General features: G+C 66.2%; 56 protein-coding genes. 34 read left to right on the top strand and 22 right to left on the bottom strand.

The window, feature by feature from the left end; translation table 11 throughout:
- Positions 1–492: 492 nt before the first annotated feature.
- Positions 493–1,869 (bottom strand): HD-GYP domain-containing protein, encoded by a 1,377-nt coding sequence (locus GUI70_RS11880; protein ID WP_237724862.1) that lies wholly within the window; start codon positions 1,867–1,869, stop codon positions 493–495.
- A 79-nt stretch (positions 1,870–1,948) separates the two neighbouring features.
- The gene (gene tilS, locus GUI70_RS11875) at positions 1,949–3,607 is read right to left on the bottom strand and encodes a tRNA lysidine(34) synthetase TilS (RefSeq protein WP_161882529.1); all 1,659 of its coding nucleotides are present in this window, start codon (positions 3,605–3,607) and stop codon (positions 1,949–1,951) included.
- A gap of 56 nt (positions 3,608–3,663) precedes the next feature.
- Between tilS and GUI70_RS11870 the strand changes: the two genes are divergently transcribed.
- The gene (locus GUI70_RS11870; protein ID WP_161882528.1) at positions 3,664–4,143 is read left to right on the top strand and encodes a peroxiredoxin; all 480 of its coding nucleotides are present in this window, start codon (positions 3,664–3,666) and stop codon (positions 4,141–4,143) included.
- Between the two features lie 4 nt (positions 4,144–4,147).
- On the opposite strand, the gene GUI70_RS11865 is transcribed toward GUI70_RS11870, so the two are convergent.
- The gene (locus tag GUI70_RS11865) at positions 4,148–4,660 is read right to left on the bottom strand and encodes a hypothetical protein (RefSeq protein ID WP_161882527.1); all 513 of its coding nucleotides are present in this window, start codon (positions 4,658–4,660) and stop codon (positions 4,148–4,150) included.
- Positions 4,661–4,788: 128 nt separating this feature from the next.
- On the opposite strand from GUI70_RS11865, the gene GUI70_RS11860 reads away from it, so the two are divergent.
- On the top strand, positions 4,789–5,952 hold the full coding sequence (locus GUI70_RS11860; RefSeq protein ID WP_161882526.1) for a class I SAM-dependent rRNA methyltransferase: 1,164 nt from the start codon (positions 4,789–4,791) through the stop codon (positions 5,950–5,952).
- A 388-nt stretch (positions 5,953–6,340) separates the two neighbouring features.
- Positions 6,341–8,113 (top strand): DEAD/DEAH box helicase, encoded by a 1,773-nt coding sequence (locus tag GUI70_RS11855; protein ID WP_161882525.1) that lies wholly within the window; start codon positions 6,341–6,343, stop codon positions 8,111–8,113.
- 75 nt (positions 8,114–8,188) lie between these two features.
- Here GUI70_RS11855 and GUI70_RS11850 read toward each other — a convergent pair whose 3' ends face one another.
- Together GUI70_RS11850 and GUI70_RS11845 are read right to left on the bottom strand one after the other, a co-directional pair.
- Positions 8,189–9,541 carry a phytoene desaturase family protein gene (locus tag GUI70_RS11850; RefSeq protein WP_161882524.1) on the bottom strand — a complete coding sequence of 451 codons (1,353 nt, stop codon included), beginning with the start codon at positions 9,539–9,541 and terminating at the stop codon, positions 8,189–8,191.
- Positions 9,542–9,570: 29 nt separating this feature from the next.
- On the bottom strand, positions 9,571–10,458 hold the full coding sequence (locus GUI70_RS11845; protein WP_306468299.1) for a UbiA family prenyltransferase: 888 nt from the start codon (positions 10,456–10,458) through the stop codon (positions 9,571–9,573).
- A 92-nt stretch (positions 10,459–10,550) separates the two neighbouring features.
- Between GUI70_RS11845 and GUI70_RS11840 the strand changes: the two genes are divergently transcribed.
- The 4 genes from GUI70_RS11840 (at position 10,551) to GUI70_RS11825 (ending at position 14,769) form a co-directional block, all read left to right on the top strand.
- The gene (locus GUI70_RS11840) at positions 10,551–11,171 is read left to right on the top strand and encodes a TetR/AcrR family transcriptional regulator (RefSeq protein WP_161882523.1); all 621 of its coding nucleotides are present in this window, start codon (positions 10,551–10,553) and stop codon (positions 11,169–11,171) included.
- 32 nt (positions 11,172–11,203) lie between these two features.
- The gene (locus GUI70_RS11835) at positions 11,204–12,229 is read left to right on the top strand and encodes a c-type cytochrome (RefSeq protein ID WP_161882522.1); all 1,026 of its coding nucleotides are present in this window, start codon (positions 11,204–11,206) and stop codon (positions 12,227–12,229) included.
- A gap of 168 nt (positions 12,230–12,397) precedes the next feature.
- Complete coding sequence (locus GUI70_RS11830) at positions 12,398–13,273, top strand: alpha/beta hydrolase (RefSeq protein ID WP_161882521.1); 876 nt, start codon at positions 12,398–12,400, stop codon at positions 13,271–13,273.
- 74 nt (positions 13,274–13,347) lie between these two features.
- Complete coding sequence (locus tag GUI70_RS11825; protein ID WP_237724861.1) at positions 13,348–14,769, top strand: LysM peptidoglycan-binding domain-containing protein; 1,422 nt, start codon at positions 13,348–13,350, stop codon at positions 14,767–14,769.
- Between the two features lie 7 nt (positions 14,770–14,776).
- Here GUI70_RS11825 and GUI70_RS11820 read toward each other — a convergent pair whose 3' ends face one another.
- Positions 14,777–15,844, bottom strand: a complete 1,068-nt coding sequence (locus GUI70_RS11820; RefSeq protein ID WP_306468297.1) for a hypothetical protein — start codon at positions 15,842–15,844, stop codon at positions 14,777–14,779.
- Between GUI70_RS11820 and GUI70_RS11815 the strand changes: the two genes are divergently transcribed.
- From GUI70_RS11815 to GUI70_RS11800, 4 genes are all read left to right on the top strand, one after another.
- Positions 15,839–16,408, top strand: coding sequence for a hypothetical protein (locus tag GUI70_RS11815; RefSeq protein WP_161882519.1), 570 nt, complete (start codon positions 15,839–15,841; stop codon positions 16,406–16,408). The two genes, GUI70_RS11820 and GUI70_RS11815, sit on opposite strands and share 6 nt — an antisense overlap.
- Positions 16,409–16,536: 128 nt before the next feature.
- Positions 16,537–17,598 (top strand): Mrp/NBP35 family ATP-binding protein, encoded by a 1,062-nt coding sequence (locus GUI70_RS11810; protein ID WP_161882518.1) that lies wholly within the window; start codon positions 16,537–16,539, stop codon positions 17,596–17,598.
- 5 nt (positions 17,599–17,603) lie between these two features.
- Positions 17,604–18,290, top strand: coding sequence for a helix-turn-helix transcriptional regulator (locus tag GUI70_RS11805; RefSeq protein WP_161882517.1), 687 nt, complete (start codon positions 17,604–17,606; stop codon positions 18,288–18,290).
- Positions 18,291–18,299: 9 nt separating this feature from the next.
- On the top strand, positions 18,300–18,836 hold the full coding sequence (locus tag GUI70_RS11800) for a 2'-5' RNA ligase family protein (protein WP_161882516.1): 537 nt from the start codon (positions 18,300–18,302) through the stop codon (positions 18,834–18,836).
- 9 nt (positions 18,837–18,845) lie between these two features.
- Here GUI70_RS11800 and GUI70_RS11795 read toward each other — a convergent pair whose 3' ends face one another.
- The 5 genes from GUI70_RS11795 to GUI70_RS11775 form a co-directional block, all read right to left on the bottom strand.
- Positions 18,846–19,658: an NAD(P)H-binding protein gene (locus tag GUI70_RS11795; protein ID WP_161882515.1), complete on the bottom strand. Its 813-nt coding sequence runs from the start codon at positions 19,656–19,658 to the stop codon at positions 18,846–18,848.
- 23 nt (positions 19,659–19,681) lie between these two features.
- The gene (locus GUI70_RS11790; RefSeq protein ID WP_237724860.1) at positions 19,682–21,286 is read right to left on the bottom strand and encodes a gamma-glutamyltransferase family protein; all 1,605 of its coding nucleotides are present in this window, start codon (positions 21,284–21,286) and stop codon (positions 19,682–19,684) included.
- 223 nt (positions 21,287–21,509) lie between these two features.
- Positions 21,510–22,151, bottom strand: a complete 642-nt coding sequence (gene rnhB, locus GUI70_RS11785) for a ribonuclease HII (protein ID WP_161882514.1) — start codon at positions 22,149–22,151, stop codon at positions 21,510–21,512.
- A gap of 66 nt (positions 22,152–22,217) precedes the next feature.
- Positions 22,218–23,246: a phosphohydrolase gene (locus GUI70_RS11780; RefSeq protein WP_161882513.1), complete on the bottom strand. Its 1,029-nt coding sequence runs from the start codon at positions 23,244–23,246 to the stop codon at positions 22,218–22,220.
- Positions 23,247–23,435: 189 nt separating this feature from the next.
- Positions 23,436–24,227: an enoyl-CoA hydratase/isomerase family protein gene (locus tag GUI70_RS11775; protein ID WP_161882512.1), complete on the bottom strand. Its 792-nt coding sequence runs from the start codon at positions 24,225–24,227 to the stop codon at positions 23,436–23,438.
- A 374-nt stretch (positions 24,228–24,601) separates the two neighbouring features.
- On the opposite strand from GUI70_RS11775, the gene GUI70_RS11770 reads away from it, so the two are divergent.
- From GUI70_RS11770 to GUI70_RS11760, 3 genes are all read left to right on the top strand, one after another.
- Entirely contained in the window at positions 24,602–25,927 is a 1,326-nt protein-coding gene (locus tag GUI70_RS11770; protein WP_161882511.1) for a collagen-like triple helix repeat-containing protein, read from the top strand.
- 182 nt (positions 25,928–26,109) lie between these two features.
- Positions 26,110–26,772: a hypothetical protein gene (locus GUI70_RS11765; protein WP_161882510.1), complete on the top strand. Its 663-nt coding sequence runs from the start codon at positions 26,110–26,112 to the stop codon at positions 26,770–26,772.
- A 66-nt stretch (positions 26,773–26,838) separates the two neighbouring features.
- Positions 26,839–28,008 carry an FtsX-like permease family protein gene (locus tag GUI70_RS11760; protein WP_237724859.1) on the top strand — a complete coding sequence of 390 codons (1,170 nt, stop codon included), beginning with the start codon at positions 26,839–26,841 and terminating at the stop codon, positions 28,006–28,008.
- Between the two features lie 82 nt (positions 28,009–28,090).
- Here the strand turns inward: GUI70_RS11760 and GUI70_RS11755 are convergent, their stop codons facing one another.
- Positions 28,091–29,155, bottom strand: a complete 1,065-nt coding sequence (locus tag GUI70_RS11755; protein WP_161882509.1) for an HD-GYP domain-containing protein — start codon at positions 29,153–29,155, stop codon at positions 28,091–28,093.
- A gap of 211 nt (positions 29,156–29,366) precedes the next feature.
- On the opposite strand from GUI70_RS11755, the gene GUI70_RS11750 reads away from it, so the two are divergent.
- Entirely contained in the window at positions 29,367–30,140 is a 774-nt protein-coding gene (locus GUI70_RS11750) for a TIGR00282 family metallophosphoesterase (RefSeq protein ID WP_161882508.1), read from the top strand.
- 93 nt (positions 30,141–30,233) lie between these two features.
- Complete coding sequence (locus GUI70_RS11745; RefSeq protein ID WP_161882507.1) at positions 30,234–32,723, top strand: phosphoenolpyruvate carboxylase; 2,490 nt, start codon at positions 30,234–30,236, stop codon at positions 32,721–32,723.
- Positions 32,724–32,907: 184 nt separating this feature from the next.
- Here the strand turns inward: GUI70_RS11745 and GUI70_RS24330 are convergent, their stop codons facing one another.
- Positions 32,908–33,039, bottom strand: a complete 132-nt coding sequence (locus GUI70_RS24330) for an HVA1 family protein (RefSeq protein WP_237724858.1) — start codon at positions 33,037–33,039, stop codon at positions 32,908–32,910.
- 437 nt (positions 33,040–33,476) lie between these two features.
- On the opposite strand from GUI70_RS24330, the gene GUI70_RS11735 reads away from it, so the two are divergent.
- The 3 genes from GUI70_RS11735 (at position 33,477) to GUI70_RS11725 (ending at position 34,983) form a co-directional block, all read left to right on the top strand.
- A complete protein-coding gene (locus GUI70_RS11735; protein ID WP_161882506.1) occupies positions 33,477–33,785 on the top strand; it encodes a hypothetical protein in 309 nt (102 codons plus the stop codon).
- Positions 33,786–33,847: 62 nt separating this feature from the next.
- Positions 33,848–34,486 carry a DUF1402 family protein gene (locus GUI70_RS11730; RefSeq protein WP_161882505.1) on the top strand — a complete coding sequence of 213 codons (639 nt, stop codon included), beginning with the start codon at positions 33,848–33,850 and terminating at the stop codon, positions 34,484–34,486.
- A gap of 59 nt (positions 34,487–34,545) precedes the next feature.
- Complete coding sequence (locus GUI70_RS11725; protein WP_161882504.1) at positions 34,546–34,983, top strand: response regulator; 438 nt, start codon at positions 34,546–34,548, stop codon at positions 34,981–34,983.
- Positions 34,984–35,061: 78 nt separating this feature from the next.
- Here the strand turns inward: GUI70_RS11725 and GUI70_RS11720 are convergent, their stop codons facing one another.
- The gene (locus GUI70_RS11720) at positions 35,062–35,682 is read right to left on the bottom strand and encodes a nitroreductase family protein (protein ID WP_161882503.1); all 621 of its coding nucleotides are present in this window, start codon (positions 35,680–35,682) and stop codon (positions 35,062–35,064) included.
- 87 nt (positions 35,683–35,769) lie between these two features.
- Between GUI70_RS11720 and GUI70_RS11715 the strand changes: the two genes are divergently transcribed.
- Complete coding sequence (locus tag GUI70_RS11715) at positions 35,770–36,129, top strand: winged helix-turn-helix transcriptional regulator (protein WP_161882502.1); 360 nt, start codon at positions 35,770–35,772, stop codon at positions 36,127–36,129.
- A gap of 119 nt (positions 36,130–36,248) precedes the next feature.
- A complete protein-coding gene (locus GUI70_RS11710) occupies positions 36,249–36,830 on the top strand; it encodes a phosphoribosyltransferase family protein (protein ID WP_438503486.1) in 582 nt (193 codons plus the stop codon).
- Between the two features lie 37 nt (positions 36,831–36,867).
- Here the strand turns inward: GUI70_RS11710 and GUI70_RS11705 are convergent, their stop codons facing one another.
- Positions 36,868–37,239 (bottom strand): hypothetical protein, encoded by a 372-nt coding sequence (locus GUI70_RS11705; protein WP_161882501.1) that lies wholly within the window; start codon positions 37,237–37,239, stop codon positions 36,868–36,870.
- A 155-nt stretch (positions 37,240–37,394) separates the two neighbouring features.
- Between GUI70_RS11705 and GUI70_RS11700 the strand changes: the two genes are divergently transcribed.
- From GUI70_RS11700 to GUI70_RS11680, 5 genes are all read left to right on the top strand, one after another.
- Complete coding sequence (locus GUI70_RS11700) at positions 37,395–38,240, top strand: hypothetical protein (protein WP_161882500.1); 846 nt, start codon at positions 37,395–37,397, stop codon at positions 38,238–38,240.
- 2 nt (positions 38,241–38,242) lie between these two features.
- On the top strand, positions 38,243–38,617 hold the full coding sequence (locus GUI70_RS11695) for a DUF8082 domain-containing protein (protein WP_161882499.1): 375 nt from the start codon (positions 38,243–38,245) through the stop codon (positions 38,615–38,617).
- Between the two features lie 157 nt (positions 38,618–38,774).
- A complete protein-coding gene (locus GUI70_RS11690; RefSeq protein WP_161882498.1) occupies positions 38,775–40,499 on the top strand; it encodes a HAMP domain-containing protein in 1,725 nt (574 codons plus the stop codon).
- A 282-nt stretch (positions 40,500–40,781) separates the two neighbouring features.
- Entirely contained in the window at positions 40,782–43,448 is a 2,667-nt protein-coding gene (gene polA / locus GUI70_RS11685) for a DNA polymerase I (RefSeq protein ID WP_161882497.1), read from the top strand.
- A gap of 24 nt (positions 43,449–43,472) precedes the next feature.
- Positions 43,473–43,823 (top strand): DUF1304 domain-containing protein, encoded by a 351-nt coding sequence (locus GUI70_RS11680; protein WP_161882496.1) that lies wholly within the window; start codon positions 43,473–43,475, stop codon positions 43,821–43,823.
- 42 nt (positions 43,824–43,865) lie between these two features.
- Here GUI70_RS11680 and GUI70_RS11675 read toward each other — a convergent pair whose 3' ends face one another.
- Together GUI70_RS11675 and nth are read right to left on the bottom strand one after the other, a co-directional pair.
- The gene (locus tag GUI70_RS11675; RefSeq protein WP_161882495.1) at positions 43,866–44,579 is read right to left on the bottom strand and encodes a zinc ribbon domain-containing protein; all 714 of its coding nucleotides are present in this window, start codon (positions 44,577–44,579) and stop codon (positions 43,866–43,868) included.
- Positions 44,580–44,624: 45 nt separating this feature from the next.
- Positions 44,625–45,290: an endonuclease III gene (gene nth, locus GUI70_RS11670; RefSeq protein ID WP_161882494.1), complete on the bottom strand. Its 666-nt coding sequence runs from the start codon at positions 45,288–45,290 to the stop codon at positions 44,625–44,627.
- A gap of 110 nt (positions 45,291–45,400) precedes the next feature.
- Here nth and GUI70_RS11665 point away from each other — a divergent pair, with 110 nt between their 5' ends.
- From GUI70_RS11665 to GUI70_RS11655, 3 genes are all read left to right on the top strand, one after another.
- Positions 45,401–46,228 carry an undecaprenyl-diphosphate phosphatase gene (locus tag GUI70_RS11665; protein ID WP_161882493.1) on the top strand — a complete coding sequence of 276 codons (828 nt, stop codon included), beginning with the start codon at positions 45,401–45,403 and terminating at the stop codon, positions 46,226–46,228.
- A gap of 126 nt (positions 46,229–46,354) precedes the next feature.
- Complete coding sequence (gene sdaAB, locus GUI70_RS11660) at positions 46,355–47,056, top strand: L-serine ammonia-lyase, iron-sulfur-dependent subunit beta (protein WP_161882492.1); 702 nt, start codon at positions 46,355–46,357, stop codon at positions 47,054–47,056.
- Positions 47,053–47,898, top strand: a complete 846-nt coding sequence (locus GUI70_RS11655) for an L-serine ammonia-lyase, iron-sulfur-dependent, subunit alpha (RefSeq protein ID WP_161882491.1) — start codon at positions 47,053–47,055, stop codon at positions 47,896–47,898. Before sdaAB ends, GUI70_RS11655 begins: the two co-directional genes overlap by 4 nt.
- Before the next feature lie 23 nt (positions 47,899–47,921).
- On the opposite strand, the gene GUI70_RS11650 is transcribed toward GUI70_RS11655, so the two are convergent.
- On the bottom strand, positions 47,922–48,581 hold the full coding sequence (locus tag GUI70_RS11650; protein ID WP_161882490.1) for an HAD family hydrolase: 660 nt from the start codon (positions 48,579–48,581) through the stop codon (positions 47,922–47,924).
- A gap of 178 nt (positions 48,582–48,759) precedes the next feature.
- Here GUI70_RS11650 and GUI70_RS11645 point away from each other — a divergent pair, with 178 nt between their 5' ends.
- From GUI70_RS11645 to GUI70_RS11635, 3 genes are all read left to right on the top strand, one after another.
- Positions 48,760–49,956, top strand: a complete 1,197-nt coding sequence (locus GUI70_RS11645) for an XdhC family protein (protein ID WP_161882489.1) — start codon at positions 48,760–48,762, stop codon at positions 49,954–49,956.
- A gap of 4 nt (positions 49,957–49,960) precedes the next feature.
- Positions 49,961–50,956 carry a signal recognition particle-docking protein FtsY gene (gene ftsY, locus GUI70_RS11640; protein ID WP_161882488.1) on the top strand — a complete coding sequence of 332 codons (996 nt, stop codon included), beginning with the start codon at positions 49,961–49,963 and terminating at the stop codon, positions 50,954–50,956.
- Between the two features lie 786 nt (positions 50,957–51,742).
- On the top strand, positions 51,743–52,594 hold the full coding sequence (locus GUI70_RS11635; RefSeq protein ID WP_161882487.1) for a polysaccharide deacetylase family protein: 852 nt from the start codon (positions 51,743–51,745) through the stop codon (positions 52,592–52,594).
- 3 nt (positions 52,595–52,597) lie between these two features.
- Here the strand turns inward: GUI70_RS11635 and GUI70_RS11630 are convergent, their stop codons facing one another.
- Together GUI70_RS11630 and GUI70_RS11625 are read right to left on the bottom strand one after the other, a co-directional pair.
- The gene (locus tag GUI70_RS11630) at positions 52,598–52,843 is read right to left on the bottom strand and encodes a hypothetical protein (RefSeq protein ID WP_161882486.1); all 246 of its coding nucleotides are present in this window, start codon (positions 52,841–52,843) and stop codon (positions 52,598–52,600) included.
- Positions 52,844–52,903: 60 nt separating this feature from the next.
- Entirely contained in the window at positions 52,904–53,053 is a 150-nt protein-coding gene (locus GUI70_RS11625; RefSeq protein WP_161882485.1) for a hypothetical protein, read from the bottom strand.
- An 82-nt stretch (positions 53,054–53,135) separates the two neighbouring features.
- Between GUI70_RS11625 and GUI70_RS11620 the strand changes: the two genes are divergently transcribed.
- Positions 53,136–53,894, top strand: coding sequence for an MHYT domain-containing protein (locus tag GUI70_RS11620; RefSeq protein WP_161882484.1), 759 nt, complete (start codon positions 53,136–53,138; stop codon positions 53,892–53,894).
- A gap of 287 nt (positions 53,895–54,181) precedes the next feature.
- Here the strand turns inward: GUI70_RS11620 and GUI70_RS11615 are convergent, their stop codons facing one another.
- Positions 54,182–55,099, bottom strand: a complete 918-nt coding sequence (locus tag GUI70_RS11615) for a transposase (RefSeq protein WP_161882483.1) — start codon at positions 55,097–55,099, stop codon at positions 54,182–54,184.
- 65 nt (positions 55,100–55,164) lie between these two features.
- Between GUI70_RS11615 and GUI70_RS11610 the strand changes: the two genes are divergently transcribed.
- On the top strand, positions 55,165–55,473 hold the full coding sequence (locus GUI70_RS11610) for a transposase (RefSeq protein WP_161882482.1): 309 nt from the start codon (positions 55,165–55,167) through the stop codon (positions 55,471–55,473).
- Between the two features lie 92 nt (positions 55,474–55,565).
- On the opposite strand, the gene GUI70_RS24005 is transcribed toward GUI70_RS11610, so the two are convergent.
- On the bottom strand, positions 55,566–55,854 hold a 289-nt coding region (locus GUI70_RS24005; RefSeq protein WP_202630466.1), incomplete at its 5' end, for a transposase.

The following is a 55,854-nucleotide window of genomic DNA, read 5'->3' as shown; positions in this document are numbered from 1 at the left end:
GATCGGCTTTGACCATCGTCTCTGTCTATCAAGTCATGATGGGGTGACAACAAGAATTGCATAGTGGCTTCATGTATCAGTCTGACCTCGATCTCATGACCAAAGCCCAACTCAACACACTATGGCCAGCCGCACCGGGCCACCCTGACTCTTCAAGGTCCACAGCGAGCCGCCTGGACCGCTGGGTCCGCCGCGTATCGGATCACCTGAGCCAGCGCCGCCGCACCGGGTGACACGGACTCCACTCAATGAGAGCTGTTGTTAGAAAAGCGCTTGCGTTTTGACGACAACTCCAAAAGACATTCGTAGAGTGCTGAATGCCACGAAATCACTCTCTCCACCCCACTTCCTGGGCGGATCGGATTTCACCAGTTCCATGAATCAGTCTCAATCAGAGTCTGTATGAGATGTCCTTATCTTGAAGCCGGGCCGGGCGTTTTGCAGCTGCAAACCACTCGGTTTCTTGTGATTTTGGGTGACTGTGAATTCGGCTCAGCGTACCAGCTTGGCGTCGTCCTGCTCGGACATCATTCTGAGGAAGGCGTCCACGAACTGCGGATCAAACTGGCTGCCGGACTGGCGGCGCAGCTCCTGCAAAGCGCGCTCGCGGCTCCAGACGGGCTTGTAGGGCCGGGCGTTGACCAGGGCGTCGTACACGTCAATGATCGAAAACAGCCGGGCAGCGTCAGGAATGTCCTGACCACGCAACCCACTGGGATAGCCGCCACCGTCCCAGCGCTCGTGGTGGTAGCGCACCAGATCGAGCGTCTCGGCGGGCAGGAAGTGTAGGTCTTGGAGCATGTCGTAGCCGATGGTGACGTGACGCTGCATTGAGGCGCGCTCGTTGGGATCGAGTGGGCCGCGCTTGTGCAAGATGGCGTCCGGCACGGCAATCTTGCCCAGATCGTGCAGGTACGCGCCCCAGCGCACCGCCTTGAGGCGCTCGTCGTCCCAGCCGAGCCGGGCCGCCAACCGCAGCGCCAGGGTCATGACCCGCTGGGTGTGACCCCCGGTGTCGTCGTCACGGTGTTCCAGGGCCAAGCCGAGCGCCTTAAGGGTAAGGTCGTTGGCGTCACGCAGTTCGCGGATGGCGTAGACCTGACCGAGCTGCGCGCCGAGGAAGCGGGCGAACGACTCGACCACCGACTTCTCGTCAGCCTCGAACTCGCGGTCCTCGCGGGTCAGCAAAATCAGGCCCAGGTGCTGGGTGGCGCGGCCATAAATGTTGACCACCAGTTGGGTCTTACGCTGCGGGCGCTTGAGCAGGGCCAGCACCTCCTCGGCCACCCAGTGATCGGCCTGCACGCTGCGGCTGTCGTTGTCGCTCGGCACGATCGGCTGCTCGATGAACGGCTCGAAGGCCCCACGTGCCGCCAGGATCATCGGCGTGCCGCGCCGGTAGGCCACCATGGCAAAGTGCGGAGCCACCCGCAGGTTTTGTAGAATGGCGATGCCCGCGCGGATAATCGCCTCAGCGTCGCGGGCTTCGCCCAGCTTGACACTGCCCTCTTCGAGCGCCTTGACGGTGTCGTGCAGCCACTCGGTCTCACGGGCCTTGGACCCCTCACGAATCGAGAGCAGCCCCAGACCCAGAATCAGCGCCAGCGCGCCGAGCAGACTCCACGGCTCCAGCCTGGTCTTGACCAGCACCAGCGTGGCGGTGAAAGCCAGCGCGTACAAGGCAATGGGCAGCCACTTCCACAAACCGCCCAGCCGCTGGGTGAGGGCCGCGCACAGCACCGTCATGCCCACGATCAGCGAGGTATTGCGCAGCACGACGCCGTAGGCAACGCCGCCTGCGGCCAGCACGGCCAGCACGATCAGCGGAGCGGATGAGGGAGGCGCAGCGGAAGCGGCAGGTGCGGACACAGTTCAGAGTTTAGCACTGTCTTAACTTCTCTTCACGTCTGGATTGCTTCAATTTCCGCTCCAGTCACCGGCCACACCTTTATAGTGCGGCAGCGCGAAACCCGGCGAAGGCCGACTTGAGAAGCTGGGCAGCCTGGGCGGCCCTTATGCCCGGAGTGACGCTCAGCGGGTGGCCCCAGGTATGCGCGAGCAGATCGCTGACGCCGCCAAGTGCCCCGGCACGCGGGTTGGCAGCCCCGTACACCAGCCGCCCCAGCCGGGCCTCGATCGACGCGCCCAGGCACATCGGGCACGGCTCCAGGGTCACGTAAAGGGTGCAGCCGGTCAGATACGGCCCGACCACCCGCGCCGCTTGCCTCAAGACGCCGAGTTCGGCATGCCGGGTCATGTCGCCGAGTTCGCGGCTGCGGTTGGCCGCCGAGGCGATCACAGCCCCGCCGCAGACCACCAGCGCTCCCACCGGCACCTCGCCGCGCTGGGCCGCGGCCACGGCCAGTGCCAGCGCCTCGCCCATGAAGTGGTGATCGGCCTCTGCACCTGAGAGAGGCTGTTCGGGGCCAAAGCCTGACCCGGCCTGTGCGCGCGCGCCCAGCGCCCAGGTCGGCGGCTGAGTACCGAGCCACTGCACGCCACCAGGCGCGGCCAGCAGCCACAGCCGGTCACGCTCAGCCCTGGACAAACGCAAATCGCTCAGCACGTCGCTGACCTTGCGCTCGCCGCCGCTGAGACGGATGCGGTCGCCGTCCCGGCGGTGTCTCAGGGTCCAATCGGGCGGAAAGGTGAAATCGGGACGCAGCCCATGGGGGGCCGGAGCCGGGCGAGACAGGTCCAGTTGAGGGAAGGGACCGCCGATCACGCTGAGATCGCGGCCTGCGGGCAGGGTCAGGTGATGGGTCACGCCCCGTTCCAGGGCCGAGGCCAGCGTGTCGAGGTGAGCGGCGTGAAAGTCCAGGCTTGCGTGCTGCAACTCGCGGCGCACCACGCGCCTGAGCAATGCCGGAGCCTGCCCCCGGCGCGGCAGGTGCGGCGTAAAGCGCCCAGCCAGCTCGCTCAGCACGGCGTCGTCCTCGGCCTGGTAGCGGGCCAGACGGGTCAAGCTCTCGTCCAGTCCCGGAAAGCGGGTGTGCAGGAGGGGCAGCACCTCGTGGCGCAGCCAGTTGCGGGTGTAGCAGGTGTCGGCGTTGCTGGCGTCCTCGCGCCAGGGCTGCTGCCAGTGCGCCAGGGCCGCTCCGATCTGCTCGCGCCCCACCCCCAGCCAGGGACGGCGCAGCGTGCTGCGTGCCGGGGCGATGCCGCTGAGCACCGCCTCGCCGCGCAGCAGTTGCCATAGCACCGTCTCGGCCTGGTCGTTGCGGGTGTGGGCCGTCAGAATCAGCTTCAGGCCGCGCTGCTTGGCGACGCGCGCCAGAAAGTCGTAGCGTAGCCGCCTCGCCGCTTCCTCGGTGCTCCAGCCACGCTGCTCGGCCACCCGCGCCACCGGAGCGCTGCCCAGCTCGCACGGCACGCCCAATTCCCGGCACAGCGCCGCCACCCATTCGGCGTCGGCGACCGACTCGGGCCGCAATTGATGATCAAGATGGGCCACAATGGGCGACGCGCCGACTTGCAGCAGCGCCCGCAAGAGCGCCACGCTGTCGGCCCCACCCGAGACGCCCACCACCAGCGGCCCGCTGAGCGGTTGGGCGTAAGCGCGCAGCGGCGACAGCAGAGGGGTCAACAGAGCGCGCGGGCGGGGCATCTCCGGCCATGATAAGCCCCTTGCCCCGCGCCTACCGGCCCCGCATACTATCGGGCATGTTGCGTCCCGGCCAGACCGCGCCCCTGTTCGAGGCCAGAAGCGATGAGGGCCAGTTCCTCTCGCTGCTGGCGCTGCGCGGGCAGTGGGTGGTGCTCTACTTCTTTCCCAGAGCGATGACCCCAGCCTGCACCATGGAAGCCGCCGGGTTCGAGACGCTGATAGGCGACTTCCAGCAGCGCTCGGCCCAGGTCATCGGCGTCAGCAGTGACACCGAGGCCCGCCAGGCGCTGTTTCGCGACACCTGCCACCTGAGTTTTGCGCTGCTGCCCGACTCAGAAAAGCGTGTCTGCCGGGCCTACGGAGTGCTGGGCGGCCTCGGCGGCTGGCTGGGCCTGAGCCAGCGCTGCACCTACCTGATCGATCCGGCCGGAACGGTGGTTCGGGTCTGGACCGTCACCGAGCCGGGCCAGCACGCCGCCGAGGTGCTGCGCGAACTGTCGGCCCGCCAGCCGGTCAGCTCGCCGGGCCAACGCTAAAGGGCTAGAGCCTGGCGCTGGCCTTCATGCCGCTGAGCTTGAGCTGGTCGCCCGGCAGACTTGCACCCGAGAGTGCCTGCACCCCGAAATACCCGTGTCCGGCCTTGGCCGCCCGGTCGAGGGCCGACCCGGACAGCTGAAAGCCCGTCACCTCGCCGCCCTTGAGGCTGAGGGTGCCGATCTTCTGGGCGCTCTCGCCGCTGACCGCGCACAGCTGCATGCTGCTGCCGGGCAGGGCGGTGCAGCTCGGCAGGCTGCTGCGCAGGTACACTGCCACCTCGCTGAGATCACCCATGCCGCCGTACTGCACCTGACCGCTGACCCGCACCTGGCTGAGCAGGCTGGGCAGCGACGTACCCGCGAAAGCGTCGGAGCCGTCGTAGGCGACGTACTGCTCGAAGCCTGCGCTGGCGGGCAGCTTGAGAGCTTGATCGGGAATGCCAACGGCGGGCAGCGGCACCACGCCGCACCCGGCCAGCAGAACAGCGCCGAGGAAGAGAACTGAGGACTTTGACATGGCGGCAGCTTAGCCGCCCGCGCCGCACAGAGCCCTGAAAAAATTCGCCCTGCACATCGAAAATCCCGCATTCAGGGTGATCTGGCCCGCATTGAGCCGGGCCGCGCCGACGTGAAATACTCACCGCCATGAATGTGACGATCAAGACCCAGGCCCTCAGGCGTTTGCGGGGCCGCTACCCCTTCGGCCACGCTGGCGATGTTCTCAGCGCCGACAGCGGCATCGGTGCGGGAGAAGTGGTGGACGTGCGCGGCGAGGACGGCAGCTTCGTGGGGCGCGGCTACTTCAACGCCCAGGGCGCGACCCCGCTGCGGATGCTGACGCTGGAGCGAGAAGACATCAATGAGGCATTTTACCGCCGCCGTATCCGGGCTGCGCTGAACCGGCGAGAGGGGCAGATTCAGGACACCGACGCCATGCGGGTCGTTTACGCTGAGGCCGACGGCCTGCCGGGTGTGGTGGCCGACCAGTTTGCGGGAGTATTGGCAGTGCAGCTGCGCAACGCTGGGGCCGAGCACCACCGCGAGCTGATTCTCAATGCGCTGAAAAAGGAAACTGGGGCCGGGGCCGCCTACGAGCGCAGCGATACCGGCGAGCGCCGGAAGGAAGGGCTGGACCTCAAGACCGGCGAGCTGTGGGGGGAGGTGCCCCGCCGCGTGCGCTTTTTCGAGGACGATCTGGAACTGTTTTTCGACTGGCAAGACGCTCAGAAAACCGGCTTCTTTCTGGACCAGCGCGACAACCGCCGGATGCTGGCCGCCCTAGTGCAGCCGGGCCAGCATTTTCTGGACGTGTACTCCTACACCGGGGGGTTCAGCCTGCACGCGGCGCGGCGCGGCGCACTCACCGTCGCGGTGGACAAGGACGCCGCCGCGCTGGGCATTCTGGAAGCGGTGGCCCGCGCCAACAAGCTGCAAGCCGGCGCACGGCTCGGCGACGCGCTGGAGGTGCTGGCGCAACTGGAGCGCGAGAAACGCCGCTTCGACGTGGTGGTGCTCGACCCGCCCACCCTGGCCAAGCGCCGTGACGACGTGCCCAATGCCAAGCGGGTATTTACCGACGGCGCGGCCCGCGCGCTGCGGATGCTCAACCCCGGCGGGAAGTTGCTGATCTCCACCTGTGCCCACTACCTAAGAGTGGACGACCTGCTCGACGCAGCGCGGGTGGCAGCGGGCGAGGCGAGCGCGGCGGCGCAGGTGATGGCCGTCACCTACCAGCCTGCCGACCACCCCTACATGCTGGCAGTGCCGGAGAGTCTGTATCTCAAGAGCGTGCTGCTGAAAAAAGACTGACCTGGGGGCATTCAACCGGGGCCAGTGACTGGACCGAACGACTGCACCCAGCAAGCCCGCCAATTGACCGGGCAGACGTACCCGCGAGGTAACACCAACCGGGCGGGTTGTATCCTTGGGTGAGATGCAAGGCCACACACGGGCCGGGCTTTTCGTGTATAGTTTACCCTTAGTGCCAGTCGAGAGCGATTGGCCACACCCGAAAATGCCGCCTGCGCTTGTTGAGCATTTCCCCGCGTTTCAGGCAAACCCCCAAGCGGCAGGGTCGTTCACCGGACAAGATGAGCTGTCGGCGCATGCAGTGGAGATTTGAGGCTTTGAGAAGCTCCCAAGTTGCATGTCTGAAGGCTTTCACCGGCGCGTGTACGGACCCCGGAAAAAGGACTCCATGCAATTTATTGAACTGATCAATCCCGAACTCGCCGGGCGTCTTGCGGCGCAGGGCATCACCGAAGCCACTCCCATTCAGTCCGAGAGCCTGCCGCACACCTTGCAGGGCCGCGATCTGATCGGCCGCGCCCGCACCGGCACCGGCAAGACCCTGGCCTTCGCGCTGCCGATCATCCAGGGCACCCCGCCCAGCCGCGAGCGGGGCCGCTCACCGCGCGCCCTGATCATGGCCCCCACCCGTGAACTCGCCAAGCAGGTCGCCGAGCACTTCCACAAAGCGTCCGGCGAACTCGAAGTGCTGACCATCTACGGCGGCGCGGCCTACGGCCCCCAGGAAAAGACCCTGTCACGCGGTGTGGACATCGTCGTCGGCACGCCGGGACGCATCATCGACCACATCGAGCGCGGCAACCTGCTGCTCGACGCGGTGCAGTTCGTGGTCCTCGACGAGGCCGACGAGATGCTGAGCGTGGGCTTTGCCGACGCCATCGAGGAAATCCTCAAGGCCACCCCCGAAACCCGCCAGACCATGCTGTTCAGCGCCACGCTGACCCGCGACATTTTGAGAATCGCCAAGCAGTACCAGAACGACCCGGTCACGGTCGACCTGGTCGGCGAGGGCAAGAGCCAGGCCGCCGTGAGCGTTGAGCACCTCAAGATCCGCGTCGGGCGCACCCGCACCCGCTTGCTGGCCGATCTGCTCACCATCTACAACCCCGAGCGCGCCATCATCTTCGCCCGCACCAAGCGCGAGGTTGACGAGCTGGCCTTGGAGCTCATTCACCGTGGCCTGGAAGCCGAGGCCCTGCACGGCGATCTGGCCCAGAGCCAGCGTGAGCGTGCGCTGGGAGCTTTCCGCGCCGGACGGGTGCGCGTGCTGGTCGCCACCGACGTGGCCGCGCGCGGTCTGGACATTCCTGAGGTCGATCTGGTGGTGCAGTACCACCTGCCGCAGGACCACGAGAGCTACGTTCACCGCTCGGGCCGCACGGGCCGCGCCGGGCGCACCGGCACCGCCATCGTGATGTACGGCGACCGCGAGCAGCGCGATTTGCGCAACCTCGAGCACGCCACCGGCGTTCACTTCATCGAGCGCGCCCACCCCACCCCCAAGGACGTGCGTGACGCCTCGGCCCGCACCGCGGCCGACCAGGTCCGCAAGGTCGAGAGCGAATTCGCCGAGCCGTTCCAGGCCGAGGCCGAGCGCCTCTTTAGCGAGCTGGGCCTCGAGAGCTTGGCCCGCGCCCTGGCCCGCATTGCCGGAGCGGTGACGCCTGCACGCACCGTCAGCCTGCTCAGCGGCGAGGAAGGTCAGGTCACCGTGATGCTGCACGGCCAGCGCATGAGCGTGGCCCGCACCGTCGCGCTGATTGCCCGCAGCACCGATATCGACAGCCGCTCGCTCGGCCGGGTGCGCCTCTCGGACGAAGGCGCGGTGGCTGACATTCCCAGCGAACTGGTGCAGAAGTTGCTGGCTGCCTCGCCGCTCGACGGCCAGGTGGAGGTCAGCGTGCCCGACGAGCTGCCCACCCTACACGAGGCTCCCCAGCGTGAGCGCTCCGGTGACAGCCGCAGCGGCGGCGGCTACCGTGGCGGCGGTCGTCAGGGCAGCGGCGGCGGACGCTACAGCAACGACCGGGGCAACAGCGGCAGTGGCGGCGGCTACCGTGGCCGCAGCACCAGCAGCACGGGCAACAGCAGCGACTTCGGTAGCCGCGAGTTCGTGCCCAGCGGCCCGGAGCGCAGCAGCGACCGGCGCGACCGACGCTGAGCGAGCACAACCCAAATCAAGGAGCGGGCGTCTGGAATGGACGCCCGCTCTTTTTGGTTCTCCACTTAGCCCAGCTCAGCGGCGCTGAATCAGCTTGCGGACGATCAGTGCCCCGCCCAGAATCGCCGGAATGCCGCCGCCGGGATGCACCGCCGTACCGACCTGCCACAATTTGCCGGACACCCGGTACGGCTGCGGATGAAACGGCCCGGCCCGCCAGAACGGCTGGGCCGCGCCATAGATGGAGCCGCCCGGCGTGCCGAGTGCGGCGTAATAGGCCGGACCCAGCGCCCTCACATCCAGCGCCGAGTCCAGGAGTCCCGGCACGCCCAACACCCGCTCTGTACGCTCAATCTGCCCACGCACCCAGGCGTCGTTCAGGCTCAGCTGCTGCCCACTGGCCGGAACAGTGAGCAACAGCGCCAGCTTTCGCTCCTCGGCGTGCACCAGCGCCAGGGTGTCGGGCGGCAGGGCAGTGCTTCGCGTGGCGGCGCGAAAGTCGGCAAAGTTCGTCGGCGCGACGACACTGGTGGCGGGCAGCAGCACGGCGTCGGCGAAGGCGGCGTAAATCGCCAGTCCGCTGACGGTGCGCGGCCCGCGCCTCACTGCTCGTCCACTCAGCTCAGCCCGCCGCGCCGGATCAAGGGCGCTGACGATCAGATCATGGCGTACCGTCTCGCTGCCCAGCCGGACGGTGGCCCGCGCCGCGTCCAGCTGCGTGACCGGTGTGTGGGACCGCAGCCACACGCCCCGATCTCGGCAGAAGCGGATCAGCTCATTGAGCAGCGCCCCCATGCCCCTGGCAGGCCGCGACACCTCGTCGGCGATCAATGCTGGAAGCAGCGCGTAGAGTGCCGGGGCATCCTGCGGGCCGAGTCCAGCATTGAGGGCGTGGGTCTGAATCGCATGCGCCAGGAGCGGCGAGAAGCGTTGCGCGTCGGTCCAGCGCTGGGCCGTCAGGTGTCCGGCCAGCACTTGGCCCAGCGCGGCGCTCGCCTGTACAAACGCGGGGTCGCTCAGGCGCGGCGGCGTGGTCAGCAGGGTTTCGACATGGGGGCGCAGCGGGCGCACCAAGTTGACGTAACGTGCCCACTCGCCCGCCAACAGGTGGTCCGGAGGCACCGGCAGCGGCACGGACCCGAACGGCGTGTGGTGAAGGCCCAGGCCAGCCGGAAATGGTTGCAAATCCAAGCTGTCAGCTTCCCCCAGCGCAGTCAGATAGCGCCGCCACACGCCCGGAAAGGTGAACAGACTCGGCCCGGTGCTGAACGTCAGGCCGCCCACCTCCAGTTGCCCCAGCTTGCCGCCCAGCGCTCCAGCCTCGTATAGCGTGACCGCATGCCCGACCTGGGCCAGCAGGGCCGCCAGCGCCAGGCCCGCCAGCCCGCCGCCCAGAATGCCGATAGAGCGCTGACCGGTGCTAGCCACGTGCCCACAGGCAGACCGGCTGCACCCCACTAGCCTCTCGCCAGGGTGTACACCAGCTGCACCCCGCTCACTGCACCGACGATCCAGGGCGAGACGATGCTCAGCGGGTAGAGGCGGGCGGCCTGGCAGGGCGTGGGGCGGCGACGCAGCCGCAACGCCATGCCGCCACAGACCAGCCACACCGCCGCGCTGCTGAGCGGACTGAGCGCCCACACCAATGCGCCCGCCAGCCCGAACCAGCCCAGGGCATACAGGGCCGTGCCGGACGCGCCGAGGTGGGTCGCCACCGTACAGGTGCCCGCGCCCACATCGGCCTGAATGTCCTGCACGGCGTCAAAGGCATGCTTGCCCACCGCGTAGGCGCACAGGGCGGCGAAGGCCAGCCACGGCACCGCCGCGCCGACCATCAGCGCCGGGATCAGGAGCGGCAGGGCGTAGGCCACGTTGGAAAGGCCGTCGAGAAAGGGGCGGGCCTTGAAGCGCAGCGGGCGCAGGCTGTAGCCCGCGAACAGCAGCGCCGAGAGCAGCAGCACGCCAAGCGCGGCGGGCGGCAGCCACCAGCCCAGCACCAGCAAGAACGGCAGATTCAGCCCCAGGATCAGCCACAGCAGCGGCCCGGCCTCGCCCGGCGAGAGCCGCGCGCCCTGCCAGCCACCTTTGCGGGCGCTGCGGGCGTCCTCATCCAGATCGGCGCAGTCGTTGAGGCCGTAAATCAGTAGGTTGAAGGGCAAAGTCAGGTAAAGCAGTAGCACTAGCCAGACCAGTGAGCTGTTCCAGAGCTGCCCCGACAGCCACAGCCCGGTGACGGCCACACCCAGAGTGTTGATCCACAGCGCCGGGCGCGACACCAGCAGCATCTGGCGCAGAGGCAGGGTCATAGGCATCAGGGAACGGGGGCGCGGCTGCACACGGCTCACGGCAAGAAGTATAGGGGCGCGGCTGTGGGCGGGTTGTCCGGGGCGGCGGGCGTGCGAAAACCTCTGCACCAAATCCCGCTAAACTGCCCGGCATGGCCCGGCACGTTGATCCTGTGCAAGACCGATTGCGCCGCGCCGCGCTGGAGCAAGCGGCCTACCAGGCCATCTTCGAGTACGGTTTTGCCAGCGTCACGCTCGGCGACATCGCGGCGCGGGCAGGCGTCAGCAAGGGCACGCTGGCCTATCATTTCGGCAGCAAGGAAGAACTGCTGGCCGCCGTGATGCGCCGCTTCGTGCGGACCGTGACGGCGACGACCCGGCGCGCTCTGCGGCTGGCCGACGGCCCCGAGGCCAAGTTGCAGGCGTATGTGGACAACCAGTTTTACGGCGTGCTCAACACGCGGCGCTTTTACACCGTCTCGCTCGATCTGCTCTCGGCGGCAGCCCGCAGCGAGGCACTGATGGCCGTGCAGCGCGGCTTTATGGCCGCCAACCTGAGCCTGGACACCGAACTCGCCGCCCTCGGCGCAGGCGATCAGTGCCAGCCCAACAGTCTGGAAGCGCGGGCATGGCAACTGCGTGCGCTGGTCGACGGCCTGAGCATGCGCTTTTTGTCGGACCCGGTTCCCGATCTGGAGCGCTACCGCCGCATCTGCCTGACAGGGCTGAGAGCGGTCTTGTGGCCCCGTTCAGACGGTATTCAGGAGGGCTAAACCGCCCAAAAGCCTGTGCTAGCCTGAATCCCATGAGAAACGCTTTTATCGTGTCTGCAGCACTGTTGCTGGTCGGCACACTGGGCGGCGGCTTTACCGCTTTCCGACTCGCCACAAACCACGAGGCCGCCGCTTCCGCCGAAGCGGGCGGGGAGGCCAGCACGCCAGCCACCAGTACCCCTGCCGCCGACGGCACCAGCGGCACGGCAGGAACCGGAACCACCATGGCGGGCAACGCAGCTTCAAGCGACGCCGCCGCCAACGACACGACCGGCACCGGCACGTCGGCCACGGCCAGCGCCGCCCAGGGCAGCACCCCCACCAGTACGGCGGCCCCCTCAAGCTCCAGCACTTCCAGTACCATCCCGGACCCCAACGCGGCAGGCGCGCCGGGCAAGAATGTCGACAATGCAACCGAAGACAGTGCCAACAACCCCGCCAGCGGCACCCAGGCGAGCGCCGCCCAGACGGACCAGACCAACGGCGTCAACGATCTCTCCGCCGGTTCGATGCCGACCAGTCGCGCGCCCCAGAGTCCCAACGCCTCGGGCAACGCGCCCGGCAAGACCCAACCGGCAGGCAACGCCAGCGCTGCCGAGGGCGCAGTAGTGGTCGCCAAGGACGGCGCTTCGGGCCAGTCCTCCACCACCCCCGCCGAAGGCGCGCCCACCCAGCCCACCAGCGCCGACAATCCCTCGGGCAAGGCCCCCGCACCGGGTAGCAGCGCCGAGACCAGATCAGATTCAACCAGCCAAACGGCTCCGGCCGCAGCGGGCGCGGGCGACGCCGGGGCGGGCAAACTGATCTTCACCGGGGCCAAGAAGCCGGAAGTCAACTGCGCGGTGTGTCACGGTGCAGGCGGCAAGGGCGGCATCGGGGCCAACCTGACCACCGCCGACGGTCCCAAGTCCTGGGACGACGCCCAGTTCACGGCGGCGTTGCGCCAGGGCCAGGCTCCCAACAAGATGCTCAACACCACCATGCCGCGCTTCACCGACGCTCAGCTCAGCGACGACGAGATCGTCAACATCCATGCCTTTATCAAGACGCTGAAGTAGTTCGGCGTGAGCGGGAAGCGGGAGACAAAGAAAGAGGTGGATGGGCCGCCTATGCTCCCAGCCGCCTCTTTTCCTTTGGCGTCGTTTTCATGTTTTCCAGCCTTCCAGAAAGCCGTTTGGCAGCCAACGTTTCAGTTCAACCGCATACCTCTGCACTAGCCTGCACCCATGAAACGCCGTCTGTTCGTCTTGCCAGCCCTGCTCGCGCTGGGGGTGGCCCTCACTGCCTGCAACCCCGTCGCTACCCTCAATAACACCACCAGCCTCAGCGGCCTGAACGTGACCCGCAACCTGCCCTACGGCCCCGACGTGCGCAACCTGCTCGACATCTACGCGCCCCCGCAAACCGCCGAGACGTCCTCCAGCCTCAAACCCGTGGTGCTGTTCATCCACGGCGGCTCGTGGACCAGCGGTGGCAAGGACGAGTACGTCTTCGCAGGCGAGAGCCTGGCGCGCGCCGGGTACGTCACGGCAGTGATGAGTTACCGCCTGGCCCCCCAGCACCCCTATCCCGATTACATTCAGGACGCGGCGCAGGCGCTCAAGTGGCTCCAGGACAACGCCGCGAAATACGGCGGCAACGGCCAGCGCCTCTACGTGGTCGGGCACTCGGCGGGGGCCTTCAACGCCGTGGAAGTCGTGGACAACGCCCGCTGGCTGACAGAAGCCGGGGTCAAGACCAACACCGTGCGCGCTGTGGTGGGCATCGCTGGCCCCTACGACTACGACTTCCGCAAGTTTCCCAGCAAAGATGCCTTCCCGGCAGGCGGCGACCCGGCCAACATCATGCCCAGCCGCCACGTCCGCTCCGACGCTCCGCCGAACCTGCTGCTGGTGGCGGCCAACGACACCACCGTGGACCCCGACAACGGCGAGCGCATGAAGGCGGCCCTGCAAGCGGCCGGTGTGCCGTACACCTACACCGTACTGCCGGGCCTCAATCACATCACCATTGTGGGCGCACTCTCGCGCCACCTGACCTTTCTGGGCGGGACCCGCAAGGCGGTCCTGGACTTCCTGGCGGCCCAGGAGCGCAGGCCATAAAGGTTCGGGAAGTCCGCTAGACAACTCAGCGCCGCATCAGGTTCGGATGAGGCTGACATGATGGGATGGCCGCCATGTCTCATCTAACGCTGCGTCTTTCACTCGTGTTCACGCTGCTCGGTTCGTCCGGGCTGGCTGCCGTGACCGTCAAATCCGGCGATACCCTGTTCCGAATTTCCCAGCGTACCGGCGTCAGTGTGGCGCGGCTTCGCTCGCTCAACGGTCTCAGCAGCAACCTGATCTCGCCGGGTCAGGTCCTCAACACCGGCGGCCCCAGTGCCCAGCCACTTCGGGCGCTCCCGAAACCCGCCACCAAACACCCGGTCAAATTTCCAGTCGGATCTGCCAGCAAGCCTGCTGCAATCGCAGTTGCCGCCCGCAGGTCCATGGCCAGCCGCTACACCGTGCGTCCCGGCGACACCCTGGGCCGGATCGCGGGGCGCGGCGGCGTCAGCGTGGCGGTCCTCCAAGCGGCCAACCGCCTGAGCGGCACCCTGATCCGGGTGGGCCAGGTGCTGGTGGTGCCGCCGCCCGGCAGCGCGGTCAGCAGCCTGACCCACCGTATTCCGGCCCTGCCGCCCACCATGGAGGCCCGCACCGTCTACACCTACACCACCGTCGGCGTCAGCGACACCTTCGTGACGCTGGCAAAAACAGCGCAGCTCAATGCCAAACTCACTCCCGCGCAGTTCATGACGCTCAACCGGCTTTCCTCGGCCTGGGTGTATCCCGGCATGAAGGTGCTGCTGCCCCGGCGCGTCCCGGTTCCGATTCCACCGCGCCCGCGCCGCCGCGCCGTGACGCTCTCGGCGATGCGGATGCTAGGCATCAAGATACAGGTGGTCCGGGTCGATCTCAGACACCGCGACGTACTGGTGTCGCCGGTGCTGCCCCGGCGCGGCATCGGCAGCAGCGCCCGCGTCAGCATCCTGGCGCGGCTCAGCGGCGCGGCCGCCGTCATCAACGGCAGCTATTTCCATCCGCAGAGCTATATTCCGGCGGGCGACCTGGTGGTACAGGGCAAGCGGCTCTCGTGGGGGCGCATTCCGGTGGCCCTCTCGATCACGCCCGACAACCGCGCCCGCATCGGTGGCGGGGCGGGCGGCCCCAGCGTAGGCAGCGGCGCAGGCAGTCAGTGGAGCGGCATGGAAACCGTGGTCGCCAGTGGCCCGCAGATCGTGCGCGGCGGCGCGCTGACCCACGTGTATTCCGCCGTCTTTCAGGACCCGGCGCTGTTTGGCCGCGCCGCCCGCAGCGCCGTCGGCCTGAGCAGCAACCGCGATCTGCTGATGGTCAGCACCCACGAACGGCTGACCATCAGCGAGATGGGCAAGATCATGGCCCGCCTCGGTGCCCAGGACGCCCTGCTGCTCGACGGCGGCTCCAGCGCGGGCCTGAGCTGGAACAATCTGTCTGTGCTCGACAGCGTGCGCAGCGTCGCCTACGGTATCGGCGTCTTTCCAGGCTACGGGGGTCGGCGCTACTCGCGCAGCTGAGGCGGTTTCAGCGTCCCACCCGCACGTCCTCGATCAGCTCGCGGCCCAGCTCGGCGGCCACCGGCCCCAGCGGGCTGGTCTGTGCGCCGAGCAGGGTGACGAGTTTGTCCTGGCGGGCGCTACTCAGGTACGCCCAGCGCTCCAGATCGCCGCGCCAGAGCTGCGCCGCTGCGTCGCGCACGAACCGCACCGCGCCGTCGAAGTACCCGACCTGCGCCGCCAGGCGGGCACGTTTCTCGGCCTGCACCAGATTCAGGCCGCGCGTGGCCAGCAGCACCCGGCGGGCCTCGCGCTCACCGCCGAAGCCGTAGAGTTGATCGAGCCGGTTCACGGCCCTGGGAAACGCCAGCCCTACCTGCGCTCGCCAGACGTGCGGCAGCCGCACCCCGCCGTCCGGCCCGCCCGCCGCCCACAGGTGCCGCCAGCTCAGCAGCGCCGGGTACAAGCACTCCACCGCCAGGCGGCGCACGTCGGCCAGCACCAGCAGTTGCGCCGCCGGGCCAGAGCCGCTGCTGGCGGCGGGGCCGAGCAGGTGCTGGGCCGCTGCCAGGCGGGTCTCAGCCTGCTCAATGAGGCCAGCGCGGAAGTCGGCCCGTTGCGGGAGCGTAAGCGACTGCAGGGTGCGCTGCACACTACCGAGGCTGCCGCTGGGATCGTAGATGGGCCGGCACTGGGCCAGCAGCCCCAGCGAACCGCTGGTTTGGAGCAGCGGCCAGTCCTGCCAGACTTCCAGCGATTCGTAGGGAAAGCGCAGCCGCACCACGCCCGCCTCGGTTTCCCGCAGCGGGAATTCGGTGCCGGGCCTGATCAGGCCGCGCTCGAAACTCAGCAACGTGGGGACGCTGCCCGCCCAGGCATTCGGCGTGCGGGCACTGCCCGCCTCGGCCAGCGCCCGCACCCGGCGCTCGGTGCTGAGGCGCTGCGCGATCTGTTCAAGCGGCTCCATACCGGGCCTACTGTACTGCCCGAGCGGTCCCGGCTCGACCTGCCCGGCACGGGACAGAGCCTTCATCCTCGCCGGGCGGCCCGGCGTCACGTCGGCGTCAGCGCGCCGCAGTAGACTGAGGCCATGCAAAAGTCAGTCCGCTCTGCTCTTTTGACACTTCTGATGCTCTCCTCGGCCCAGGCCCTGAGCTGGCAGGGCAGTGTCGTCGGCGGAGCGGGGCTGCCGCCCAGCGCGCGCGTGGGGGTGTGGAGCGCTGGACCGTCGGGCGCGCCGATCAGCGAACTTACCAGCGCGCCCATCAGCAGCGGCACCTTCACGCTGAAGCTCGATGACGCCCCACCCAGCCGCGCCCAGTTTCCGCTACGCCCCGAGAGTATCGGCTGGCCCGGCGTGGTCGGCGACGTGAACCTCAGCGCCCCCGTGCTGAACAGTGCGGTGAACCTGTTCGTCTACGACGACGCCAACCGCAACGGCAGGCGCGACGACAACGAGGCTCTGATTGACGCCTTTCCCGACGTGCAGCGTCAGCCGCTGGTCACGGTCTGGGTCAGCGGCAACGTGACGGTGAGCGCCGGACACGGCTTCTCGGCCCGCCTGGTCAGCGGCTGGAACACCTTTGTGGTGGACCTGGGCCGCAACGCCAGCGTGAGCACCTACAGCGGGCAGCCGGTCAACCTGCGGGTGCGGCCCTGAAGAACCGTTTCTGAAGCCGCCGGGCCGTGCAGCACGCGCTGCAAGTCAGGTTCTGGGCACCACCGACCCGCCGCTTTTGTGATGCCCAGCCTTGCCGCCGCCCGCCAGATGAGATACAAGTGCAGGATATGCGAGAAGCGGTTCTAGACTCCCTGCGCTCGGTCAACGATCCCGAGCTGCACCGCGATCTGGTGTCGCTGGGCATGATCGAACGAATTGACGTGACGCCGCTTGAGCAGGGCGGCAGCGCCGTCACGGTCAAGGTCAACCTCACGACTCCGGCCTGCCCGCTCAAGGCCACCATTGAGCGCGACGTACGGGCCGCCGTGATGGGCGTGCCGGGCGTGGACGTGGTCAGCGTGGAGTTCGGCGCGCAGGTCCGGATGCCCGCGACCCCGCCGCTGCCGGGCGTCAAGAACGTGCTGCTGATCGGCAGCGGCAAGGGCGGCGTGGGCAAGTCGTCGGTGGCGGTCAACATCGCCTGCGCGCTGGCCCAGAGCGGCGCGAGTGTGGGGCTGATGGACGCCGACGTGTACGGGCCCTCGGTGGCGCACATGCTGGGGCAGGGTCAGGCCAAGCTCGTCGGCAACGCCGAGCGCAAGATGCTGCCGATCGAGGCGCACGGCATCCGCTTTATCAGCATGGCCAACCTCTCCCCCGCCGGACAGGCGCTGGTGTGGCGCGGCCCGATGCTGCACTCGGCCATTCAGCAATTTCTCAAAGACGCCGCCTGGGGCAACCTCGATTACCTGATCGTGGACCTGCCGCCCGGCACCGGCGACGTGCAGCTTTCGCTGACCCAGAGCGTGCAGGTGACCGGCGCCGTCATCGTGACCACCCCGCAGGACGTGGCCCTGATCGACGCGGCGCGGGCGATTGACATGTTCCGCAAGGCCAGCGTGCCGGTGCTGGGCATCATCGAGAACATGAGTTACTTCGTGGCCCCCGATACCGGCACCGTCTACGACCTGTTCGGGCGCGGCGGCGCGGCCAAGCTCGGCAACTACCCCCTGCTCGGCGAGGTGCCGCTCGACACCGACGTACGCCGCGACGCCGACAACGGCACGCCCGCCGTGCTCTCGCACCCCGAGGCGGCGGCCTCCAGAGCGCTCAGGCAAATCGCCGAGAACCTCGCCGGACGGGTCAGTGTGCAGACCCTGGCCGAGTTGCCGATGGCACAACTGGTCTAAGCGCCGTGACCCTTCTTCCCACCACTTCAGCGCTCCAGGCAGCTTCAGATGCGGCCAGTCTCACTGCGCCGCCCAGCCTGCCGGAGCGCACCAAGAGCAAGCTGCTCGACACCATCAAAGCCTGCGACTGCGCCACCGCCCAGACGCTGGCCGACAAGCTGGGCGTCACGGTTCCGGCCATCCGGCGGCACCTGCAAGATCTGCAAGACGCCGGGCAGATCGAGGTCCGCACCGAGAAGCCCGGTGGCCGGGGCCGCCCACAGCACGTGTATGTGCTCACCGAGGCGGGCGAGGCGACCTTTCCCAAGGCCTACGACGCCCTGTGTCTGGATGTGCTCGGGCATGTGGAGCAGCTGTTCGGCGAGGGCGCGGTCATGCAGGTGATGGACGCCCGGCGGCTGGCGCTCTATGCCCAGCTTTCGGTGGTTCTCGACCGGCACAGCGAGCTGGGCGGCAAGCTGCACGCGCTGGCCATCACCCTCAACGAGCACGGCTACGCCGCCCGCGCTTACCAGGAGGGCGGACAGTGGTATCTGGTGCAGCGCAATTGCCCGGCCCCCGCCGTTGCCAAGCAGTTTCCCCAGCTCTGCCAGGGCGAACTGGCGCTCTACCGCGACTTGCTGAAGGTGCCGGTGAGCCGCGAGGCCCGGCTCTCGTGCGGCGCGGCGGAATGCCGCTACAAGGTCGGTTGAGCCGCGCGTATGGCGCTCTACAGCATGGTGGCCTGGCCCACCGCCGAACTCAGCGAGTGGCTGATGGGGGTGCAGCGCCGCCTGGGCGTCAGCAGCTACGGCGATCCGCACCTGAATTTGCGGGTGCCGTTCGAGTACGCGGGCACACCCAAGACCCTGATCTGCGACGTGCGCCGTAGCCTCGCAGGCGTACCGCCGTTTGAGGTCGAGTTTCTGCGCTGGCGCAGGTTTCCGCACGTCGTTTTTCTGGAATACGCCCTCAGCGTGCCGCTCAGCGATTTGCACCAGCGACTCATTCAGGTGCCGGGCGCGCCTGCTGGGAAGTACGATGGCGAGCACTTCATCCCGCACCTCTCGCTGGCCATCGGCATCTGCGACTGGGCCGAGGAAAGCGTCTGGCGCGAGCTGGAGCAACTGCGCCCGCCGCAGCGCAGCTTCACGGTGCAGGCCGCCTCGCTGACCCGTGAAGGCGGCGGCGAGTTGCACGAGGTGCATACCTTTCCGCTGGGTTACAGCCTGGCCGGGATGCGCGAGCAGGAACAGTAACGCGCCCCCTCAGCGCCAGGCCACGAGTTCGCGCTGCACGAAGGCCCGCAGGTCATTGGCGGGCCGCCCCAGCAGCTCCTCCACCGTACGGGTGACGCGCCCGGCCCGGCCCAGCCGCGCCACGGTGTATTCGGCCAGCATGAACAGGACGAAACTGGGAGGAACGCCACGCTTCAGGCCGAGACGCACGAACGCGAGTGGGCTGGGATCGGTATAACGCACACTTCGCCCCAACCCGTCACTCAGCACCTGGGCCACCTCAAAATAATTGGGCGCGGCGGGGCCGGTCAGGTCGTAGGCCCGCTCCGCGTGGCCGCCCTGCAAGGCCAGAGCTGCCACCTCGCCCACGTCCAGCACATCTACCATGCTGGTGCGGCCCTGTCCGGCAGGTAAAAAGATCTCGTCTCTGAGGCGGATGTCGTCCCGGTGGGTGGTGGAGAGGTTTTGCATGAAGTAGCTGGCCCGCAGAAAAGTCCACTCTCCGCCCGAGGCCATCAGCAACTTTTCCATCTGGCGGTGCGGCAATACTGGCACTTTTTCGGCCCCTAGAATCGACAGAAAGACCACGCGCCGGACGCCCTGTGACCGGGCCGCCTCGATGAGTGCCCCAACCTGAGCCGTCGTCGTGCCGGGCGGCCACATCAGAAAGAGGGCCGCGCAGCCCGACAGTGCCGAATAAGTGGCCGCGTCCGCCAGATCAAAGTGCACCGCCGCGCCCGGCCCGGTCCACTTCTCCGGCGTCCGCAGGCCCACCCGCACCGCCGCGCCGTTGTCGGCCAGAGACTGCGCCGCCGCGCCCCCGACCCGCCCGCTCGCACCCATCACGAAAACCGGCCCGGAAGCGCTCAGAAGGCCGCCACCTGACCGTCGGCACGGCTCTCGCTGCCGCCGATCAGCACCCCTTCGGGCGTGCGCCAGATGATCTGGGCACGCCCGAAGCTGGCTCCCTCGGTCTGCACCCGCACGGTGTGCCCCATCCGGGAGAGTTCGCGCACAGCCCGCTCGCCGAAATCGTATTCCACCTCAATCTCCTGGCCGCTGAGCCACTGCCAGCGCGGCGCGTCGATGGCCGCCTGCGGATTGAGGTGGCCGCGCAGGGTATTGAGCACAACCTGCACGTGGCCCTGCGGCTGCATGAACCCGCCCATGACGCCGAACGGCCCCACTGCACGGCCCTGGTGGGTCATGAAGCCGGGGATGATGGTGTGGTAGGGACGCTTGCCCGGCGCGAGGCGGTTGGGGTGGCCCGACTCCAGCGTGAAGTTGTGGCCCCGGTTGTGCAGCGCCACGCCGGTTCCCGGCACCACCACGCCGCTGCCAAAGCCCATGTAGTTGCTCTGGATGAAGCTGACCATGTTGCCCTGGCCATCCGCCGTCGCCAGATACACCGTGCCGCCACTGCCGGGGCCGGGCGTCTGGGGGTCACGGGCCGTATTGGAAATCAGAGCGCGCAGCTCTTCGGTGTGGGCGCTCGACAGCAGCCGCTCGACCGGCACCTCGGCGTGCCTAGGATCGGCAATGTAGCGGTGTGCGTCGGCAAAGGCCAGCTTGATCGCCTCAATCTGCAGGTGCAACGAGCGCGGATCGTCGCGGCCAGGCGGCAGCTCCAGCCCGTTCAGGATGCTCAGCGCGATCAGGGCCGTCAACCCCTGGCCGTTCGGCGGAATCTCCCAGATGTCGTGCCCCTGGTAGTGGGCGCTGATCGGGGTGACCCACTCGGAAGTGTGAGCAGCCAGATCGTCGGCGCTCAGAAAGCCGCCCGCCTGCCGACTCGCCGTGTGAATAGCGCGGGCCGTCTCGCCGTCGTAGAACTCGGCCCCCTGGCTGTCGGCGATGCGCTCCAGGGTGCGGGCATGGTCCTCGGAAGCCCACACCGCGCCGGGCGTGGGGGTAAATCCGGCGGGCATGAACACCTTGAACCACTCGGCGAACTCGGGGCCGCTGAGGGCCGCGTAGCTACGTGCCGCCCGCGCCCAGTGGCGGGCCACCTCGGGGCTGAGCGGGTAGCCCTGCCGGGCATAGTGAATGGCAGGCGCGAGCAGCTTGGCGAACGGCAATTTGCCTTGCCGGGCGTGCAGATCGGCCCAGCCGCGCACCGCGCCGGGCACGGTCACGGGGGTCCAGCCGTGGCGGGGCATTTGGCCGCTTCCCAGGGCTTCGGGGGTCAATTGGGCTGGGGCCGCACCGCTGGCGTTGAGGCCCGTCAGTTCACCGCTGCCCTTGGCGTCCGCCTGCCAGCACAGAGCGAACGCGTCGCCCCCGATACCGTTGCTGGTGGGTTCCAGCACCGTCAAGGCGGCGGCGGTGGCAATCGCGGCGTCGGCGGCGGACCCACCCTCGCGCAGGATGAAGAGGCCGGCCTGGGCCGCCAGCGGCTGTGAGGTGGCCACCATGCCGCCGCGTGCCAGCACCGGCTGGCGGGTGGATTTGTAAGGATTTTCGGGGTTCATGTCTTCAGTGTGCCACTCCCGCATCACCGGCATGTGGAGTGGCGGCATTGAAGCCAGCTCTTAAAGAATTTGACAGAGAAGATTCCCGTCTTCTGCGTTCGAGCAGGCCCAGTGAATGACGTGCGAGAGCGGACAGGCTAGCATCGTGGACAGGAGTCCGTTTTAGAATGGGAGCAGAACACTCCTCCGGACAAGCAGGAGAGCAGCCAAGTCGCTCAGCATGTCAACTTTCCTCCAGTAGCCGCGCTTCAAGGAGTCGGGCCACCGGCGCGAAGGTGCGCCGGTGAATGGCGCTCACGCCCAGCTGGGCCAGGGCCGAGCGGTGCTGCGGCGCGCCGTACCCCTTGTGGGCGGCAAAGCCGTAGCCGGGATAATCGGCGTCGAGCTGCACCATCAAAGCGTCGCGCTTGGTCTTGGCCAGCAGTGAAGCCGCTGCCACCGAGTAGCTCAGCGCGTCGGCGCGGGCCGGGGCCGAGTAGGGTAACCCGGTGGGCAACCGCAGATAATCGGTGACGAGCGCCTGCGGGCTGATGCCCAGGCGGGCAATCGCGCGCAGGGCGGCGGCGTGGGTGGCTCCCAGGATATTGAGGCGGTCGATCTCGTCGGGCCAGGCGTGCTCAACGGCGTAGGCCAGCGCCACCCGGCGCACCTCGGCGGCTAGGACCTCGCGCACGGCGGGGCGCAATTGCTTGCTGTCACGAAACGGCAGATCGCCCAGGTGGTTCGGCAAGATGACGGCAGCCACCGTCACCGGCCCGGCCCAGGCCCCGCGCCCGGCCTCGTCCACGCCCGCCACCCGAAAATATCCGCGCCGCCAGTGGGCGCGCTCATAGCTCCAGTCGGGCGTCACGGAAGGCTGGGACATGGGGCAAGTGTAGAACGTGGCGAGGGGGAATCGCCTGTCACCACCCACCATTGCCCACAATTCCCTCTAGCGGCTCTGCACGCCCACGTCGAGCGACTCTGCCACCGCCTGCACGGCTTCGAGCTGGCTGTCATGCACCTCCACGGCCACCGTCTCGCCGCTGTCTAGATCCATTACGAAATGGTCACCGTCGAGACGCACCCGGCTGACGATCTGCTCGTCGCCCTGCGGACGGGTGCGGGCGTGCAGTTCCACGTACCTGCTCAGCGGCGTGCGGATGACCTTGGGAGCCAGCACTTCTTCGACCTGAAAGATGCCGCCGGAATTGTTCATGGTCACATCGATGCGCACCGGCTTGTTCAGGCCGCGCTCGATGACGACCTGATCGACGGCCAGAGCACTGATCGAGTGAATGTCCACGCTGCCCAGCGCAAAGGCCTTGCGCCCGCGTCCCTTGGTGATGTCGGTGCCGTCGGCCACCGCCGTGATCCCCGCCTCGATGGTCAGCGGCGGCGGGTTGAGGTCGTGGCAATTGATGCAGCCGAGGATGATGCTGCGAATCTTGGTGCGCTTGAACACGTCCGGATAAACCGGCTCCAGAATGCGGTTGATGATCGGCAGGGCCAGCATCACGCCGTGCTGCTCGTGCGAGGCGCGGTGAATCTGGTTGCCGATGTCGTGCAGCATGGTGCCGAGAATGACGCTGAGGTACACGTCGTCCGTGTCACCGATGCCGCTCTCCAGGATGTCCGGGCGCACCCCGCCTTCCAGCAGCAGTTCGAGAATCGCTAAGCTGGCCGCCCCGGTGATGAAGGCGTGGACTCGCCCGTGATCGTTGTAGCCGAGCTTACGCATGGTGATGTAATTGGCCATGTCCCAGTCGGCCAGCGCTTCGGGGTCGCCTTGCAGGGCGTCGTAGGCGGCCAGGGCGCGCGGGTACTGGGCGAGGTCGGCGCGAATGGCCCGATCGGCCTCCTCGATCAGCTTGGCGCGGGGCGTGGCGAATTCCACCGTTCGGCCAGCCGTCTGGCGGCGGGTGGCCACGTCGTGCAGCGCGCCGCCGCTGACGTTCAGGGTAAATTTCTGGTCGGTCATTTCGGCTCCTCAGGGGTGAGGCAAAACAGAGTTGTGGCAGGGCACCAGCGGAAAGAATGCAGGGAAACGGAACAGCCTGCCCCCGAACTCTAGCGGTCAGGGACAGGTTGTTTTCTGACGGCTCTTACGTTGACCGCCGCCACTTTGCTTGCCCCAGTTCAGCTCAGCGTCAGCCGAACCGGGGCGGGCTTATTCGCCCTGAAAATCGGCCTTGCGCTTGGCCAGAAACGCCGCCGTGCCTTCCTTGAAGTCGGCGGTCGCGGCGGCCATGCCGAACAGGTCGGCCTCTATTTCCAGTCCTTCTTCCAGAGAGCCGTTGAGCCCGCGCCGCACCGCTTCCTTGACCAGCGATAGGGCAATCGGGGCATTCCTGGTCATCTGCTGGGCCACCTCGCGGGCTTTTTCGAGCGGGTTCTCGGCCAGATAATTGACCAGGCCCATCTGCAACGCTTCCTCGGCCCCGACCTGACGCCCGGTCAACATCATGTCGAGCGCCCGGCCCGGCCCGATCAGGCGCGGCAGGCGCTGAGTGCCGCCGTAGCCGGGAATTAGGCCCAGTGTCACTTCCGGCAGGCCCAGCTTGGCACGCGGCGAGGCGATCCGCACGTCACAGGCCAGCGCCAGTTCCAAACCGCCGCCCAGTGCGTAACCGTCAATGGCCGCAATCGTCGGAAACGGCAGCGAGGCGATCTCATGCATCACATTCTGGCCCGAGAGCGACGTCTCGCGCCCGGCATAGACCCCGTCCAGACGGCTGAGTTCGGCGATGTCGGCCCCGGCCACAAAGGCCTTGCCGCCGCCCCCGGTGATAATTAGGGCTGCGACCTCGGCGGTTTCGGCGACGGCCTCGATGGCCTCGACCAGTTCGCTCATCACTTCGCCGCTCAGCGCGTTGAGGGCCTGCGGGCGGTTGATGGTCAGCACCGCCAGATCGCCGTGCTGATCGAGGGTCAAGGTGGTGAATTCAAGTTCGTCAAGCATGCCGCTCATCTTCTCACAGCGGCGGCGTGAATCCGATTTGTGAACTCCGGCAGGCTGCCGGACCAGACGAAAGCATGACAGGCACCGGGGGTCTTTTCACATCTTCAGTCAGGTTCAAGAAGGCCTTCATTTTCTCATCGGAAATGCCAAAAACAAGCACTCAGTCAGCACTAGAAGTACTCACAGACAAAAGTGTCTCGGCCACACCAAGGGAAAGAAGGTCAGAAACCACCACAACGGCCAACCTTAAGCAAAGTCACAGTCAACCTGCCTTGTCGCCCCGTTCATAGGCCGCTCACGGAAGCTGCCTACGGTAGAAGACGAGATCGTGAGCCGTAAGGCATGAAGCCACGACGAGTCACTAGGAGAACGCTATGAAAAAGATTTTGACGATTGCTGCGACGATGGCCCTTGCCCTGGGCGTGGCCAGCGCACAAGACACCGCCCCGGTGACCAGCGCTACCGTGACCAACTTCACCGACATTCCGGCGGGCCACTGGGCCAAAGACGCCGTCGATCTGATTGTCCAGCGTGGCCTGATCCAGGGCTTCCCTGACGGCACTTTCCGTGGCAACGAGAACCTGACGCGCTACCAGGCGGCCCTGATCTTCGCTCGCCTGCTCCAGACCGGTGCACTGAGCGCCGCTGCCCAGCCCGCAGCGACCGGTGGCCTGAGCGCCGAAGACTTGGCGACCATCACCAAGGGCATGCAGGACGTGTCGACCGAGCTGGCCGCCGTGAGCAGCCGCGTGGATGATCTGGAAACCGCTTCGACGGCCCAGCAGGACCGCATCGCGGCGCTGGAAGACCAGATTGCCGCCATGGGCGACGCCTCAGCTTCGAGCAGCAGCGACGAGATGAGCGCCCGTATTGACGCGCTGGAGCAGGCCGTTCAGAACATCCCAGCGGGCGAGACTGGACCGGCAGGCGAAGCGGGTCCCGCAGGCCCGGCGGGCGCAGTAGGTCCCCAGGGTCCGGCGGGCGACGTCGGCCCGGCGGGCCCGGTAGGTCCCCAGGGTCCGGCCGGCCCAGCAGGTCCCACCGCCAATGTGGACGCCCTGACGGCCCGCGTGGCCGCCCTGGAAGCCCGCAGCACCAGCACCACGACCACCAACAGCACCGTGACCACCACCCCGGCCACTCCCTCCACCACCGTGGTGATCGGTGACGTTGCGCCCGACACCAGCATGACCATGATGGCCGACGACCAGAGCAACAGCGGTCTGTACGCGGGCATCAGCACCAGCGCGACCTTTAGCGGCGCGCAGGGTAGCCTCTTCGGCAAGGACGTGCCGTTTGTCAGCAGCTTCGGCGCAACCGTGGGAGCCAGTAAGGTCCTGTTCGGACTGGGCCTGCGCGCCAACGTAGACTACGTGCCCCAGACCCAGGCCATCCAGGCCGACGTCAACGCCATGTACTCGCTCGGCGCGGGTCGCCTGTCGCCTTACGTCGGCGTGGGCTTCGGTCTGAGCAGCAGCGCCGTGAGTGACATTGACAGCACCAAGGCCAACGACTACTACGTCAACGGTATCATCGGGGCCGACTACAAGATTGTCGGCAACCTGAGCGCCTTCGGCGAGTTCAACGGCAAGTATTACCTCAGCAACAAGGGCATTGGCACCAACAACACCAGCACCACGGACACCACGAGCAAGTCCTTCTCGCCCGCCGCCAAGATCGGCCTGAAGTACTACTTCTAAACTTTCTGAACTCGGATGGCGCATTCGCTTATTGAATGCCCCTTTCGAACCGGAGCGCTCGCCACTGGTGGTGGGCCGCTCCGGTTTTTTGTCGTGCATTTTTTTTGTGCCTCATACTCACGCCTGACCGCTAAGCTGAACGCCACCGTCCCGCTCTCCACGCTCTCATCCCGAGGTTGCCTATGACCCGCATGCTTACTGCCGCCCTGCTGCTCGCCCTGCTCAGCCAGGCTGCCGCCCAAACAACAGACCAAACGACGGAGCAGCCGCCCGTCACCCAACCACCGGTGATCCAGTCAGCGCCCACGACCAACCCTGCGACCAATATAGCCGCGCCCACCGCCCCACCCGCTCCGATCACGCCGCCGACCCCGCCGGTCGCCCCACTCTCCAGTCGCCTCTACGCTGGGGTCAGCATTGCGCCCTCACTGAGCGGCGGAGGCACAGCCTACGGCATCGTGGTGGGCAGCTCACAGGTCTTCGGCTCGTTCGGCGCGCAGGCAGCGGTGGACTACGTGACGAGTTCGGGCGCACTTTCGGTCGATGCGCTGCTGCTCTACCGCCCCCAGCTCGGCGGCAAGCTGCGGCCCTACCTGGGCGCCGGCCTGGGTCTGACCAGCAGCGCATCGGTGTCCAGCACCCCGACCACACCGGTCAACGGCGTTCAGCCTCCGGTCAAGACAGCCACCGATTACGCCGTCCTGCTGGCCCTAGGCAGCGAGTATCTGCTCACCGATAGCATCGCGGCCAGCGCCGAGATTGATTACCGCAGCCCGTTCAGCAGCAAGGGCACGGCCAACGGCGCTGGCCTGCGAGGGCGGCTGGGCCTCAAATTTTTATTTTGAACCTCTTTGCGCCGCGCCCCGGACACCCGGCCCGGCGCGGCGGTCTTCTGCTATCCTCGCCCAGACGTGGCGGCTCCCTCTTTGTCCCTGACGCTGGCCCGCGCCCATCTGCGGCGGCGGCGCACCCAGAACCTCAGCACCGTGCTGGGAATCGCAGTGGGCGTCATGGTGCTGATCGCCGCCCTGAGTCTGACCAACGGCTTTACCGGCGCGCTGGTGCAAGCGACCCTGCGCGCCAGCCCCCATCTCAGCCTGACCCGCTTCTCGCCGGGCGGCCTCGACCCCCAGATGGAGCGAGCACTCAAAGACAACCAGGCAGTCACCGCCTTCATGCCGTTTCTGGCCGACAAGGGCTTGCTGACTCGACCAGCTTCAGAAGGACGCAGTGCAGGCCTGGATTTCGCCACCCTCTTCGGGGTGACCGCTGAAGCCGGAAAGGTGCTGGCCCTGCCCGCCGATGAAAGCCGCCTGCTCTCGGACCTCAAACCCGGTCATGTGCTGCTGGGCAGCGCCTTGGCGCAGAGTCTGGGGGCCTTTCAGGGCCAGGAGTTGCGGCTGCTGGTCGGCAGCACCCAGCGCCGCAGCACGCTCAAGGTCGCGGGCATCTTCCGCAGCGGCAATTACCTGATCGACAGCGCCTACGCTTTCGTGCCGCTCGCGACCCTACAACAACTTCAGGGCACCACCCACATCAACGGCTATCAGGTGCGGCTGGGCGACCCCGACCTCGCGCCGCAGGTGGGCGAAACGCTCAGCCAGGCGCTGCCGTACAGCAGCTTGCCATGGCAGGACCTCTACGGCTCGCTGCTCGATCAACTCAGACTGCAAAAACAGGTCATCGGCTTCGTGGTCTTCCTGATCGTCATCGTGGCCGCCTTCGGCATCGCCAACGTGCTCACCCTGACCGTTTTCGAGAAGACCCAGGAAATTGCCATTCTACGGGCGATGGGCGCGTCGCGGCAGCACATCATTTGGGCGTTCGTCTGGCAGGGCGCAGCACTCGGCGCGGCGGGATTGCTGCTCGGCAACCTGCTGGGCCTCTTGATCAGCTTGTATTTCACCTGGCGGCCCTTTCAGATTCCCGGCGATTTGTACTTCATCACGGCGCTGCCAGTACAGGTCAGGCTCAGCGACCTGATGTGGGTCAACGCGCTGGGCCTCTCGACCACCCTGCTGGCCGCGCTGCTTCCAGCCCGGCGGGCAGCCAACATCGAACCGGCCCGGATCATCCGCTGAGCAACGTCGGTAGAGGCGCGCCTTGGGCCGGAAGCAGTTGGCTAGGCACAATGGAACAAAAGCATCAGGTCGGGCGGCAAGCCTAAGTTGGGTCCGCTTCGCCCGTCTCGTCCTCTGCGTCCTGATAAAGGTAACCCAGATCGAGCACCCGCTCCAGAAAGAGCCGCACCAGATTGGGATCGAAGGCGCGGCCCGATTCGCGCAGCAAGAACGCCCCGGCGGCCTCGGGCGTCCAGGCATCCTTGTACGAGCGGTTACTCGTCAGGGCGTCGAATACGTCGGCGATCATGACGATGCGCGCCGCAGTGGGAATGCGCTCCGCGAGCAAGCCCGCCGGATAGCCCTGACCATCCCAGCGCTCATGGTGGTGCAGCACGGCCTGGCGGGCCGCGTCCGGCAGAAATTCCAGCCGCTCCAGAATCTCCGCGCCCCATACCGGATGCTGCACGACCACGTCGAACTCATCGGCGCTCAGTGGACCGTGCTTGTTCAGGATGTCCTGCGGCACACGGGCCTTGCCAACATCGTGCAGGGCCGCGCCCCAACGCACGGACCGCAGGCCCGGCTCGTCGAGGCCGTAGATCTCACCGAGCCGGGCGGCGTACGACATCATTCGCACGACGTGCTGGCCCTGCACCGGGTCGAGGGTGGTGCCCAGGCAGGCAATGGTCTGCTCCAGGGCTTCCTCGGCTCGCCGCAGCCGCTCGCTGCGCTCATACGCTTCGCGGGCGGCCAGGCCAGGCTGCTCCAGACTGCCCGCCACCCGCGTCTCACCGCGCTGCCAGACGATCCTGACCCGCCGCGACAGTCCGCCGCGCCCGATGGACGCTTCCTCGCAGACCCCGCTCTCAGCGTAGAGGCCGCGTGGATGGCTGCTTTGCGGCAGCTTGATGAACTGGTGCAGCGGGCGGCCCAGCACGTGCTCGGGCAGCAGCCCGGTGACGCCCTGCCAGTTGCCCCCAACCCGCACCAGAATGCCTGCCTGATCGAGCAGAAAAAGTGCCGAGGGCAGGCAGCGCAGCAACTCGCCGTCATCGGCCTCGATTTCGCGGCGGTCTTCCTCAACGGCCGGACGGGCAGGCGGCGTAATCTGCTCGCTGGCGTCCAGATAATCGTTGAATGGAAACCGGCGAAACGGACCGCTCAACCCACACCAGGCCCTGGCAACGCGGACCCTGCTGAAATCGCCAGAACATTCACCTCTTCATTCTACTTTAAAGTCGGGGCCGGTAAAGAGAGTCCGGTCCGCGCTGCACGTCCCCCTGTTCAGTGGGGCACCACCCGGGGAAGTGATCCGGGGCCAGTGCGGCGTAAACGAATTGACGTGCCGAGTACGCTAAGCCGCTAGAGTGAGCGCCATGTTGCGGGTACTCTTCGTGGGAGACGTGTACGGCAGGCCCGGCAGGCGGGTGCTGGCCGCTCAGTTGCCGACGCTGCGTGACCGGGCCGACTTCATCGTCGTCAACGGCGAGAACGCCGCCGGGGGCTTCGGCCTCAACCGCGAATCGTTCGAGCTGATCGTCTCAGCAGGCGCGGACGCCGTGACGCTGGGCAACCACGCCTGGCACCACCGGGAGGTCTACGGTCTGCTGGACGATCCCCGGCTGATTCGGCCCCTCAACCTGCCAACGGGCACGCCGGGGCGCGGCTGGAACACCTTCACGGTGAACGGCGAGCGCCTCACGGTGGTCAATGTGCTGGGGCGGGTGTTTATGGAAGCGGTGCAAAATCCCTTTCTGGCGATGGACGACCTGCTGACCCAGCCGGATCTCGGCAGCGTCTTCGTGGACTTTCACGCCGAGGCCACCAGTGAGAAGGCGGCGCTGGGGTGGCATCTCGACGGGCGGGTCGCCGCCGTGATCGGTACCCATACCCACGTGCCCACCGCCGATGGCCGCATCCTGCCGCTCGGCACCGCCTTCCAGACCGACGCGGGCTTCACCGGGCCGATGCACAGCATCATCGGGGCCGACCCGGCAGGCCCGCTGCAAAAATTCGTGACCGAGCGCCCCCACCGTTTCGGGGTGCGCGAAGGCCCCGCCGAACTCAACGGCGTCTGGCTGGACATCGAGGGCGGCAGGGCCGTGCGGATCGAGCGCTACCACTTCGAAGAAAGCAGTGGTGAAGGATGAGTGGGCAGTGGTGCCGTCCCCTTGTTACACCCACCATTTCCCACACCACCCACCCGCCTTCCAACCGGACCCGCACCTCAAAGGAGACCATACATGGGCATTCGTGAAGACGTGAATCTGCTGGGCCGCACGCTGGGACAGGTGCTCAGGGAGCAGGAAGGCGAAGACTTCTTCAATCTGGTCGAGGAAGTGCGGGCGCTGGTGCGCCGGGCACGCGGCGGCGAGGGTTCGGCGCAGCTTCAAGCGCTCATCGCCGGACTCGGCACCGACGACGCCGAGAACCTGCTGCGGGCCTTTACCTGGTACTTCCAGCTGGTCAATCTGGCCGAGGAGTATGAGCGGGTGCGCTCCTTGTCGGACACCAAGGGCGTGCGCTCACAGAGCCTGGAACGGGCACTCGGCGACCTCAAGGCGCTGGGCCTGAGCGCCGAGCAGGTCGAAGCGCTGATCAGCCGGGTCAGCCTGGGCCTGACCTTTACCGCCCATCCCACCGAGATGCGGCGGCGCACCGTGCGCAACCATCTGGTCGAGGTGGCCGGGAGCATTCCCGAACTCGGCCACCTCGACCTGACCGAGGAAGCCACCCTGCGCGTGGCGGCGCACATCGAGGCGATGTGGTCCACGCCGGAACTGCGCCGCCTCAAGCCCACCGTGCAAGACGAGGTCAAGGGCGGGCTGAGTTACCTGCCGGTGATCGCCCAGGCCCTGCCGAGGTTGCAGCGCGATCTGGAGCGGGCCTTCGTGCATGTCTACGGACGGCACAGCGACGCCCGACTGCCGCTGAGTTTCAGCTCCTGGATGGGTGGCGACCGTGACGGCAACCCCTTCGTGACCCCGGAAGCGACCCGCGAAACGCTGGAGCTGCACCGCGAACGCGCCCGCGAGCTCTTGCTGACCCACATCCGCCAGACCTACGCCGATCTCAGTCAGGAGAGCAGCGGCGAGGAAGCCTACCGCCGGACCCTGCGCGATTTGCATAATGCCGTGCGCGACGGTCAGCCGGTGGCGCTGCTGCCCAGCCTGGAAGCGCTCGACGCCCGGCTGCGCCAGGACGGCCAGGTTCGCAGCGCCGATCAGCTGCTGACCCCGCTGCTGACGGTGGCACGCACCTTCGGGCAGCATCTGGTGAGCCTCGACGTGCGCGAGCACAGCCAGCTCACCGGCGCGGCGGTGGCCGAGCTGCTGCGCGGCGCGGGCGTTTCGGAGAACTACCTTGACCTGCCCGAGCACGCCAAACTCGACGTGCTGAGCGCCGAACTGCAGTCGCGCCGCCCGCTGTGGCCCGCCGGAATGCCCTTCACCGAAGAACTGGAGCGCACCATCGGGCCGATCCGGGAAGTGCAGCAAGCCGTCGAGAAGGTCGGGCCGCGCGCCTTCGGGCGCTACATCATCAGCATGAGCGAGTCGGTGAGCGACATTCTGGAGCCGCTGCTGCTGGCCCGCGAGGTGGGCTTCCGGATTTTGCCGGTGCCGCTGTTCGAAACGCTGGGCGACTTGCAGCGCGCGCCCAGCGTGATGTGGGAACTGCTCTCACTGCCCGAATACCGCGCCGTGCTGGGCAGCGACGTGCAGGAAATCATGCTGGGCTATTCGGATTCCAACAAGGATGCGGGCTTTCTGGCGGCCAACTGGGCCTTGCACGAGGCGCAGCGTCAGATCAGCGCAGTGTGCCAGCGCTCGAACGTGCCGTGGCGCTTTTTTCACGGGCGCGGCACCAGCATCGGACGCGGCGGCGGCCCGGCCTCGCGGGCCATTCTGGGGCAGCCTGCCGGAACCATCGACGCGGGACTGCGCATCACCGAGCAGGGCGAGGCACTGGCCGACAAGTACAGCCATCCGGTGCTGGCCCACCGCAACCTGGAGCAAGCGCTCTACGGCCTGCTGCTCTCGGCAGCGCGCCCCCAGGCCGACTTGCCTGCCACCTGGACCGACGCCCTGACCGGGGCCAGCGAGGTCAGCGCCCGCACCTACCGCGCCTTGGTCGAGGATGAGCACTTCCTGCCCTTCTTCGAGGCCGTGACGCCCATTCACGAGATCTCGCGGCTGAACATCGCCTCGCGCCCGGTGCGGCGGCCCGGCGCGCCCACCCTGAGCAATTTGCGGGCCATTCCCTGGGTCATGAGCTGGACCCAGAACCGCGCCAATTTGCCGGGCTGGTACGGGCTGCCGGAAGCGATCGGGCACATCGGGCCGGAGCTGGCGCGCGAGATGTATCAGCAGTGGCCCTTTTTCCGCAGCGTGTTGGACAACGCCCAGATGGCACTGGCGAAAAGCGATCCGCAGATTTTCGACGATTACCTGTCGCTGGGCGGGGCCGGAACCGAGCTGGCTGGGCGGCTTCAGCACGCTTACGCGGAGGCGGTGCGGCTGGTGGAGGCGGTCATCGGCGGCGAGTTGCTGGCAGGCGAGCCGCGCCTCAAGCAGAGCATCGCCCTGCGCAACCCCTACATCGACCCGATTCACCGCATTCAGGTGGAGCTGCTGCGCCGCTCCAGGGCCGAGGAAAACGGCCTGGACACCTACGAGCGCCCGCTGCTGTTAAGCGTGCAGGGGATCGCGGCGGGCGTGCGCAACACGGGGTGATTTGGTTCGGATTCAGGGCTGTTCCAAATCGCGAAGAATGCTCTTCACATAAAAGAGCAACGGACCTCGTGTTCGGCTTCATTGGTGTCCGTATGCCTGGTCCTGGGACTCCAACTGCTCGCTCGCACAGGAAGGCCACTGCAAGGAAGCAGTCATCGCCCTGAAATCAGGTTCCAATGGGCCACTACTGAATTTTGCTGAGCGCGTCCGCCGTGTGCGCCACCTGTTTGCCGCCTTCCAGTTCCACGATATAGCGCGGGTCGTCTTTGCTGGCCTGATAGTGAAAGCCGCTGACCTGGCCATCCGCGTGGGCCACCTACACGATCTTGCCGCGTGCCTCGCCGCCGTGACTCTTCCACTTCACCTGATCCCCGACGCTCAGTGTCATCTCGTCTCCTCCTCTCCTGTGCCGCTCTGCCTCGCAGGGTGCCACGTCCGCGCCGCGCTGCCTGTCAGCCGGAACACACCGCCGAAAGTGAAGCTGAGGGCATGCCGCCCGTCGTCTGGATCAACGCCCCTGCGGCGTGGGCAAGACGCACACGCCCCACGCCCTGCACGCCCGCTGGCCCGGCAGTTTCCTATCGGCCACGCACTGCGCCGACTGACACCGTCCGAGCAGCGCCACGCCGATTTTCAGGCGCACCCTCTATGGGTTCCGTTCTTGGTGGACGCACTGGCCGAGGCGCTGCAGCTGGCAGCTGGCCCCGTGATCGTGCCGATGACGCTCAGCGATTCGGCGCGGTTCGGGCCGTCATGAACGGATGGATGGAACGTGGGCTGGACCGTCGGCACTTCACCTTACCGGCTCCGCCCGACGTGGTCCGGGAACGCTTGCGCCAGCGCCTGGAGGTGGAGGACCGTGATTCCTGGACTGGTCGGCAGGTGGAAGGTCGCCTGCGCTCACTTTTAGCTCCACAATTTTGCCGCTATCTCAACACGTTGGGCAAAACAGTGCACGACTTGGCCGAGGCGATCGCCGCCGCGCTCGGATGGCCTGCAGTTGCTCCAGACGAAGCGGTGCGGCGGCGATGGTGGCGCGTCACCTGGGCACACCGCTGCTGATCTGAGCCGCATCTTGACCTTTGGATGACGAAACCTGCACGCGGCTGCGGCAAGCTCAGGGCATGAACATCGCCTTCGACACTCGCGCCCACTTCCAGACCCGCCGCGACGCCTCGAACCCGGCCCTGACACTGGCGGCCCGCCGCTACCAGGTAGACGCCGGGCTGATCGCCGCCATTCTCGCCGACGAGGCGGCACGCTGGGGCCTGGCCGACCAGCTCCAGCACCACTGGGCACAGCTGATCTGCGCCCTGTCCCGGCGACCCGCCGAGCGCCTGATCCAACTGACTGAAACACTACTACGCCGCCCGCTCGGCACCCACAGCCTGGGCCATGCCCAGATGAAACCCGCCACCCTGCATGAGCTCGCCCACAGCGGCCTGATCCGGCTGCCCGCCCACCCGCAGGACCAGATCCGGCTGCTGCTCGACCCGCAGACCGCGTCGTCGCTGGTAGCTGCCCGGGTGCGGCAGACGCTGGAGACATGGCAAGCGGGCGGCGTCGACCTAGGCCACCGCCCGGAGATTCTCGGCACGCTCTATAGCCTGGGCCTGAGCGGTAAGTCAGGCGTTCACCCGCACCCGCTGCCCAACCGGCGCGGCTTGAAGATCGCGGCGGCGGCCCAGCAGTATCACACTAAACTGGCCCACGCTGAACCGACCCGAGCTGGGCGGCGCACCAGCCCGGCGGAAGCAGAATGAACCCCGGAACATCCACCATCTGCCGACCCGGCCAGCCAAAAGCTCTAGACTCTGTGAAGATGCCCAGTCACGCTCCCATTCAGATTCTGCTAGTCGAGGACAATGAGCCGGACGTGATCCTGACCCAGGAAGCGTTTCTCGACGCCAACCTGCCCACCATCATGCAGGTCGCCCGAGACGGCGTGGAGGCCATGCAGATCCTGCGCCGCGAGGGCGAGTTCGGCGCGTCGCCGCGTCCCGACGTGATCTTGCTTGACATCAATATGCCGCGCAAGAACGGCCTGGAAGTGCTGGCCGAACTCAAAGACGACCCGGCCCTGCGCACCATTCCGGTGGTGGTGCTCACCACTTCGCAGGCCGAGGAAGACATCTTGCGCAGCTACCAGAACCACGCCAGCAGCTACATCGTCAAACCGGTGGAGTTCGATCAGTTTTACAGCGCGATTCAGGCGCTCGGTCAGTACATGCTCGGCACCGTCAGACTCCCGCCTCATTAAATCAGCAGTGAGGTCAGCTGGGAGCGTCCAACGCAAAAGCCCCACCACGCGGGCAGGGCCAGTCTCAGAACCTGAAGCTCAGTAGAAGGTGGCGACGCGCTCGATGGCGTGGCGGTGGTGCGGGAAGCCGTCCTCGGCACGCTTGCCGAGGGGCAGCAGGCCAGCAAACTGCACGTGCTCCGGCAGGCCGAGCAGTTCTTTGACCTTGTCAGGCTGGAAGCCGAGCATCGGCACGGTGTCGTAGTCCAAGCTGCGGGCGGCCAGCATCAGGAACCCGAAGGCGATGTTGGCCTGTGCCAGTCCCCACTGACCCCGCTGCGCCACGTCCATTCCGGCGAAGTTCTTGCGAAACCCCTCGGCGCGGGTCTGGCGCTCCTCCTCGCTCATGCTGGAGGGCAGAGTCTGCTCGATGGTGTTCAGGGCGTCTTCCATGTCGCTGTAGACGACCAGCACGGCAGGCGCGCTGGTGACCTGCCCCTGGTTGTACGACGCTTCCTGCAATTTGGTCTGTAGGTCGGGATTCTGAATCACGGCAACGCGCCAGGTTTGCACATTGTTGGCGCTGGGCGCGAGGCTGGCCAAGCGCAGGATCTCGCGCAAATCAGCTTGATCGAGCGGCTCCTGCACGAACTTGCGGATGCTGCGGCGGGTTTCGATGGCTTCTCTGACGCTGCTGGGCTTGATCTGTGTGGCGGTCATGGAACAAGACTAAACCAACTGGTTTGAAAAGTCAAGTAGTGTGTCGAGCCTAGCAATTTGAAGACGAAGGGCGTGTATACTTCTAGCATGATTCAGGAACAGCACGGCATCTTTTGTCCGGTCTACCGGGCCATCGGCGTGTTGCAAGAAAAGTGGGTGCTGCATATCGTGCGCTCGCTCCTGGCCGGTCCCAAGGGGTTCAATGAGCTTTCACGGGCCATCGGCGGGTGCAACAGCGCCACCTTGACCCAGCGGCTGGAAGGTCTGGAAACGCTCGGCATCATCAGCAAGGCCACCGACCAGGAAGCCCAGGGCAAGCTGGCCCGCAGCATCTATACCCTGACGCCTGCCGGACAAGAACTTCAGCGGGTCATCGGGGCCATCAGCGACTGGGCCGATCTTCATCTCAGCGAGGAAGAGATCGTCAAGACGCCCTGCGCAGGCTGAGGGGCGCAACAAGGAAACGAGAGACGGGGAAGTCAGGCCACCACGCCCGCTTCCCCGGTTTTCATCTCTGCCGCTGGCCCCGCACCACCCCCAGCCGGTTTTCGCTACAATGCGCAGCCGTGAACAATGCAGATCAGTCAGCCGCGCCGGGCACGTCTTCAGCCAGCCAGCGCCGCATTCACCCGGTGCAGGTGGGCACGGTCACACGCGAGTTGCCCGTCGTCGAGGTCGCGCCGGGCGTCAGCATCGCTCTTTTCAACATGCTCGGCGACACCGAGGTCACCGAGGCGGCAGGCAAGGCGCTGGCCCAGATGATCCCCGAGGGCGTGGACGTGCTGGTCACGCCGGAAGTCAAGGCGCTGGGGCTGGCGCACGTCATCAGCCGCGAGTCGGGGCTGCCCTACGTCGTCGTTCGCAAGACCGTCAAGCCGTACATGGTCGAGCCGGTGGCGCGCGAGGTGGTCAGCATCACCACCGGCAAGCCGCAACTGCTGGTGCTCGACGGCTTCGACGTGCCGAAAATCAAAGGCCACAAGGTCGCCATCGTGGACGACGTAGTGTCAAGCGGCGGCACCCTGGCCAGCCTGCGCCAGATCATTGAGGAAGTCGGCGGCGAGGTTGCGGCGGTGGTGGCGGTGTTTACCGAGGGCCAGGAGCGAGAAGAAGTCACGGCGCTGGGGCATCTGCCGCTGTTTCAGTAACCCGCTGGGCCGTCACCTGGCCGCGCGAAGGTCCCACTCATTTCAAGCTGTTCAATTCGCGCAGATCAAGCTGACGCAGCAGCGCCCCGCCGTAAAGCAGCATGGCCCGGTAATCGGCCTTTGCAGCGGCGGGCAACTCGAATTCGGCGCTGCGGTGCTGGGCGTCGAGGTAGCGGCTGTCGCGCCCCAGTTCGCGGTCACCGGCAAACCACACCACGCTGAGGTAATCGGCCTGCATGGGGCCGTCCACCTGCGCTGACAGGGCAAGCGCGTCGCCCCGGCGCTGCAAGGTCGCCTGGGTGATTCTGAGCGGCAGGGCCACCTGCACCGGAGCGGGAATTACCGGAATGAAGTTGTAGCGGCAGCCGCACAGCAAAGCGCACAGCAGTATAGGAGCGAGACGAAGCATGCGCTGCCCAGCATAGCGGCTTTCAGCGTGGTGGAGGGCAGAGCCGGGCCGGGTGTAGTTGCGATGAAGGTTACAAAGTCTGCCAAGAAATGAAGAAAATTTCATATGAGTAAGCGGTGTGTAAGAGACAAAGGCGTCTGATAACCGCAGCCGTGATGACCATTCCTTCCCCCACTATCCGCAGCGCGCGTTTCTGGCTTCCGCTTCCCAGCCGCCAGCCGCTCTACTTGCTGTCTACCGATCACTATCCCTGGAGCGAGGTGTGCGCCGACATCGAGCAGCGTCCCCTGCTCAGCGCGGTGCTCGAAGCGCGTCAGGACGGACGCCAGGGCCGGATGATGTGGAACACGGGGGCCGTACTCGGCGGCTTCGATCAGACAACCGACCTGAGCCTCGGCGAGTTCATGCTGGCGTTCTCGCGCGCCACCATACAGCTCTCGGTGCTGGAGCCGTCCACCGCGATCACCGCCTGGCAGTGCCGCAACGCCCAGCCTGAGGCCGTCAGCGAAGCCTGGCCCGCTGCCCAGACGCAACTGGCCAGCAGCGGCTTTTCCGGCGCGCTGCTCGGCGGCGAGCGCGGCTCGGTCATCAGTTTCTGGCAGTCCGGCAGACCGGTGGCAGGCAGCCTGCCGGTGGGCGGCGTCGTCTACAAGCTCAACGCGCCGCAACAGCTCAGAACGCCGGAACTGGTGCAGTTCTGGTCGCAGGTCCTGACCATGACGGCAACGCAGAGCAGCACTGTCGCCGACGTGTGGCGCAGCTCGGCTGCCGAACTCGCCGAGCGCCACCCGGTGCTCGATCCGTTCGCCCGCGAGGTGTGGCTCGACCAGCTTTCGGTGCAGGCGCTGCCGGATCTCAACGTGACCGAACTGCGCGACGCCCTGTTGGCGGTCTTCGAGGCCACCTTGCGGCGGCTGCGGCTGCGGCTGCGGGCACTGCCGCTCGCCGAGCTGCAAGCCTCGCCGATCTGGATCGCCTCGGGAGCAGGTGATCTGGTGTGACCATGTCCTGGCCCAGCGGCGTTACCGATCAGACTCCCTTACCCTTTACCCTATGGCGCGTGCTCGACGCGCTGGCAGACAATCCGCAGCGCCTGGGCAACGACCCCCAGGTTCAGGAAGCGCTCTCGCTGGCCGAACAATATGCCGCACGTGCCCAGCGCCAGGAGCAGCTCGTCGACGACCGGCTCTTCGTCGAGGTGAGTGCGGCGCTGATGGCCTGCGTCGGGCCGATGGGCCGTGTGATGGTCGAGGACGCCCTCGACGAGTTGCCTGCGCCCGCGCGCCTATCGGCCCTGCTGCGCGCCATTGCCCAGGAACTCGAAGACACCCAGCGTCAGGCCTTCGCCAGGCAACTGCGGGCGCGGGAGATCGTATGAGCGCGACCTTGCACTGGCCCACAGGGAAGCGGACCGGGGCACCCACTCCGGTTCCTGGCAGCCATAGGGCTGAGCGTTTTGACACCTTAACCGCCATACATTATTCCACCAACAGCCCAACCGCCACCGCGCAGCGAAGTGATTCAGGGGAGTCAGCATGAAGTACACCGTCGTGATCGAACAGGCCGTTCCGGAAGAGCAGCAGGCCCAGCTCCAGCAGGCCCTCTCCACCCGCTTTCAGCTCTCCGCCGACCAGGCCCGCAAGCTGGCGACCCGCCGGGGCGGCCGCCTGATGAAGCCCACCGGGCGCGAGCGGGCCACCGTGCTGCTGGAGATCTTCAAGGAAGTCAACGCTCAGGTGCGCCTGGAACAGGTGGCCGAGACCGCCGAGTTGCCGGATGCGGTGCCTGCCGCGCCTCTGGAATTGGGCCGCGTGCCCACCTCGCTGCCGATCAACCGAACCGACCTGCACGCCACCGAGTTCGGCCAGGTGGTAACGCCGCCAGGCCGCGATCAGCGCGTCGCTACCCTCGACAGCCCGGTGATGGTGGCCCGCGCCGATCCTGGCCTGGCCGTGACCTCGGCCGTCTCCCCCACGGCAGGATCGCCCGCACCGCTGGCCCCGGTGGGCGACGATTTCTGGGACCAGTTGGCCGCACCCGCCTTCAAGCCTGAAGCGGCTGACGCTTCCGGCAATCTCTTTGCACCCGTCCCCGGCAGCCAGGCCAGCTTCCCCGAACAGCAAGCCTCGGCAGCTGCCGTTTCCGAACTGCCTGCGTCCCAGCTGTCCGGTCTGCCCGCCAGCGCCGAGCTGTCCGGCTCGCAAACCCTTGGCCTGGCCAGCAGCGTAGACGCCGCGCCCGCCGACAGTTGGGCGGATTTCACCGGGGCGCTCACCATCACCGACACGCCTGCTGCGCCGAAAGCTGCCGATCAAGCACCGGAACTGATCATGCAGTCCAGTGAGCGCGACACGCCGCTGGGCCGCCGCCAGCCGCTGCTGCGCCGCCTGACCGTCGCCTCGGTGACGCCGTTGGCCGTCTACACGGTGCTGACCCTGGGCACCCTGAGCATCGTGCTGACCTCCTCACAGCGCTCGCTGATCTCGACGAGTGCGGCAACCATCGCCGCCGCCGTGGGATCGGTCCTCAACACCACCGACCAGAACACCGTCAACCAGCAGCTCGGCACTTTGCTCAACCGCCAGTCGGTGGGCTTCGTGCAAGTCGAGTTGCCGGACGGCACCACCTTCTTCCGCAGCCAGTCGCCGGGCCTCGACGCGGTGCTGGGCGAGCGGGTGGGCACCTGGGTCAAGGCCAACCCATCAAGCGGCGTGTTCGTGCAAAACGACACCCCGGCGCAGCTCTACAACGCCCAGCTTCAGCAGCTCGTCAGCGTGGGCGCGCAGGACTCCGAGCCAGCGGCAGTGCTCAAGCGGGCCGTCAATAACCCCGACAACCAGACTATCGGCAACCGCAACTTCCAGGTGGAGCGCATCGGGGTCTACACCAAGCCCGACGGCAGCCGCGAAACGCGCGGCGCCAACGAGAAGAGCGCCAATACCCTGCTCTACCGCATTGCCGTCGGCGTGCCGATCGACTCGGCCCAGACCCAGCTTCGCAACACCTTGCTGACCCTGCTGGCGGCGGGCCTGCTGGCCATGCTGCTGGGTGCGGCGCTCGCCGCCCGCGCGGCGCGGCGCATCGTGCAGCCGATCGAGCGTCTGGTGACGGCTGCCGACGCCATCAGCCTCGGGGACCTGAGCCAGTCGGTGAAGGCCGAAGCCAACGACGAGGTGGGCGATCTGGCCCAGGCGCTGGAGCGCATGCGCCTGAGCCTCGACGCCGCGATGGAGCGTCTGCGCAAGCGCCGCAAGACCTGAGCAATTGCCCTGCTCTCAAGCCTGGCCCCAGACACTCGATGTCGGGGCCAGCTTTTTGTGGTCGTGGTTCTGATTTGTTCGGTATCCGAACCGGAATCCATTTCGCTCCTTTTCCTGTTCCTGAGCACAGCGGACGCCCTTGAGGACGCCTGCCCGCTTGGTTAAAGTTCACTGGCTCCCATGAACCGATTCAAACCGGAGGCCGCACCAAGTGCAGTTCAGCGGCGAAATACGTTTCAGAAATACGCAAATACCCGAGTCGTTTGGCGCTAGAATGCTGCTATGACGCCCGCCCCCGACACCGCCGTCCTGATCGACGGGCATGCCCTGGCTTTCCGCTCTTACTTCGCGCTGCCGCCGCTGACCAGCAAGAGCGGCGAGCCGACCCACGCCATTCTCGGCTTCATGCGCCAGCTCACCCGGCTGATGAAGCAGACCAGCAACCAGGTCATCGTGGTGTTCGACCCGCCCGTCAGGACCTTTCGCAAGGAGCAGTACGACGACTACAAAGCGGGCCGCGCCGAAACGCCCAGCGACCTTCCGGCCCAGATCAACCGCATCCGCGCCATCGTGGACGCCGTGGGCCTGCCGAGACTGGAAGTGGGCGGCTACGAGGCCGACGACGTGATCGGCACGCTGGCCAAGAAAGCCGAAGCGCACGGCATGAACGCCGTCATCGTGACCTCCGACCGCGACAGCTACCAGCTGCTGACCGAGCACGTGAAGGTGCTGACCAATGATTTCAAATTGTTCGGCCCGGCGGACGTGCTGGAAAAGTACGGCGTCAGCGTCGCTCAGTGGGTCGACTACCGCTCGCTGACCGGAGACGCCAGCGACAACATTCCCGGTGCGAAGGGCATCGGCCCCAAGACGGCGTCCAAACTCCTTCAGGAGCATGGCACCCTCGATGAGGTAATCGCCCGCGCCCAGGACGGCACGCTGGAACCCAAAGGGACCAGAGAGAAGATTCTGGCGAGCCTGGACAACGTCTACAAGAGCCGTGAGCTGTCGTGCATGGTCACCGATCTGCCGCTCGATATCGAGATGGCGACCCACGCCGGGACGGGCGATCCGGCAGCGCTCGACGCTTTGCTGACCGAACTCGACCTGGGCAGCGTGCGGCGCGACCTTGAGGCGCTACGCGGCGGCGGTCTCGGCGAGGCCGCCCCGGTGCCCGAACCGGAAAGTCTGCTGCGCGAGGCGGCGCAGGCCGAGTGGCGCACCCCCGGCGAGGGCGTGATGTGGGGCTACCTGCTGTCACGCGAGGACGATCTGAGCGCCGAGCTGCTTCAGGCCGCGACCTACGACGGCGACCTGGCCCGCACCGCGCCGATTGAGGTTGAGCGGGTCGAGCAGCAACCGCTTGACACCCCTTCACCGCCCGAAGAAGCGCTTTTCGGAGAAGCGGCCAGCGAGAAGAAAGCCAAATCAAAGGCCAAGCCCAGGCCCGAACCGCTCGGCCACGTCGACGAGGCTGAGTTCGTGGGTCAGCGCGAGGTGCGGGCGGCGGGGGCCAAGGCGCTGGCGACCCATTTGCAGGTGCGCGGCCTGAACATCGAACCCGGCGACGACCCGCTGCTGATTGCCTACCTGCTCGACCCGGCCAACACCGCCATGCCCGCCGTGAGCCAGCGCTACCTGCATACCCCCTGGCCCGGCGACGCGGCGGGGCGGGCAGTGCTCAGCGGCCAGCTCTGGGATTTGCTGCACCCGCAGCTCGACGAGGCCCGGCTCAAGCTCTACTACGAGATCGAAAAGCCGCTCTCGCGGGTGCTGGCCCGTATGGAAGTGCGCGGGGTCAAGCTCGACAGCGCTTACCTGCGCGGGTTGAGCGAGGCGATGGGCGCGCGCATTCAGACCTTGGAAGCCGAGATTCACCAGCATGCTGGACACGCCTTTTCGGTGAGCAGCCGCGATCAGCTCGAAGCGGTGCTCTACGACGAATTGCAACTCTCTACAGGCCGCAAAACCAAGCTGACCGGCAAGCGCTCGACAGCGGTGGCGGCGCTCGAACCGCTGCGTGACGAGCACCCGATCATCCCGGCGCTGCTGGAATACCGCGAACTCAGCAAGCTGCGCGGCACCTACCTCGATCCCATGCCCAACCTGGTCAACCCGCGCACCGGGCGGCTGCATACCACCTTCGCCCAGACCATCGCGGCGACGGGCCGCCTAAGCAGCCTCAATCCCAACCTCCAGAACATCCCGATCCGCTCGGCGGTGGGGCGCGAGATCCGCAAGGGCTTTGTCGCCGAGGCCGGTTTCACCCTGCTGAGCGCCGACTACTCGCAGATCGAGCTGCGGCTGCTGGCCCACATCTCCGGCGACTTGCTGATGCAGGAAGCCTTCCAGACCGGGGCCGACATTCACCGCCGCACCGCCTCACAGGTGCTGGGCGTGGACGAGAACGGCGTCAGCGCCGAGCAGCGCCGGGCCGCCAAGACAGTCAATTTCGGGGTGCTCTACGGCATGAGCGCCCACCGTCTAAGCCGCGATCTGGGCATTCCTTACGCCGACGCCAGCGGATTCATCGAGCGCTATTTCGAGACCTATCCGGGCATCCGGGGCTACATCGACCGCACCCTGGCGTTCGGACGTGAGCAAGGCTACGTCGAAACGCTCTACGGACGGCGCAGATACGTGCCGGAACTCAACAGCACCAACCGCAACGTGCGCGAGGCGGGTGAGCGCCTGGCCTACAACATGCCGATTCAGGGCACCGCCGCCGACATCATCAAGATCGCCATGATCGAGCTGGATGGGCCACTGCTCGATCTCAGCGCGCGGATGCTGCTGCAGGTCCACGACGAATTGCTGGTCGAGGCCCCTCTGGAAAGAGCTGACGAGGTGGCCGAACTGGTCAGGACCACCATGATGGGCGCAGCCCAGCTCAGCGTACCTCTGAATGTGGAGGTCGGCAGGGGACCGGACTGGTTCGACACCAAGTAATGACCCACCTGTCAGAATGAAGCCATGCACCTTCTGGCACTGATTCTGGTCACCCTGGTGGCCCTGGAGCACCTCTACATCCTGGCGCTGGAGATGTTTTTGTGGCGCACCGAACGTGTCCGGCGCATCTTCAGCGTCAGCGCCGCGCTCTCAGAGCAGACCGTGGCGATGGCCGCCAACCAGGGCCTCTACAACGGCTTTCTGGCGGCGGGCCTGGTCTGGGGCCTGATCGCCGGACGTGCCGACGTGATGATTTTTTTCCTGGCCTGCGTGGTGGTCGCCGGGCTCTACGGCGCGGCGACGGTCAACCCCCGCATCGCCCTGGTACAGGCCCTTCCGGCAGCGCTGGGCTTGATCGCGGTGTGGCTGTCGTAGCACCGCTTGGCTCTGGACTGCGCCTGGCCCCCCACATGAACTTCAGATTTTGAAGAGAATCCGCCCGCACGAGGGGCACTTGACCGGGGGCAGTTTGCCGCCAGCGGCCCGCTGCTGGATGTTGACCGGCAACTGCACGTTGCAGCCCTGGCACCGGCCCGCCGTGTACGACACGATCCCGATGCCCTTCTTGCCCTTGCGGATCAGTTCGTACTCCTTGACCAGCCTCGGCTCGGTGCGGCCCACCAGTTCGGCGCGCTCGGTCCGCATGCCCTGGCCCTGGTCACGCAGGCCCTGCACGCGGGCCTCGTCGGCGTCTTCCAAGCTGCCCAGCGAGGGCCGCAGCGCCTTGTGCTCACCGCGCAGCCCGCTGGCCCGCTCACGCAGGGCCGCTTGCTGTGCATGCAGCGGCTCCAACGCTTCCTGGTAGTCCGACACGCGCTCAGAGAGCTGCAAGATGACGCTCTCGTACTGCGACTGCAACTTGGCGTTGGTGGCGTTGCGGTCCTGCTCAGCCTTGTTGCGGGCCACCTGCTCGCGGCTGCTGGCCAGATCAAGTTCGAGCTGCCGCACCTGACGGTCCACTTTTTCCAGCTCGATCTCGGTGTCTTCGAGTTGGTTGTTGATGCTGCCCTGCTGGGTGCGGGCCGAACGCAACTCGTCTGAAATCTGATCTTCCTCGGCGCGCAGGCGGTCAAGTTCCAGGTCCAAAACCTGCACACGGTAAAGCTGTTCCAGTTGTCCGCTTTCGCTCATCGCTGCCAGTCTACCCCGCTTCGGCCATGAAGGAGGCCCGCCGCTTCAGCTGCTTCGCTCGACCCCCAGCCGGGGACACAGGCTCAGCAGCGTGCAGGCCGAGCACTGCGGCGCGCGCGCGAGGCAGATTCGCCGCCCATGCAGGATCAGGGCGTGGTGCAAAAAGACCCAATTTTCCTGCGGGAAGAGGCGCTGCAAGTCGAGTTCGACCTTGTCCGGATTGATCTGGGCACTGAACCCCAGTCGCCGCGCCAGCCGTCCCACGTGCGTGTCCACGGCGATGGCCGCGTAGCCGTAGGCGTTGCTCAGCACCACATTGGCCGTCTTGCGCCCGGCTCCCGGCAGGGCCACCACCGCCTCAAAACTGTTGGGCACCTCGCCGCCGTGTCGTTCGACGAGCAGGCCAGAGAGCGCCACCAGATTTTTGGCCTTGTTGCGGTACAGGCCGATGGTGCGGATCAGCGTCTCGACGTGATCGACGCGCGCGGCGCTCATGGCCTGGGCATCAGGGTAGGCGGCAAACAGCGCGGGCGTGGCGGCGTTCACGCTCTTGTCGGTGGCCTGCGCCGAGAGCACGGTGGCGATCAGCAACTCGAACGGATTGCGGTACTCCAGCTCGGTGCGGGCGTCGGGGTAGGCCTCCTGAAGCTGAGCCAGCACCCCGGCGGCGCGGCGGTTGAGGGCAGCAGGAGAAGCGGGGTCGGCAGGCATGGACTCAGCTTACCCAGCGACCGCCCCTGGCAAGCCGAGTCCCGCCGAATGTGGCCTTCAAATGTGACTTTACTTAGCGCTTACTTAAATGCTCTAAGCTGCCCGGCGACATGGACTGGCTCTACAGCATCATTCTCGGCATCGTGGAGGGACTCACCGAGTTTCTCCCCGTCTCCTCCACCGGCCACCTGATCGTGGCGGGCGACCTGCTGCGCGTGCCGTGGCAAAAAACGACGCTCGACACCTTCGAGGTGGTCATTCAGGGCGGCGCGATTCTGGCGGTGGTCGTATATTACTGGCGCGATCTGGTGCAGCAGGCACGCACCGTTACCCGCGACCAGGGCGTGCAGCGATTGTGGCTAGGTATTCTGGTCGCCTGCATTCCCGCCGTCATTCTCGGCGCACTCTTCGGCAGCAAGATCAAGGCGCTGCTGTTTACGCCGACGGTGGTGGCCTGGGCGCTGATCGTGGGCGGCGTGCTGATGTACCTGATCGAACTGCGTCCGCGCCCAGCGACCACCCACAAACTCGAGAGCATCAGTTTGCGCCAGGCCATCACGGTGGGCGTGGTGCAGTGTCTGGCACTGTTGTGGCCGGGCTTCTCGCGCTCGGCCAGCAGCATCCTCGGCGGCATGCTGACCGGCTTAGATCGCCCCACCGCCACCAAGTTCAGCTTTTACCTGGGCATTCCGGTGCTGGGCGGCGCGACCCTGCTCGATTTCGTCAAGCACAGAGACGACCTCGGCACGGCGGGCCTGACCAACGTGGGCATCGGTTTTGTGGTCAGTTTTATCGTGGCCTATTTCGTGATCGGCTGGTTGCTTCGCTTCGTGAGCACCCACGACTTCAAGGGCTTCGCCGTCTACCGCATCATCGTGGGCATCCTCATTCTGGTGCTGATCGCCACGGGCATCATTCATAACGTCAACCGCGCCTAAGCCGAGCCAAGGGTCCCGCATCCCGTCCGAGTGGCGGAATATTTGCTGTCCGGTTTTCCCGGCCCATGCATGCAACCTCGCCCTGCGGTCACTGACAGGCCGCGCCGAGTTGTCTATCCTTTTGCCATGAGTCTTCTTGACATGATTGGCCCGGTGATGATCGGGCCGAGCAGCAGCCATACCGCCGGGGCCTGCCGCATTGGGCAGGTGGCGCGCCAATTGCTGGGTCAGACGCCCGCGCACGCCGAGATCGGGCTGCACGCCAGTTTCGCCAAGACCGGCAAGGGCCACGGCACCCACCAAGCGATTGTCGCCGGGCTGCTCGGCTACGCCCCCGACGACGCCCGCCTGCCCCAGTCCTTCGAGCAGGCCGCCAGCGCGGAGCTGAGTTTCAACTTCGAGACGGTCGATCTGGGCGACGTGCATCCCAACTCGGCGCGGCTCACCGTCAGCGGCAGCGGGCAGAGCGTCACAGTGATCGGCTCCAGCACCGGCGGCGGCGTCATCGAGATCATCCGGGTAGACGGCTTCAAGGTCGGTTTTTCCGGCGGGGCCTTCACGCTGCTGACCCGCTACAGCGACGCGGTGGGCGTGATCGCCAAGGTCGCCGGGCTGCTGGCCGCCGATCAGGTCAACATCGCCGCGCTGACCTGTGACCGTGACAAGCGCGGCGGCGCGGCCCTGCTGTGTATCGAACTCGATCAGACTCTGGGTGAGGCGGCGCAGCACTTTCTCCTGAGCTGGCCGGAAATGGACTGGGTGCGGATGGTGCAGCCGGTGATGGACGCCGGAATTGTCGCGCCGGTGCTGCTGGGAACGACGGCATGACGCTCGACGAGATTCTGAACGCGCCCTCGCCCGCCTCGCAGTGGGTGCTGGAGAGCGACTGCCAGGCGAGCGGCCTGACACCCGAGATCGTCAAGGAGGCCATGCGCTCCCGGATTGCCGAGATGCGCGACAGTGTGGAGCGCGGGCTGGCCTCAGCCGCGCCGAGCATCACCGGCATGGTGGGCTGGAATGCCAAGGGACTCTGGGACGCGCCGGACATGCTGCAAGCCCCGCTCCTGAAGCGGGTGCAGGCCTACGCCATGGCCGTCAACGAGGAAAACGCCCGGATGGGCCGCATCGTGGCCGCGCCGACGGCAGGCAGTGCCGGAACCATTCCGGGAGCGCTGCTGGGTGTGGCCGACCACCTCAAGATCTCGGACGACGATCTGGTGATGCCGATGGTGCTGGCGGCGGGCGTGGGCAAGGCCATCAGCAAGCAGATGTTCATCAGCGGTGCGGCGGGCGGCTGTCAGGCCGAGATCGGATCGAGCGCGGCGATGGCGGCGGCGGCGGTCACCGAGCTGCTGGGCGGCTCTTCCCGCGCCTGCGTCCACGCCGCGGCGATGGCACTGATGAACACCATCGGGCTGGTATGCGACCCGGTGGGCGGCTATGTGGAAGTGCCGTGCGTCTCGCGCAACGCCTTCTTCGCCGTTCACGCGGTCAGCTCGGCGCAGCTGGCCCTCAGCAACCTGGAGAGCTTCATTCCGCCGGACGAGGTGATCTCGGCAATGGCTCAGGTCGGGCGGATGATGCCGCTGGAGCTGCGCGAGACGGCGGAAGGCGGGCTGGCGCAGACCCCGACAGGGCTGGCGGTGACGGCACGGATGGAGAGCAAATAAGAGCTTCTCGTTTGATAAATGCTCTAGATGCCCAGGGCTTCCCGCAATTCGGCGTGTGACCCAATGACCCGCCCCGCCCCGGCTTCCCTGAGCGCTTCGCCGTCGGCATTGTGGCCGCCACCGGTAAAGCCCCAGGCCTCCGCCCCGGCACTGAGGCCCGCCGCCAGTCCGGGCAGGCTGTCCTCGACGACCAGGCAGCGCTCAATGGGGACGCCGAGTTGACGGGCGGCAAACAGGTACAGATCCGGCAGCGGCTTGCCGCGCCCGCCCACGTGCGCCGGGTCGTAGGCGTGGGCAGCGACCAGATCCAAGAGACCCGCCGCCCGCAGCTTGGGACCGAGCTTCTCACGAAGGCTGTTGCTGGCCACCGAGAATGGCACGCCCGCCGATTTGAGGGCTTGCAAGGTCCGGGCCGCGCCCGGCACTTCCTGCACCACCGCGAACGCTTCAGCCAACCGCTCGGCCAGGCGCTGCTCGAAATCGGGCGCGGGGGTCCAGCCATGATCGCGCGCCAGATTCTCGTAAAGATTCGGCACCGTGCTGCCCACCGCCCGCGCCATGTAGTCGGCGTGGTCAAGTCTCAGGCCGTGTTCACCCAATGTCTGCACCCAGACCTGCCCCGCAACCACTTCGCTGTCGACCAGCACACCGTCCATATCGAAAAGCACCGCATCGAAGATCATCTCAGCCCACTCTAGAGCTTGAGCGAAGCGAACCGGCCCTCCTCTCTTTCCTCCCGCCATTGCAGACCAGAACGCCGAACCCGGCTCCCAGTCCCCATGCTGCCCAGGCCCCCAGACGCTTTGCTCCGGCGGCGCTAAGCTGAGGCGCATTCAGAGGACGCCACTTCAGGAGACAGCTATGGAACGGTTAGAGATCAACGAGATTCTGAGCGGGCTGCGCGCCGCGCGCTCGGTCCGGCGGGGCGCGGCCATCGCCAGCGTGGTGCGGGTGCGCGGCAACGCCTACCGCCGCGAGGGCGCGCGCATGCTGATTCGCGAGGACGGCTCGCACGTCTGCATGCTCTCGGGCGGCTGCCTGGAGAGCGAGGTGGCCCTCAGCGCCCAGCAGGTCATCGTGTCTGGCCTGCCCTCGCTGACCAGCTACGACCTGAGCGAGGACGTGACCTGGGGCCTGGGCATCGGCTGCGGCGGCAGCGTGGACATCTACGTGGAGCCGGTGCCGAAGGCGGGCGCAGAGGAGGGAGGCACAGGGCTGCTGGCAGACTGGCTGAGCGTGCTGGAGCGCGGCGACCTGGGCATTCTGGCCACTGTGTTGCCCGACGACGCTGGCCTGCCGGGGGCGCCGACAGGCCGCCTGCTGATCCGCGAGGACGGCACAGCCCAGGACGAGGGCCAGCTCGAACCCGCACTCAAGTCGCAGATCCTCGAAGCGGCCCGCCAGATGCTGCGGGCGCTCTATCCCAGGGCCGAGACGCGGCGCTTCACGGCGGGCGACGTCTCGTTGGACGTGTTTCTGGACGCCAGCGCCCCCGCGCCGGAACTCGTCATCTTCGGCGCGGGTCACGACGCCTTGCCGCTGGCGCAGCGCGCCCTGGACGTCGGCTGGACGGTCCGGGTGGTGGACGCCCGCGCCGCCTTTCTGACCCCCGAGCGCTTTCCCGGTGCGCAGCTCAGCCTGGCCGAGCCGGAGCACCTGGGCGCGGCGCTCAGCCTGGGCCCGCGCTCGTTCGTGATGGTCATGAACCACCACCTGGAGCGCGACCGGGCCTGCCTGCACTTTGCACTGGAGAGTGCCGCGCCCTACGTGGGCATGCTGGGGCCGCGCCAGCGCTTTCTGGACGCCCTGACCACCTTGCAAGCGCAGGGATACGTCCCAGCCGCCGAACAACTCGCCCGCGTGAGCAGTCCGGTGGGACTGGACATCGGCGCGGAAAGCCCAGGCGAGGTGGCCCTCTCGGTGATGGCCGAACTGATCGCCGTGCGGCGCGGCTTTGCCGGGGGCCGCCTGAACGGCCGGGCCGGGCGCATCCACGACCCCGCCGAACCTGCTGCCGCCGCCACTCCCCTTTCTCCCGCAGCCGGGGCGGTAAACTAGCCGCATGTCATGGCTTAACCGCCTGCGTGACGGCCTGAGCAAGACCCGTCAGCAGCTCAACCAATCCACCGGGTTCCTGGGCACCGACCTCAAGGACGTGTTCACCAACCGCATCGAGACCCTGGAAGACCTCGAATATGCCCTGATCGCCGCCGACGTGGGCCGCGCCGCCACCGAAGAAATTCTGGAAGACGTCAAGAACAGTTCGCGCGGCAACCTGCAAGACGCCCTGATGGACGCCATGACCCTGCAACTCGAACCCGACGCCAAACGGGCACAGTTTCGCAAGTTCGGCTTCAACCCCGACGCGAGGCGCAGCACCGTCGATCCGCAGGGCAAGGTCATTATGGTGATCGGGGTCAACGGCGTGGGCAAGACCACCACCATCGCCAAGCTGGGCCGCTATTACCAGTCGCGCGGCAAGCGGGTGATGTTCGCGGCGGGCGACACCTTCCGCGCCGCTGCGGGCGCGCAACTCGGCGTCTGGGGCGAGCGGCTGGGCATTCCGGTGGTGCAGGGCGTGGACGGCGGCGACCCGGCGGCGGTGGCCTTCGACGGAGCCGCCGCCCGCAGGGCACGCGATTTCGATCTGCTGTTCGTGGACACCGCCGGACGCCTGCACAACAAGCACAACCTGATGGAAGAGCTGAAAAAGGTCCGCCGCGTCATCGACAAGGCCGATCCCGGCGAGCCGCACGAGATCTGGCTGGTGCTCGACGCCGTGACCGGCCAGAACGGTCTCCAGCAGGCAAAAAAGTTTCATGAGGCGATTACCCTGACCGGTGTGATCGTGACCAAGCTCGACGGCACCTCCAAGGGCGGCATCGTCGTGCCGATCGTGCGCGAACTGGGCGTGCCGATCAAGTTCATCGGCGTGGGCGAGGGCGAGGACGATTTGCAGCCGTTCGACAGCAAAGAGTTCGTGCAAGCTCTTTTTGATGTGAATATCCCACTCCTACGAACCGAGCACGAATCCCTGGGCAAAGCTATAGAGGATTGATCCTCAGCGTCAGCTCTCCCCCATTGTCCAGCACGCCAAGCAGGTTCAAGGTCTGCGCCACGTCCAGCAGCTCAGCGCGTAGCCGACGGCGGCGCGAACGGCGGTCAGGTCAGCCGGAGCCGGAGCGCTGGGCGCACATCCCCATGCTGGAAGATCTGGCAAAGCGCCTTGTCCAGTACGCCGAAGAGCACCTGCCGGGCGCGACCGGGGCCGACAAGAAGGCCTATTGTGTTAAGCAGGCGAACGCGATACTTGAAGCCTTCGTGACAAGATTCCGGTCCTGGGCAAGTGGCTGGACTTCCCACTGGCCGACTGGCTGGAAACGTGGGCCGTTTAGCAGCTGGTGGAGTGGGCCTGGGGGGCCGTGGTCGAGAGCAAAGCAGTGTGAAAAACTATTGCGGCAAGACAATAGTTTTGATCCTGCTGCTCTCCGATTGGGCCCAGTCCGGCAGCCGCCTGGTCCCGCACGCGCCGAATGTCACGGGCGAACCCAGGTAAACGCCACAAGTCCGCAACCTAAAAGCCCCCTGCACCAGCTTCGGCGGTCATGCAGGGGGCCTTTCTTGTTACCTTCAGTTTCGCGCGTCAATCACGAACCTCAGTCCCGCTTCCGCCGCCGTCGCCAAGCTGAGCGCAACGCGAGTACGGTTTTAGTCTTTCAGGCCGAAGCGCCCTTTCACGCTGGCGTAAGATAAATCGTTCAAACCGTACCACGCCTTAGCACGCTCGAGCGGACTGGAGAGGCTCGAGGGTACAAGTTTGGACGAGGACGCTAAACTAAACTTAATGTCAAACAATTTAAAACTCCCTCAGCGGCGCACCTTCCGTCAGCAAAGCACCCTCTTCGGTCTGATCAGTGGCCTTCTGTTGCTCAGCGCCTGCGGTTCGACATCCTCAAGCAGCGCGCCGCCCGGCACGAGCGCCGCTTGCATTCAAGCAGCTGGTAACAGCGCCGTGACATTTCTGGCTGACGATGGCTATCAACAAGACTGGGACTTGCTGCGGCCCATCTTTCAGGACGCGGGCCTGCCGTTCGTCTCGGCAATCGTCACCAATAATCTTAACAAACCCGGCTATACTACCCTCGACGAGGTCAAGCAGCTGCAGGCCGAAGGCGATGAGATTGTCAGCCACACGGTGAGCCACCCCGACCTCAACTCGCTCAGCGATGCTGAACTCGACGTCGAGCTCAAGAGCAGCAAAGCGATCCTGGAAGCCGATGGTCTGACGATCAAGCACCTGGTTTACCCAATGGGCGACGATTCGGCGCGGGTAGTGGCAGCGGCTAGCAAGTACTATCAGCTTGGCGTTGAAGTCGGCAACGGCCTGAATGATCCCAAAGCGCTTAGTTTGTTCCACCTTCACCGGGTGGCGCTGGGCAGCTACTTCGACGTGATTCCCAGCACGCAGCCACACGCGCCGACCAATACCCTGGCGTATTACAAGGAGCGCGTTGATGAAGCGGTCAGGACCCATCAGTGGTTGATCTACATGGTGCATTCCTCGGGTCCGGGCTTCGACGCCGAGCAGCTCAGCAATTTGAAGGCCACTGTGGAGTATGCCAAGTCGCAGAACACCAAAGTCACTACGCTCAGCGGCGGCTACGAGATCGCTCAGAAGCTGGCAGCCTGTAGATAAGACTCACGCCGACCACCCACAAACGACCAGCCCCAGCTGCCTGTAGGCGTACTCGCGCACCAGATCGCGCTCTTCAGCAGTGATGGCCGCGAAGCTCGGGACAACCCGGTTCAGCACATCACCAGCCAGGGTGTAGTGCTCGCGGTAGCCCAGGCGGCCCAGCCCGCGGTGCAGCCCGCAGGCGACGGCCTTGCCAATGCCCGGGGCAGCGAGCGCTTGCGACGTCAGCACTTCTTCGAGCAGCCACACCCGCTCGGCGGTGTACAGGAGGGCGACGGCGCACTCCAGTTCCGCGGACTGGCCGTTGATCTAGGCGATGAGGCCAGCGTCAGTGCGGGTGAGCTGGACGGTGCTGTACTCGACATCGGTCGTGACGCCACACTCGCGGGTGACGCTCAAGACGTTGGAAGTGCAGCTGTGGGCGCGGCGGTGGGTGTTGGGGGTATTCGGTATCCACACTTACAAGCGGGTGAGAACCCAGTGCTTAGGTTGGAATCAACCGAGTGGTCCACCACCGGATCGACTCACAGGAGCCTAATACATGCACGACACCATGCTTCATACCTCTTGGAATACCTCGTACATCCTGCTCTCGGTCATCATTGCCGTGCTTACCTCCGGCCTCGCCCTGGAACTCGCCCGCCGTTATAGCCGCGTCGGCGGAACCATCGCTCCGGTCATCCTCGGCGCAGTCCTCGGATACGGCATCTGGGCCATGCACTTCGTCGGCATGCTTGCCATGCAAATCCCTATCGGCGTTGCGTACGGCCTACCGCTCACGCTCATCTCTGGGGTCAGTGCCATCGGCTTTCTCGTCGCCGCGAGCGCCCTGCTGTTCAAAAGAACACCGACTATCCCGCGCATCCTTACCAGCGGGACCATCGCCGGAACCGGCATCGTCCTGATGCACTACGTCGGCATGGCCGCGCTGCAACTCAACGCCACCGCGCAGTACAACCCTCTCCTGGTCGGTGTGAGTGTGCTGATTGCCGTGGGAGCCGCGAGCGTCGCGTTCTATCTGTTTTCCCGCGTGATCGTCGCGAGCCTCACCCGTACCGCCCGAACCAGTATTCAGCTGGGTGCTTCTATGGTTATGGGCGCTGCGATCGCCGGAATGCACTACACCGGCATGGCCGCTATCTCGTACCTGCCGCAGCCGCTGAGCACGACGCTCGTGAGCGGCGTCGACATTCAAGGCCTGTTCTACCTGGTACTAGGCCTGACCTTGACGGTGTTCGTCTCGATCGCGACGTTTCTCTTCATAGAAGAGAGTGCCAAGACTTCCACCCCCATCGCCTGAGACGGATCCCGCACCCTTCTGACGACAGACCACCTCCCTGTCTCTTTGGCCGCGCTCATGAACCTACACTTGGCGCGGCCTCCTTTGATACTTTGTGACGCAAATTAGAACTAATCCATCAAGCAAAGTCAGCGCTCATTATCCGACACAAGAGTGATTCATAGGCTCCCGCCCAAGCCTGTGAATTATTTATTTGTAGGATGCACCTTACTCTTTGATATGAATAGACCTCCTGCGAAAGTCATGTTGTCGTTGTGTTCGAGTGCTCAGTACCTGACAAGTTCACTTTAGGCCGCTCCCAGTGCTGAAAAAGGAGTAGTCAGCAGGGTGAAGAGCACCGCCAAGTCGGCTGGGTCCCATCTCAGCGCGTTTCTGAGGCGCTCCGCACCGTATCGCACCAGGCTCATGGCCTTGAGGCCATGGGCCAAGACCTTGATGGGCTTGACTTCGTGCAGCCAAATGCCGACCCGTAGGAGGCTGACCCAGGCGAGGATCGCCAGACCAAAAAGCCGTTCGAGCCGTTTGGGCTGGATGAGGCCGGTCGGCTCCAGGTCGAAGCCTCGAGACTTGAGGCTGCCAAACGTGCATCCGATGGACCAGCAAAGTTTGTACAGCGTCCACGTCTCCCGGAGACCGAAATCCGTGGCGATGATGACGAGATCCCCCGAGGGGGATCTTGTGGCCACCACGCGCATCCATTCCCCGAAGACCTGGGCCTTCTCTGCAATGACGCGGAATTCCCCGTGCTGGACATCATCGAACCATTCATCTGCGCGAAGCTCATCCAAGATCGTGTCCTGACGAATCCGGATCGCTCGACGGCTCCCCTGACGCCGAAGGAAATGGAACCACTCACGACCAATGAACGCTCGGTCGGCGACCAGGCCCCTCCAGCGACGCGCTGGAAGGGCCTGCAGAAGCTTGAGGACCAGCCACATCCGCGCTCCGGTATGGCTGTTGCCGGTAGGGTCCAAAGCGATCCACCCCAGCGGGAGAGTGGAGCCGTGCACGACAGCCCCCAGCACCAAAAGATTCAGGGGCGCTTCTCCGTGTTCCCAGGTCGTCCGGTCCAAGCTCATCAACACCTTCCCAGCTGGAACGTGGACGAGCAGCAGCGCCAGGAAAACCTGCATGGTCCGTTGTTCATCGTGAATCGCGCGTCCCACGCGCCGTTTCTTGGCTTCAAGTGAGCTGCTGCCAGGCATCTGCGGGTGATCTTGCTACGGTGTTGTGGAGGAGGAGTTCAGTCTGATCGACAATGGAGACTGACATGACTGCCAGCAAACACGAGTACACCGCCGAGTTCAAAGAAGAGGCTGTCCGCTTGGTGATCAGCAGCCAGAAAAGTTGCGCAGAGGTTGCCCGCAATCTGGGTATCCCTCCCTACCTGGTGGTGCGCTGGAAGCAGCAACACGAGCAGCAGGGGGCGGCGGGCCGCCCCCAGTTCACCGGACGTGGGGTCGCAGCGCTCAGTGAGCAGGAAGCGCGAGTCAAGAAGCTCGAGCGAGAACTCGAAATTACCCGTCAGGAACGCGATATCCTGAAAAAAGCGCTGGCCTTCTTCGCCAAAGAAAACTGATCTATCAGTTTGTCGAGCAGCACCGTCATGACTACCCGATCGAGTTGATATGCAAGACGCTGAACGTCGGGGCTATTGATCTCGGCTGAAGTTCACGATGGGAGGTAGCTGTACAGGAGGCGATCAGGGAGGCGCACAGATCGGACGCGCTGCCACCCGACCTTCCGGCGTGCCTTGAGTTCCTTCAACGTCCGCGCGCAGAAATTCCCCAGCACATTCCGCTTGATGTAGGCCCACACCAGCTCAATAGGGTTCAACGCTGGGGCATAGGGTGGAAGGTAATGGAGGGACAGCCGGGATTCACCCGAGACGAAGGCCGTGACGGCCTTCGTCTTGTGGATGCCCGCATTGTCCAGCACCACCACGACCGCTCCTGGGACG

It is taken from the genome of Deinococcus alpinitundrae (genome assembly GCF_009982895.1).
GTDB classification, from domain to species: domain Bacteria; phylum Deinococcota; class Deinococci; order Deinococcales; family Deinococcaceae; genus Deinococcus; species Deinococcus alpinitundrae.
Note: the sequence above shows the minus strand (reverse complement) of the source record. Positions and strands in the feature narration are given on the sequence as shown.

Coding starts and splice junctions, on each gene's coding strand:
- tilS (WP_161882529.1), bottom strand. CDS start 3,607: ATGCCCCGCCCGCGCGCTCTGTTGACCCCTCTGCTGTCGCCGCTGCGC.
- GUI70_RS11870 (WP_161882528.1), top strand. CDS start 3,664: ATGTTGCGTCCCGGCCAGACCGCGCCCCTGTTCGAGGCCAGAAGCGAT.
- GUI70_RS11865 (WP_161882527.1), bottom strand. CDS start 4,660: ATGTCAAAGTCCTCAGTTCTCTTCCTCGGCGCTGTTCTGCTGGCCGGG.
- GUI70_RS11860 (WP_161882526.1), top strand. CDS start 4,789: ATGAATGTGACGATCAAGACCCAGGCCCTCAGGCGTTTGCGGGGCCGC.
- GUI70_RS11855 (WP_161882525.1), top strand. CDS start 6,341: ATGCAATTTATTGAACTGATCAATCCCGAACTCGCCGGGCGTCTTGCG.
- GUI70_RS11840 (WP_161882523.1), top strand. CDS start 10,551: ATGGCCCGGCACGTTGATCCTGTGCAAGACCGATTGCGCCGCGCCGCG.
- GUI70_RS11835 (WP_161882522.1), top strand. CDS start 11,204: ATGAGAAACGCTTTTATCGTGTCTGCAGCACTGTTGCTGGTCGGCACA.
- GUI70_RS11830 (WP_161882521.1), top strand. CDS start 12,398: ATGAAACGCCGTCTGTTCGTCTTGCCAGCCCTGCTCGCGCTGGGGGTG.
- GUI70_RS11825 (WP_237724861.1), top strand. CDS start 13,348: ATGTCTCATCTAACGCTGCGTCTTTCACTCGTGTTCACGCTGCTCGGT.
- GUI70_RS11815 (WP_161882519.1), top strand. CDS start 15,839: ATGCAAAAGTCAGTCCGCTCTGCTCTTTTGACACTTCTGATGCTCTCC.
- GUI70_RS11810 (WP_161882518.1), top strand. CDS start 16,537: ATGCGAGAAGCGGTTCTAGACTCCCTGCGCTCGGTCAACGATCCCGAG.
- GUI70_RS11800 (WP_161882516.1), top strand. CDS start 18,300: ATGGCGCTCTACAGCATGGTGGCCTGGCCCACCGCCGAACTCAGCGAG.
- GUI70_RS11795 (WP_161882515.1), bottom strand. CDS start 19,658: ATGGGTGCGAGCGGGCGGGTCGGGGGCGCGGCGGCGCAGTCTCTGGCC.
- GUI70_RS11790 (WP_237724860.1), bottom strand. CDS start 21,286: ATGAACCCCGAAAATCCTTACAAATCCACCCGCCAGCCGGTGCTGGCA.
- rnhB (WP_161882514.1), bottom strand. CDS start 22,151: ATGTCCCAGCCTTCCGTGACGCCCGACTGGAGCTATGAGCGCGCCCAC.
- GUI70_RS11780 (WP_161882513.1), bottom strand. CDS start 23,246: ATGACCGACCAGAAATTTACCCTGAACGTCAGCGGCGGCGCGCTGCAC.
- GUI70_RS11775 (WP_161882512.1), bottom strand. CDS start 24,227: ATGCTTGACGAACTTGAATTCACCACCTTGACCCTCGATCAGCACGGC.
- GUI70_RS11770 (WP_161882511.1), top strand. CDS start 24,602: ATGAAAAAGATTTTGACGATTGCTGCGACGATGGCCCTTGCCCTGGGC.
- GUI70_RS11765 (WP_161882510.1), top strand. CDS start 26,110: ATGACCCGCATGCTTACTGCCGCCCTGCTGCTCGCCCTGCTCAGCCAG.
- GUI70_RS11750 (WP_161882508.1), top strand. CDS start 29,367: ATGTTGCGGGTACTCTTCGTGGGAGACGTGTACGGCAGGCCCGGCAGG.
- GUI70_RS11745 (WP_161882507.1), top strand. CDS start 30,234: ATGGGCATTCGTGAAGACGTGAATCTGCTGGGCCGCACGCTGGGACAG.
- GUI70_RS11735 (WP_161882506.1), top strand. CDS start 33,477: ATGAACGGATGGATGGAACGTGGGCTGGACCGTCGGCACTTCACCTTA.
- GUI70_RS11730 (WP_161882505.1), top strand. CDS start 33,848: ATGAACATCGCCTTCGACACTCGCGCCCACTTCCAGACCCGCCGCGAC.
- GUI70_RS11725 (WP_161882504.1), top strand. CDS start 34,546: ATGCCCAGTCACGCTCCCATTCAGATTCTGCTAGTCGAGGACAATGAG.
- GUI70_RS11720 (WP_161882503.1), bottom strand. CDS start 35,682: ATGACCGCCACACAGATCAAGCCCAGCAGCGTCAGAGAAGCCATCGAA.
- GUI70_RS11715 (WP_161882502.1), top strand. CDS start 35,770: ATGATTCAGGAACAGCACGGCATCTTTTGTCCGGTCTACCGGGCCATC.
- GUI70_RS11705 (WP_161882501.1), bottom strand. CDS start 37,239: ATGCTTCGTCTCGCTCCTATACTGCTGTGCGCTTTGCTGTGCGGCTGC.
- GUI70_RS11700 (WP_161882500.1), top strand. CDS start 37,395: ATGACCATTCCTTCCCCCACTATCCGCAGCGCGCGTTTCTGGCTTCCG.
- GUI70_RS11695 (WP_161882499.1), top strand. CDS start 38,243: ATGTCCTGGCCCAGCGGCGTTACCGATCAGACTCCCTTACCCTTTACC.
- GUI70_RS11690 (WP_161882498.1), top strand. CDS start 38,775: ATGAAGTACACCGTCGTGATCGAACAGGCCGTTCCGGAAGAGCAGCAG.
- polA (WP_161882497.1), top strand. CDS start 40,782: ATGACGCCCGCCCCCGACACCGCCGTCCTGATCGACGGGCATGCCCTG.
- GUI70_RS11680 (WP_161882496.1), top strand. CDS start 43,473: ATGCACCTTCTGGCACTGATTCTGGTCACCCTGGTGGCCCTGGAGCAC.
- GUI70_RS11675 (WP_161882495.1), bottom strand. CDS start 44,579: ATGAGCGAAAGCGGACAACTGGAACAGCTTTACCGTGTGCAGGTTTTG.
- nth (WP_161882494.1), bottom strand. CDS start 45,290: ATGCCTGCCGACCCCGCTTCTCCTGCTGCCCTCAACCGCCGCGCCGCC.
- GUI70_RS11665 (WP_161882493.1), top strand. CDS start 45,401: ATGGACTGGCTCTACAGCATCATTCTCGGCATCGTGGAGGGACTCACC.
- sdaAB (WP_161882492.1), top strand. CDS start 46,355: ATGAGTCTTCTTGACATGATTGGCCCGGTGATGATCGGGCCGAGCAGC.
- GUI70_RS11655 (WP_161882491.1), top strand. CDS start 47,053: ATGACGCTCGACGAGATTCTGAACGCGCCCTCGCCCGCCTCGCAGTGG.
- GUI70_RS11650 (WP_161882490.1), bottom strand. CDS start 48,581: ATGATCTTCGATGCGGTGCTTTTCGATATGGACGGTGTGCTGGTCGAC.
- GUI70_RS11645 (WP_161882489.1), top strand. CDS start 48,760: ATGGAACGGTTAGAGATCAACGAGATTCTGAGCGGGCTGCGCGCCGCG.
- ftsY (WP_161882488.1), top strand. CDS start 49,961: ATGTCATGGCTTAACCGCCTGCGTGACGGCCTGAGCAAGACCCGTCAG.
- GUI70_RS11635 (WP_161882487.1), top strand. CDS start 51,743: ATGTCAAACAATTTAAAACTCCCTCAGCGGCGCACCTTCCGTCAGCAA.
- GUI70_RS11620 (WP_161882484.1), top strand. CDS start 53,136: ATGCACGACACCATGCTTCATACCTCTTGGAATACCTCGTACATCCTG.
- GUI70_RS11615 (WP_161882483.1), bottom strand. CDS start 55,099: ATGCCTGGCAGCAGCTCACTTGAAGCCAAGAAACGGCGCGTGGGACGC.
- GUI70_RS11610 (WP_161882482.1), top strand. CDS start 55,165: ATGACTGCCAGCAAACACGAGTACACCGCCGAGTTCAAAGAAGAGGCT.